Genomic DNA, 57,671 nt, shown 5'->3' with positions numbered 1-57,671 from the left:
CCTATAACTTTTTCAGCCATACGTGGTGATCCTAAATACATAGATGCATTTCCTTCAACCATAATGACGATATCACAAAATGCAGGGATGTAAGCTCCTCCAGCAGCAGATGGGCCGAATAGTAAACAGATTTGCGGAACAAATCCAGACATTCTCACTTGGTTGTGGAATATTTTGCCTGCACCACGTCGGTTCGGGAACATATCTAATTGATCGGTAATACGTGCACCTGCTGAATCGACTAGATAAAGCATCGGTACTCGATTTTTCTCTGCAATCTCTTGAATGCGAATGATTTTTTCAACAGTACGCGATCCCCATGAACCTGCCTTTACTGTTGAATCATTTGCCATCACACATACTTGTTGTCCATTAACTTTTCCAGTTGCTGTTACGACACCATCTGCTGGTAGATCACCTGCTTCACAGTTTGCAAATCGGCCATCTTCTAAATACTCGCCATTATCAAAAAGTAAGGCTAAACGATCTCGAACAAATAATTTGTTTTGTTCTTTCATTTTTTCGTGATATTTCGAATGACCACCAGCGAAAATAGTTGTTAGCTTTTCTTCTAAACGATCGTTATATGTTGTTTTCTCCGTCATCTAAGTTGCCCCCTTTGATTCATCTCACTTACCCCAAGTGATTTTATTCAAATGTTACTAATACATCGCCTTCATTTACAAAATCACCAATTTGAGCTTCAATTTTCACAACTTTACCTGCAGTTTCAGCTTCAACTGGAATTTCCATTTTCATTGATTCCAAAACCATAACAGTTTGCCCAGCTGTGATTTCTTCTCCTACTTGTACTACGATACTAAATACTGTCCCTGCCATTGTCGATTGAATTTGTTTCATTTTATTTCCTCCTTTTGTTGTTCAAGCCATTGCGGTAATACCGCGGTCGTGTAAGTGCCATCTTGGAATGCTTTTGCATCTAAAAATTCTTGGAACAATGCTACATTTGTTTTAACTCCTTCAATCCTAACAGATGAAAAGAATTTTTGTGCTTTGTTAATTGCTTCTTGTCGAGAGTCCGCTTGAACAATTACTTTTGCAATCATTGGATCATAGAAAGGGGTAACGCTATTTCCTTCTTCGTAACCTGCATCGATTCGGATACCTTCAGTTAATCCCCATTGCAGCGTTTTGATATTCCCAGGTGAAGGGAAGAACGTTTTAGGATCTTCAGCATAAATTCGGAACTCTAGTGCGTGACCGGTTGAGTGAATATCCGATTGATTAATTACTGGAAGTGGTTCACCCTTAGCCACCAGTAGTTGCCATTCTACTAAATCAAATCCTGTAACTGCCTCTGTCACTGGATGCTCGACTTGAAGTCTTGTATTCATTTCCAGGAAATAGAATTGATTATCTTCGTCTACAATAAATTCTACTGTACCCGCATTGCGATAATTTACTGCTTTAGCAGCATCTACTGCTGCTTTTAACAAACGCTCTCGAGCCTCTTGTGGGAAATTCGGTGAAGGTGACTCTTCGATGACCTTTTGGTTTCTGCGTTGAACAGAACAATTGCGTTCATACAGATGCACGATATTACCATGTGTATCACCGAAGATTTGAACTTCGATATGACGACCACCAGAAATGTATTTCTCTAAAAAGACGACATCGTCTCCGAAATAAGCTTTTGCACGCGATTTTACAGAAACAAAGTTCTGACTGAGCGCTTGCTCATCGTCACAACGAATCATACCGATGCCGCCCCCGCCACTACTGGCTTTGAGCATAACTGGATATCCAATTCGCTGTGCTTCTTGAAAAGCATCCTCAATTGTATGTACGCCTTCATCTGTTCCAGGCACTACTGGCACACCTGCCGCTTGCATCGTCTGACGAGAACCAATCTTGTCGCCCATCTTATCAATAGTTTCTGGATGAGGACCAATAAAGATCATTCCTGCCTCTTCAATCTTCCTTGCAAAACCTGCATTTTCTGACAACAAACCATAGCCCGGATGAATTGCGTCAACCCCTTCACGCATCGCTAAAGCTAATATATCATCCGCTTTTAAGTAAGATTGTTGTACTTGGCTTGGACCAATTAAAAATGCTGTGTCTGCTTTTTTTACATAAGGTAATTCAGCATCCGCTTCGGCATATATCGCCACTGTTTCAATATGTAACTTTTTACATGTTTCGATGATTCTAAGGGCAATTTCTCCCCTATTAGCAATTAACACTTTTCGCATATGTTGTCCCCCTAAGTTGTTTAAACATGAAACCCCATCCTTCATAGTCTATACGAAAAATGAAAACGATTTCAACCTTTGAATGAAGAAATATTCAAACTTCACAAACAACATAGAAAAAAGCCGTCTCTTTTAAGAAATAATCTTGAAAGAAACAGCCTCTATTTTTATCTTAATTTTTTTGATGCAATAATGGACTTTCTGAGCATACACGCTGAATTTGTTGAACAAATGTTTTCAACTGTGCATGTTCTTTTTGGAGTCTATTATGCGCTTCTAACAGTTCATCGTAACTAGACATGGCTTGTTTCAAATGTGTATGCATGGGGTGTTGATATTTTTGTTTTGCATGATTTAAGTCTTGTCCATACGTATGTCTCAATGTTTTATTCCATCTAAAACCGCAAGCCTGTTTTGTACGGGATAGCTTTTCTGCAGCCACTTCAAATGCATGAATTTGAGTGCCTCCGTTTTTCACTATTTCCAATACTGTCGTTGCTAATTTATGATCATCTTCAGTAGTCCATTGATCTTTTCTTTTCACTTCAGTCATATCTTCTTCACCTCGCGTTTTTTTCTACTATATGCGCGAAGAAAAAGAATAGAAGTTATTTTCGTTTTGTTAAGAATTTTTGTACTGCCAGATGATGCTCATCCGCTTCCCAAAGGAGAGAGCAAGTTTGTACTTCTTCTCTTATTTGGTCTAATAGATTTTGCCCCGTCCATTTACGTATTAACATTTGTTTATAGGCACGATGTACGGTAGCTTCTACTTGTTTCATCTCTGCAAGAAAAGTGTGTAAGGCTAGTTCTTTGTCATCTTGGTATACTTGCGTAGCCCACCCGTTATCTAGCATGGTAGACGCAGGTAAAGGTTTGGCTTGGCTCAACATTTGCATAGCTATATCTTGTCTTGGTAGCTTCTCAAATAGAAAAGTGCCTCCACCCCATCCACTTGTGATGGCGAGAGAACCTTGTATAAAGCCGCACTTAGCTCGGGAAGACACTAAACGATAATCACAAGCAGTGGCGATTTCACAGCCACCACCGACTGCGTGACCATTTACAAGCGCAATTACAGGCACAGGAAGCGTTGCAATGTTATATAAGACTGTCGCCATTCGGTTAAGCATAGGGAACGCATCTTTTGCCGTATGTAGTCCGTGGAATATAGATAAATCTCCTCCGGAACAAAACGCATCGTCTCCTTCACCCGTGATGACGACAAACTTTATGGTTGAATCATTATGTACAGCTGAAACTAGTTTCTCGAAACCCACAATGATGTCGAAATTAATTGCATTACGTACTTGTGGTCGATTAATGGTAAATCTTATTATTTGATCTTCAAGATTAATAGTAAATGGCATATGTTTTGTCCTCCTAGTAAATAGAGAAAAAGACCATCAGAGAGCCATGGTCTCTCTGATAGCCTTTAATATGAACAAATACTGAATTATTTGCTCGCTACAACTTCTTTCCCTTTGTAATGTCCGCATGATTTACAAACATGGTGAGCCAATTTCGATTCACCACAGTTTGGGCAAGCTACCATTCCAGGTAGAGATAATTTGAAATGCGTACGACGTTTTCTTTTTACTGTTTTAGAAGTCTTTCTAAACGGTACAGCCATTGGTGGCACCTCCTTACAGATCGTTATTCGTCTGTTTGATCAAAATACTTTGCTAAATCAGCAAGTCTAGGATCCGATTTTTTAGGTTCATTTTCTTCTTTTGCAGCCAATTCCTCATCTGTTAAGTACGACCAATTTTTGCCGCCAGGTATCGGTTGATGCTCTGCACCTTCCTTAAACACTTGTATAGGGATTTCAACAATAATTAATTCTTCGAGTACAGGGTCGACATTTATAACATCGCCTTCTACAAAATGAATATCACCATCGTCTTCCTTATGTGCTTCTGACCAACTAAAATGTTCAACTGTTTGAATATCAAACGGATACTCAACATCTTCCCACGTGCGAGCACATGGTAAAGTAAGGGTGCCTGTAAGTTGAAAATGACAAGTCATTTGCGCTGCACCAAATGTGCAGTGCCCTTTTACATGAACGGGTGAGATTTTCCGGATGTCCGGGTTACGTGTCATAACTTCATCCAATTGTACCATTTCGTCAATTGGCATCCCGTCATGGCGATATTTAGATAGTTGATGAATTGCCCATTTCATTCGTTTATCACCTCAAGACAACAAAGTTGATTATATAATGCAGGAATTTAGATGTCAAGATAATTTCTTGTCACTCCATATTTTGACCAGTATAATCAAATAATATGAAAGGGGGTCACAATCTTGAAAGCAACTGGTATAGTCGTCGAACATAATCCGTTTCATAACGGACACTTCTATCATATCAAAGAATCCCGTAATAAAACAGCAGCAGATATTATTATCGCTGTAATGAGCGGAAATTTTTTGCAACGTGGTGAACCTTCACTTGTAGATAAATGGACACGGTCTGAAATGGCCTTAAAAGCTGGCGTAGACCTTGTTATTGAACTTCCTTATGTATTTGCCACAGCACAAGCCAGCGACTTTGCACGTGGGTCTATTGCATTATTAGAAGCCCTTGGTTGTGATGCTTTTTGTTTTGGTAGTGAAGAAGGTACAATTGAACCCTTTACTAACACATATGAAGTCATTACTTCACAACAACAGACTTACCAAAAATTGATTAAACAATACATGAAACTTGGATTTAGTTATCCCAAGTCTTTAAATCAATCTTACGCTGAGATCACTAAAGACAACAACTTACGATTAGTGGATTTATCAAAACCAAACAATATTCTTGGTTATCATTATGTAGAAGCAGCAAATCAAATAAACGCACGCATGAAGCCTTTTACTATCCAACGAATAATAGCTAATTACCATGATGAGGTTGACGAAAGCCAATCAATAGCAAGCGCAACTGGCATTCGTAAAGCAATTTTCGAAGAAGGATCCATTGATGCACTGGCAAATTTCATGCCACAAACTTCACTTGACCTTTTATTGAAATGGAAAGAGTCGGTCGGTGTGTTTGGCAGCTGGCCACAGTTTTGGCCGCGCCTTCGATTTACCATTATTCGTTCTTCTTTAAAAGAACTCGCTTCTTATGCAGAAGTGACAGAAGGCATTGAGAATTTAATTTATGAAGCTGCCATTAAAAGCGAAACATTTGAAGAGTTCATGACACATGTTAAATCTAAACGATACACTTGGACACGTATTCAACGCATGCTCACACATATTTATACAGGTTTTACTTGGGATGCATTAAAATCACATCCAAATCCGACCTATTTACGTGTACTTGGCATGACACACGAAGGTCAAAAATATTTAAATCAAAAGAAAAAAAGCCTTTCGTTGCCCCTCGTAAGTCGAGCTGCAGCAACAAAAGACTCTTTATTAGATTTAGATATTCGGGCAACAGATTTATATCAATTAGGACTTCAATCGTCTAAAATAGAACGTCCCATTGGTTTAGATTTTCGCAAAACACCGATTATCATTTAATTCTTTTTCGCTTCCATTTCTTCTAAATACGCTAATGCATCATCAACTGTTTTAACTGGCACGATTTTCATTTTCGTGCCAATTTTTTCAGCCACTTCTTTTGCTTCTAAATAATTTGAGCGTAAGGAAGGATTATTTTTCAAAACTTCCTCTGGTAACTCGTCATCAGGTGCAAAGAAAATCTCGATATCCGCTTCATTTGCAGCAATCACTTTTAAATCAATTCCGCCAATCCGTCCAACTTCTCCGGTTTCTTGCATCGTACCTGTTCCTGCCACATTATAACCTTTTGTTAAATCTTCATCCATTAGCTGATTCAGAATTTCTAAAGTAAACATCAACCCTGCTGAAGGCCCCCCGATATCATCCGCTTTAATGTTTACTTCTGGTGTCGTGGTAATTTCTTTATCTTCAGCAAACGAAATACCTAAACCGGCACGACTGGTTTCACTTGGAATCGGTTTTAATTCCACTTCAATTGACTCGATTTTGCCTTCACGCTCTACTTGTAAGGTGATGACATCACCTATAGCTTTTTCTCCCAAATAGTCAACCAAACTTTGTTGATTATCACTTGCCACTTCATCTATCTTAATAATTCGATCTCCAGCTTCAAGCAATCCGTCAGCTGCTCCACCAGGTAATACATTTAAAATAAACACGCCTTTTGTTGTAATTTCATAAGGCTTCCCTGCTTTTTCAAATGCTACTTGTATAGCATTGAACTGTGACTGTGACATGAGATGTAGTTGGCGAATATTATATTCTTTATCATCTTCATCAGGATTTCTCACCTGATTAGTTTCCAGTATTTTTTGATGATCCGAAACTTTAGCCCATGCATAAGTTAATGGCGTCGCTTTTGATAATGCGATAGTCATTAAACTCATTACTCCCTTATCATCTTCGTCTCCACCTTGGACACTTACGAGTGGTTCTAGTGGATAAGCCCCACCAGGTTTTGTGATGTATGCATCGACCGGATAAAAACTTGCGCTAATCAATAAAATACAGACTAAGAGAAAGCCAATTGTACTTTTCTTAAACATGTTTCTCCACCTCCATGATGACAAGCGTTCTTTCTGCATATATATAGTGTAGCACTTTCACTTTACTTCTGACAAAACGGTTGAAACGAGGAAATTCCGCATGCTACACAAGACTATTTTATTCATTTGCTGGTTTCTCATGACATTGTTTATTTTTATGCCGGGTATTGCCCATCAAGGAGCACAGTTAGGACTTGAAGTCTTTTTAAAGCGATTGTTACCTTATTTATTGCCTTATCTAGTCGTCTCTCAATGGCTCTTGTATGAACTTTACAAGAAAAACAAATGGCAGTCCCATGTCAGCAATAGTATTAAAATCTATGCAATTGGTGCATTTGGGGGGTTCCCAACTGGTGCTGCCACAATATCAACACTTTCACAATCAAGCATGATTAGTAAAAAACATGCGAGCCACTTATTAGGTATCTGTCATGCTCCTAGCCCCATGTTTGTTGTAGGAGTTGTTGGTAGCCAGTTTCTTTCATCTGTCAATTCAGGTATTATTCTTTTGCTTATTCTACATAGTATCAATCTCGTTTTTCTAGTGTTTCTACATGTATTCGTGCCCATGCCAAAAATTGTTAAAAATGATCACATTGTCAAACCCGTCACTTCACCATTAAGTGAAGGCATTAATCAAACAGCCTCTATTCTACTATTGGTCGCAACTACAGTTGTTTTCTTCACGACTATAAGTACGGTCATTAGGCAAATTATTAAGGTGATTTTTGATGGAGTTCCTCATCAAGTATCTGTCTTTATCTATTCGTTTTTTGAAATGACTGCTGGTTTAGAAATAGCTCATCAATTGTTTAAGATGGAAACGTTCTTTCCTCTTTTAGTTGTGAGCATTCTCTCCTTCAATGGCTTGAGTATACATATGCAAATCATGGTGTTGGCGAAATCAGCCAAACTTTCGTTAAGACCCTATATTTTTTATCGTTTTATTCATTTTCTTTTATTTGTAGGCAGTTGTTATCTTTTTCTATAAGAAAGTGCCCATACTTTTCTATGAGTCTATCTTATATTCTTTTGCCATAGTTTTAGACGTACACGAACGACAAAAGTTTCAAGTCATCTTTCGGCCATAGAACAAAGAATAGTTGGTTTTTCAACAGATACCTGACTCGTGAAAAAGCGAATCAGGTATTTCCTTTTGTGAATTAGGAGGAAATTGGATAGTTGCGACAATAAAGAGTGTGGCTACATCCTTCGGAACATCGGTAGATTCCATGAAAAAAGATGGCGGTGTGACTTCGTCACATCGCCATCTTTTTCCTTCATTAGGTAACGTCGTAGGATTTATTCGAAACCAAATTTCATTTTTAACGCTGCTTCCACTTGTTTAGGCACAAGTTCGGAAATATTCCCACCATATTTGGCCACTTCTTTTACGATGCTCGAACTAAGAAAAGAATATTGATTATTCGTCATGATAAAGAATGTTTCGATTTTTTCATCAAGTACTCTGTTCATCGAAGTGATTTGCATTTCATATTCAAAATCTGACACGGCCCTTAATCCACGAACGATTGCGTGAGCATTCACTTTATTAGCATAGTCGACAAGCAAACCAGAAAAAGAGTCAACATGAACATTCGGTAACGTTGACGTTACTTCGCTAATTAAAGCCATACGTTCTTCCACCGTAAATAAAGGTTTTTTTGACGAATTATTTAACACGACTACATGGATTTCATCAAATACAGATGCACCACGTTTAATGATATCTAGGTGACCAAATGTAACGGGATCAAAACTCCCTGGCACTACTGCAATCTTAGTCATGACTTTGTCCTTCTTCCTGTCGATAAATCGAAATGATTGTACTACCATAAAGTTCTTTTCTAGACAGTGTAAACGCTCCATACTGGTCTTGAAGGTCTACTCCTTTTTCGTGTTCACATAAAATGATGGCATGGTCCGTTAGCAAATTTTTCTCGACGAATTGATTAATCAATTCATAATAGCCGACTTTTTCATAAGGTGGGTCGAGGAATAATAAATCTACCTTAGCTTGCCTCTTTTCGAGTGCTTTTATAGCTCGAGTAGCATCAGCTTTATATACTTCCGCTTGATCTTCTAGTTTGCATTTCTTTAAATTTTCATAAATAGTTGGAACTGCTCGTGGATCTTTTTCAATAAAAATACATGTGTCAATTCCTCTACTGAGGGCTTCGATGCCAAGTCCACCGCTTCCTGCAAACAAGTCCACTGCTAGTCCACCTTCAAAATAAGGACCAATCATATTGAAAATCGATTCTTTCACTTTATCGGTTGTTGGTCTCGTGCCTGAGCCTGGCACCGCTTTCAATGGAAGTCCTTTGCGTGTTCCAGATATTACTCTCATGAAGTTCCTCCTTGACTATTTCATCAGTTATTTATATAGTCATGTCTTACTTTTGCGTATGCTTCATGGCAACAGCCATGATAAGATGCAATAGAAAGGATGTGTCATTCTCGTATGATTCAACGTTTTATTGAACTCGGAGAAGGTTATAGCGATATTTATGAATGGTTGGAATTGCTGAAAACTAACGAAGATCGTTTTCACCATGTATGTATTTTCACATCTGTATTGAAGGACGTCAAAAAATTGAGTGTCGCTTTAGTATTAAAACCAGCAAGTGAAGGGAATTTTATGCCCATCTATTATTGTCGAGAAGGCATTGAGTACTCTGATGAAAAAACAAGTAAGCGAATCCTATTAATTGAAAAGACGTTGCAGGAAAGAAATTACTCCCCACACCGTCTTGAAGTTAAGCATTCATCTTATTTTGCAGAACCAGCTTTGTATCATCAATACCTAACTGGTTTACTCAGATTGCATCATATATTGCCGCCTCTAAGGTAACTTATAAGCCAGTTTTATAGTCGTATTCTTTCGCTTTATCTGGTTTAGAATTTTCATATTCAGTTTTAACAAAAGGACGGTAAGATGGACTGACTTCTTTAACAAAAGGAAGCTTTTGTAACTTTGTTGAAATCGCTTCAATTTGATCGAGGTCGCAATACATAACGACATACTTAAGTTTTCGAGAAATATATTGAACATGGCCATATTTTCTCAGCGATTTCGCTTGTTTTAAATGATGTACATATACAATTAGCCCTTGTCGGTCATTCATGCGAGTTCCCTCTTTTCTTACTTAAAAGAATACCATACGAAAGAAAACGTTCGCAACCGCTTGAAGCTGTCAGTTTGGTACAATATCCTTTATAATGATAAAAGCAAGTTTGCTTGAGGAGGAATTAGGCATGGGAAAGAAAACGAAAGTAGCATTTGCAATTGCAGCAGCTGGTGCTGCCGCCTGGGCAGGCTCAAAAGCCATCTCAAAACCTCAAAAACGACTAGATAAGGAAGCTCTTCAATATGGACAACCGATAATATTAGCTCATCGCGGTGGTTCTCAAATTGCTCCTGAAAACTCTATGATTGCATTTAAAAAAGCCGCTGAACTGGGTGTTCACGGATTTGAAATTGATATTCGTTTAACTAAAGATGAAGAGATTATTGTATTCCATGATGAGTTTATTGACCGTACGACTAATGGTTCTGGACGTGTATCTGATATGACACTCTCGGAACTAAAGACTTACGACTTAGGCTATCAATTTATTAATACTCAACAAGAATATGAGTATCGTGGTAAAGGAGAAACCTTTATTACGCTCCGTGAGTTATTTGAAGAGTTCCCACAAATGTTGATTAATATTGATATGAAGGATTCTCCTGACACGTATGAAGGTAGTTTAATCCCTTCAAAATTGTGGCGATTAATTGAAGAATTGAATGCGCAAAACCTGGTGGTTGTTACAAGTTTCTATGACGAACAAATCGATCGATTTAACTTATATGCACAAAACACGGTGGCTTTAGGGGCCGGTGAAAACGAAGTTCGTAAAGCATACACTGCTTATACTAGCCAGTTTGGTCACTTGTATCACCCTCGTGCGGACGTGATTCAAATTCCTGTAAAATCGGGTGTTTTCCCACTTGATGGTGAAGGTTTCATTAAATTCTTAAGTAACTTAAATGTACCCGTTCACTACTGGACAATAAATGATTCACACACAATGGAACGACTATTTCTTGCAGGTGCAAAAGGCATCATAACTGACCGACCTGATTTAGCGGTTACTTTATTGGCTGAAAAACACGCATAAGAAAAAGGATGTGCACATTACTCGCACATCCTTTTTCTATGGAAGAGAATATATTGAACGTGCAACTTACATACTTCAATAATAAGAACTTTGTATGAAGCCTAAGCTCGCACATGCTTTACAAGCGATCTGCAATGCGAGCTTAAAATGGCACATGCATTTATTTTAAGCTGAACATCCACAAGATCCACCTGTACCACAACTTCCAGTGCTACATGAAGAATCTGATGCAGCAGCGAAGAATGGATTGCTAACAGGTACCTTGACTGAATCAGATACGGTTTTACCTATAATTAAGCTGACTTGATCTAACAAATCTTGCAATTCGTTTTCAGCTAGTTTTAACGTTGCGACACGTTCGTTCATATCAAGTGCGCGTTTTTGTACACGAATTGACTTCATCACGTGCTGATAGTCTGGATGATATTTTCCAAAGCGTTGAACATCTTCATAGTGTTCTTTAAGCTGTGTAAACGAAGCAATTTGTCTCTTTAACAAATCGTCTGTGTAAACGGCAAAATAAGCTTCTTTGAATTGTTCAGCTAGCTCGGAGGATAAGATCATTTGTGTCAAACTATCTCCTTCATCCATAATGGATGCCCATTCTGATGTCATCATCATCATCGGCCATTCCCCCAATCTGTATTTATCATAACAGATTGACTACTGAAATTAAAAGACATGCATTTGCTAAAAGTTAGGAGAAAATTATGAAAGAATTATTAGTTACGCAGTTTCAACAGATTATCAGCAATTCCACAGAGGAAGATTTATCTATTTTATCGAATTGGATGGATGGCTTCGAGAAGAAACAAAGAGGAGAAAAGTCCACTTATTTAAGTGCTGGACTTCATATGGAAAGAAGCTTAACGGACGATTTCTGCAAGGTTTCTATTCCAATCACACCTCTTATTCATAACAATCTTAGTATCCCGCATGGAGGCATTATAGGGGTTTTATTAGATACCGCTATGGGTGTCTTAGCAAATAATTCACTACCTGAAGATCGTGCTGCTGTAACTACGAACTTATCTGTCACTTATTTAGCAACTGCTACTGAAGGGCATTTACATGCTCATGCTACCATTTCTCACAAAGGTCGCCAAACCATTGTAGCTACTGGGGAAGTTACAGATGATCAAGGGAAACTATTAGCCATTGGTACAGGTTCATTTTTCGTTATTCAGCGAAGTAGATAATGACGAAAAAATTTTTCTAACGGTTTGCTCGTCTGAAAATGGCAACACTTGGTTACCGATGTGCTGCGTAGACTCATGTCCTTTTCCAGCAATACATAATAAATCGCCAGGTTTTAAACTGCGAAGCGCTTGTTCTATAGCGGACGCTCGATCAATTTCGATATGAATATTGTTAGAAACAGGTAAATTTTTTATGACTTGTTGACAGATTTTCAAGGGATCTTCTGAACGAGGATTATCCGATGTAACCCACAAATATTTTGCGTATACAGCAGCGATATCTCCCATTTCACTTCGCTTAGATTGATCACGATCCCCACCACAACCAAATATTACAAGTAAATTTCCTGCCGTTATTTGTGCAGCTGAAGATAGAACGTGTTTCAAAGCTTCAGGGGTATGAGCATAATCAATGACCACTTGGAAAGGCTCTTTAATAATGTACTGGAATCTACCTGCAGGTAAAGTTAGGCGTGGGAGGAGTGGTGTAATTGAGGACATCGGTATATCCATTTGGTGCACAGTCGCAATAGCTGCTGCAATATTTGAAATATTATAGACCCCGCTAAATCCTACTTCAAATAAATACTCTCTATCTCGATCATTCAACTTTAAAGTCATGGATAATGGTTTTAGTTCTTCTAAGATCAGGTGTTTTTTTCCGAACCATTTATTTTCTTTATTACTTTCTTTAGCTTTTTCAAACCAAAAAGGGTCGTCTTCATTAACGACGATTTTTTTTGATAAATGAAGTAATTTACATTTTGCTTTCTTGTACGCTTCAATACCTTTGTGATCTTCTAAATGATCATGACCAATATTTAAAAAGACTCCTTGTTGAATCGAACAATGATCCAGTCGGTGTTGTGCTAATCCCATTGATGAGGCTTCAATAATTACATGAGTTACATTCATTGCTAAAAGCTTCGCAAAAGTTTGATGAAGATGACTGGCAGACCATGTCGTGAGTGACGGGAAATTCTCTATTATTTTTTCCCCATTAACATATAGTCCTAGAGTCCCAATCACTGCTGTATGATAACCAAGAAAAGTGAGGAGTTGACCAATCATATGACTCACCGTTGTCTTACCGTTCGTTCCAGTAACTGCAACAATGTGTAACTGTTCTGATGGGTTTCCATGAATACGCGAACTGGCATGAGAAAGAAAAGTGCGTGTATTTGGTACAATTCCAAAAGCCACATCTTTACAAAACTGACCATCTTCACGATTTTCTGAAATGATACATACTGCCCCGTTGTGTATAGCTTCGTTTATATAAGCAGCTCCATTGGCATGTCTGCCTTTGATAACAATAAAGACATCACCGGTTTGAACGTCTCTCGAATCTTCCTTTACACCTCTTATCCATTCATTAAATGACCCATGTAACCATGTACAAGGCCAATCTTTTATTAAATCTGCAATGACAAAAGCCATTGTACCCCTCCTACACAAAATAAAATTGACCGAATACATTACAGTCAAGGTACGTTCATCGTATGTAAGAATGCGGGAAAATGTCACTCATGATAATAAGGAGCGAATTCAATGATTGTTCAGAAATTTGGAGGCATCGCGATGAAAGATAAAAAATCGCGTGAAATATGTATTAAACACATTAAAGAAGGCTTAGCCAAATATAAATCGGTAATTGTAGTTGTATCCGCAATGGGAAGACATGGAGATCCTTATTCCACAGATACTCTTATACAATTGACAGATGCTTTCCAATTTGCACCTGAATCAAAAGATGTAGCAGCAATATGTGGTGAATTGCTTTCATCATCCGTTTTATTTGCTGAGTGTTTAAAGGAGCAAATCCCTTGTCAATTAGCCTATGGTGTCCAGGCTGGCATTTACACAGATGACCGTTTTGGAGATGCTACAATCATTAAAACATCTAAACAGGCCATTGAAGAATTACTCCAACATATCCCCTGTGTTATCGTTCCTGGATTTCAAGGCATTACGACAGACCACCGTTTCACAACATTAGGCAGAGGTGGGAGTGATTTGACGGCTATTTTATTAGCTTCATTATTTGAGGCTAGTGCTGTCGAATTTTATAAAGATGTTCCCGGAGTTATGTCCAATGACCCTAAGAGTTCTTCAAATGTTCAAAAATTATCGCATGTTTCATATGAAAAACTTCAGGATTTATGTGAAACAGCGAAGCATCCGCTCATACAAAAAAAGGCAGTTGACATGGCTGCTAAGCACCACGTCCCACTGCACATTCGTCCCTTTGGTTCCTCAGAAGAAGGAACTTGGATAAATTCCGCTATTCATTAATATTTTTTCTATTAAGTACTTCTCGCTCTACAAAGTTTTGTGTATAGTATTTGCCAAATGTACCAACACCTAAGTGTGTGAAATCGGTTTTTAGTAATACTTTTCGATGATCCATCGAGTTTAACCAGCCATGCACAACTTCAGCAGAATCATAATAATTGGATCCAATGTTTTCAGCTGCACTTTCATACACAATTTGTGATTCCTCTAAGCGGTTTTCCAAATCTCCAAAATCCGGAGATTCATGAGAAAAATAGTTTTCCATGGCCATATCCTCACTATGTTTTCGTGCAACCATATGAAGGTCTTCGTCCTCCACAACCGTATCTACCGAGTGTTTCACACGAAATACATTTGTTAAGTCGAATAATAAACGTTCATTAGATTCGTTAATCGCTTTTTGCTCGTAAGTAGAAGGGACATCTGGCGCTAAATAGTCCCCTTTATACGTCATTTCATAAGGTTGATGGAGAACGGTTGTGCGAGGATCCGTAAAACGAATGGCTTCCACTTTCCCGTCTTCCTCGTCCACATAGATTTGTGCATATAGTCCATTAAACTTTACTAATAATCGATTTTTCATATCTACATCATTAATAGTAAAGGTATAAACACTAGAATCTAATTGCACTGAGATTTCCGATTCAATTATGGTGAAACGGTATAAATCATCGATTGTTTGCCCAACTTGATAAGGAAAAGCATCAAGATCTTCCCCAGCAATATATACTTGAGTAATCGTATCATTCATGACACCTATTAACATGTAATTAGTGATGGAGTCATTATATACCCACCAATCATAACCAAAAGCAGAGGCTTCAATCCGATTAGGTTCCCCAAATGAATTAATTATTTCTTTTGTGTTTTGGCCTACCAAGGTGGATAGGCCTTTTTCTGGTCGCGGAATAGTACCTTCTCCAGAAGGTGGCGACAAGTTTTCTTGAGGCAATGCTTGTCCCCTTGAACCTGGAGCTTCTAATAATTCATTTTCTTGAATGGTTTGGTCTGAATAAAATATGACAGTTAAAATAATTGCTAAAAAAATTAATATTCTAACCAATACCTTCAATATGACAACTCCTAGTAATATAAATGATGAGTCTATTATATCAGTCTACAACGTATTGACACAATGTTGTCATTGCAACAAACGCTAAATTACACTATTATAAAATGGAAGCTCGACTTAAGGTTAAGCATGTAAAAGGAGGACGATTTTATGTATTTCGAAAACACAGGTATTGAAAATACAGCAGCTGATTTAGAATTATTAGATGAAATTATGTTAAATCATGGTCTTGTTCGTGAAGGACAATGGGACTACGAACGTGTAACGTATGACAAAAAATACGAAATCAAAGAAGGTACATTCTACTTACGTATTTTCGGCTTCACAAAAGACGGAGACGTTGGTGCTCACGATGCGATCATTACCTTGATGAAACCTGTTGTCGGCAAACACTACTTTCCACATGGTGTTGAGTATGGAGACCAAGAAGTGTTCCCAGAACACTTAGTGAAATCTTGCCAACAAACACTAACTGCTGTTAAAGCAGATATCAATGCATTTGAAATTCGCGCATAATTGAAACGCCGAAGAATTTTTTCTTCGGCGTTTTTTTCTATCACTTTTCAAATGTGTAAATGTTGTCTATACTTATAACATATGGAAAAAGAGGTGTTGCGAATGCCCAAGTGGATTACTAAGAAGTTTTTGATTATCGCTTTACTTATATTAATACTTATCCTTTTCATTACCTTTATACTTCCTCTTGCTGTCCCCATTTTATTAGCTTTGATTACGGCATTTTTACTTGAACCTCTCGTAAAATGGAGTAAACAAAAGTTTAATTGGAACCGTAAACCCGCAGTAATAACAATATTTATTTTATTTTTATTACTTACTACAGCTACTTTGTATTTTACTATTACACAATTGATCGGTCAGATTATACAATTAACAAAAATTGCACCTGACTACTTTAATACCTTGACACTTTCGTGGATGAATATACAAAGTAAATTATTCAGTTTTACACAAGGTATGCCAATTGAAGTTGTTTCTTCAATCAAAAAAGAATTAGATCAATTTTTGAAACTTATGCAAGAAGCGATTTTAGGTTTTGTAAGTTACGATAGTATTACTAACCTACTTACTGAAATTCCGAACTTTTTAGTCAGTTTTATCGTATACATAATAACGCTGTTTCTATTTATGTTAGATTTAACAGATTTAAAGAAAATGGTCTTTAGACATTTTACCCCAGCAACTGCAGAAAAAGTTCGCTTTATGACGTCACGATTAAATTCTGTCATATTTGGTTTTATGAAAGCCCAACTGCTAGCTAGCTTATTTATCTTAGTTGGTAGTTTCATTGGCTTATTGTTCATCGCTCCTCAATATGCAATTGTCATGTCCATTGTCATTTGGATTATCGACATTATTCCTATTTTAGGTTCGATCGCAATAGTTGGACCATGGTCATTATACCAATTTGCAACCGGAGACATTGCTTTAGGCACCAAATTAGCAATACTAGCATTAGTGTTACTTGTCATTAGGCGATCAGTGGAACCAAAGCTGATGGGTTCACAGATTGGTTTATCCCCTCTGGCAACTTTAATTGCCATGTTTATCGGATTACAAATATTCGGCTTTTTAGGATTAATAATAGGACCATTCGTCGTCATTATTTTCACGACTGCAAAAGAAGCTGGCATTATTAAAACCAATTTCAAATTATAAAAAATTGCCATTCACCTTATTTACTCTGGTGAATGGCAATTTTAATTTAAAGAATGTTGATATTGAAGAACAAATGTACGATAAAAGACAATGTCGTTTAACAATGCCTTTATTTTCAAAACAACTTAGTAAAATACAATATAATTATCACTACAACTACAAACCGAAACTTTGATTATATTTATTGAGGAAGACAGGTTTTCAGTCCGCTTCGGACGCTTTACCTGCTGCACAAAGTTCTAGAGAATAAAGAGGATGGGCTTGTGACTGTGTCACTCGCCCACCTCTCTTTTTGTAGATCATCCTTCGTCGAGTGTGCATCCTTCGCTCCCTTGCAACCTGGAAGGACACAGTAATTTTGATTTGGTTTACTACAGAATAGAAGGTTTTTTTATGTAGATGTTCGGCCGAAGATGCTATTTCAGCCTCTATCGCTTTTTTTATTTTGGCAAAGTTTAAGAATGCTGTTGATATTAAAAAGAAACGAAAGAGTACATTTGAGCCTAGCATGCTAAGGAAGGAAGGTTAAAAACGCCACGTCCTGCTCCTGCGGTTACTCGTCGCAAAATGCAATGCGAGAAATTTTGTGGCAACACCTTCATGACCCACTTCCTGTGGGCCCAAGAATGAGACCCACAAGTATGTGGTTTTCATACTTGTTGGCTAATGCAGAACGTGCGGCTAGCGCAAATGTACGATAAGCAATAGTTTACTTTAACTTAGCCTTTTATAAAAAGAGAATCGGCTCCCTTTCCGCGGACGAACAGGCAAGCCTCCTTACTCGTTCCTCGCTGCGGGGTCTTGCCAGCCCGTTTTTCCGCAGGAGTGTCGCAGATTCCCTTACTAAATTGAGCCAATAGAGTAGCTATGTTAAAGAATGCTGTCGATATTAAAAACAAACGAAAAAGTACATTTGCAACAAGCGCAAATGTACAATAAACAACAATGTAGTTTTAAAAAAGCCTTTAATTAAAATCCTAATATGGCTTTAAAGACGGAAGTTGTTTCTCCACCTTGATAGATAATGTAAAGCAATAAATATACCATTACCCCTGTAATGGCTGTAAAGAACCAGATGATACTAGTGATTGGTCCAATTTTACGATGTCTTGCTAAATTATTTTTATAACCAGCCCAAATCGTTACAATCCCAAATACAGCTCCTGTTGTAGCTAGTATGATATGAAAGACCAAAAAGACAGTGTAAAAGATTTTGTATTCATCTGGCCCACCAAAAGCAGTGTTTCCAATGAATAATGTTCGTGAAATATAGATAGTAAAGAATGTTAAAGCGGAAATAGCCGCAGCAAACATCATCTTTTTGTGAGCTTCAATTTTTCTGTTTTTAACTAATGCCCATCCAATTGCAACTAATACGGCACTTAACACAATAAAAAATGTACTTATTGTAGACAATAATAGTGAACTCATCTTTTTTCTCCTAACACTCTTCTACTAATAAAAGTTGATTATTTGTTTGCTGCAAAAGCTTGACGCTCTAATAACGCTTTATTCGTGATCTCATCTGCATTCTCTTGTTCAGACTTATACCATTGGAAGAAAACCATCCCCAAGATTACTCCGTAAATAACTTCTTGGATAATTTTCATAATAACTCCACCTAATCTTTGATCTTCAATTGTAGACATATTTGAAAATAGTTCGGGTCCAGACAATGTCAAACTTGCCATCTTGGAAGAGGGTACACAAAGTTCCATTGCTTTTAACCATGCCTCTCCACTGGTATATGTAGCATACATGGAGTGATTAGAAAAAATAATTAAAGCGCAGGCAGGCGTTATTAATATCGCGCTTGCAATAATATAGCCAATTTTACTTAAGCCATGAACTTGGTGTTCTCCTTGTAGTTTATTCATAATTGGCCACCACAAGAAAAGAGATGATATGAAAAGTAGGAGCGTAAATAAAATGTGATACCATTCGTTTTGCTTGATTACATCAAAAACGAGTGGAATATGATAAATCGAAAACATACCACTAAATACGATTAATGCTAATAATGGCTTTGTGAAAAAACGAAACATAGGTTTAATGAATCTATTTTCAATTAATGCCTTCCATATCCAAATTGGAATGCCTGTTATCAGCAATGGTGGTATTAGCATCAATAGCAATGCCATTTGCGCCATATGGACAGAAAATAAAATGTGTCCTAATAAATCAGCAGGCGACCCTTTAACGATATACAGCAATACTACAGCAATGATAAAGGCGCTTGCTTCCTTTTTAGTTAACGATACATTTCCTTCAAACAAATGTCGCTTTTTGATCGTAATAAAAAAATAAAGAGCTATGACAAATAGAGTGGAAACTATAAAAAACGGACTCCATAATGCTTGAAAACCAAATATGCTTAAAGGCATCGAATATCGCTCCTTTTATCTTCAGTACTTCTATTATAAATCTCTATCACCATAACATCAATGAACGAACTATGAACAATACAAAGTCTATAAAAAAAGAGCTAGGAAAATTAACTTTTCCTAGCTCTTTTCGAATCTTATTTACCACCAAATAATTGTGACGAATGTTAATACAGTAAGGAATGCTACAAATGCGCCACTGAATAAAAAGAATTTTGCATTTTCATGACCTTTATGGCTCATATGCATGAAGTAATACAATTGCATAATAACTTGTATTACTGCTAATAACAAAATGATTGGTACGACTAAATTTGGAGAAAAATCAGCATACACTGCTGTAAATGCGATTAGTGTTAAAAAAATCATAATCGCAAATGTTGTCACTTGACCACGCATTTCATCTGCAGAACGGCGACGGGTATATTCGAACTCAGTTTTCGTTCTCATTTGATTTTGTACATCGTGTGCCATATTAACCCGCAACTCCCATCAAATAGACTACCGTGAAGATGAATACCCACACGACGTCAATAAAGTGCCAGTATAGTGAAGCAATATAGTATTTTGGTGCATTGTAAAGATTTAAACCGCGTTTTGAATTGCGAAGCATTAATAGAATAAACCAACCAAGCCCAATTAATACATGCAATCCGTGAGTTCCAACTAATGTAAAGAAGGAAGAACTAAATGCACTCTGACTATAATTAAATCCTTCATGGACATAATGATTGAACTCATATATTTCAAATCCAAGGAAAGCAGCTCCAAGAAGAACAGTAATCATTAACCAAGCTTGCATCGCTTTAAAATTATAGTTTTTCATATGGTACATTGCATATACGCTTGTTAATGAAGATGTCAAAAGTAACATCGTCATAATAAATACTAGTGGTAACTGATACAATTCTTGCGTTGTGAATTCCATACCTTCTGGTCCTTTATTTTTAAGAGCCAAGTATGTGGCAAACAAGCTTGCGAATAAAGTAGTTTCACCACCAAGGAAAAGCCAAAAACCTACGAATTTGTTTTTCCCTTCAAGTGTCGAGTTTTCTGCATGTTGCGGCCAAGATTGTGGGGTGTACTTAGTATTTAAGTCCATTAGTGTTTACCCCCTTTTTTATCCATCAAATCTTCTTTGTGAATGTGGTAACCAAGGTCATCTTTCAATGAACGTGTTCCCATTGATAAAAACGTAATTAGCAATCCTAAAATCAATACAGGAACTGCCCATGCTTGTTCTCCGTTATATAATGCTCCAAAAGCGCCTACGAATAAACCAAACGCCATTACGAAAGGAATAAATGAGTTGTGTGGCATATGAATATCGCCAACTGGCTCAGCATATGTCATACCTTCTTTATTGCCTTCTTGTTTTTCGATCCAGAACGTATCTAGACCACGAACAAGTGGTGTTTGTTTAAAGTTGTAGAAAGGAACTGGTTGAGGAATAGCCCATTCAAGTGTTCGACCATCGCCCCAAGGATCACGACCTACAGCTTTATTCTGTGCAATTGTCTTCACGATATTTATTAATAATATCGTTACTGCTACTGCCATGAATATGGCACCAAATGAACTGATTAAGTTGAATAAATCCCATCCTTGATCTGCTCCGTATGTGAACACACGACGAGGCATACCTAGTAAACCTAGGAAATGTTGGATGAAGAATGTTAAGTTAAAACCAATTAAGAATAACCAGAATGTGATTTTCCCTAAAGTTTCATCTAACATCGTGTTAAACATTAACGGCCAGTAGAAATGCAAGCCAGCTAATAAACCTAACACTGTTCCACCCACAATAACGTAATGGAAGTGAGCAACGATGAAGTATGAATCATGTAATTGGTAATCAAGAGGCGCTGACGCTTGCATGACACCTGTTACACCACCGATTACGAACATCGGAATAAATGCAACAGCATATAACATAGCTGTTGTGAATTTAATACTACCGCCCCACATCGTTAACAACCAGTTAAAGATTTTAACACCTGTTGGAACAGCAATAGCCATTGTTGCTACAGCAAAGATTGCGTTAGCTGTTGCCCCAAGACCAGTTGTAAACATATGGTGAGCCCAAACCATGAAACCTAAGAAACCGATTAATACAGTTGCAAAGACCATTGCTGAGTAACCAAATAAACGTTTACGTGAGAAAGTCGCAAAAATCTCAGAGAAAACACCAAACATAGGTAAGATCAAAATGTATACTTCAGGATGTCCGAAGATCCAGAATAAATGCTCCCAGATGACTGTATTACCACCCATTGTGTGATCAAAGAAGTTCGCATCAAACATACGGTCAAAAATCATTAAGAACAATCCTACTGTTAAAGGAGGGAAAGCAAATAAAATTAATGCAGATGCTACAAATGTAGACCATGTAAATAATGGCATACGCATGTAGGTCATACCAGGAGCACGCATGTTGATAATTGTTACTAAGAAGTTAATTCCGGCAATTAACGTACCACCACCAGAAATTTGTAGTCCTAGTGCATAAAAGTCAATACCATGTCCTGGAGATGCTAATGATAGTGACGCATAAGATGTCCAACCCGCGTCAGGAGCTCCACCTAAAAACCAAGATAAGTTCAAGAAGATTCCTCCGAAGAAGAACATCCAGAAACCTAAAGAGTTTAAGAATGGGAATGCTACGTCACGTGCACCAATTTGAAGTGGGACAACGGCGTTCATAAATGCGAATATAAGTGGCATGGCGGCCAGGAAGATCATGGTCGTACCATGCATGGTGATAATTTCATTATATAAACCTGCACTCACAAAATCATTGTCAGGTTTTGCAAGTTGGATACGAATAAGCATAGCCTCAATACCACCAACGATAAAGAAAAATCCGCCGGTTACGAGGTAAAGGATGGCAATTTTCTTATGGTCGACTGTTGTTAAATAGTCCCAAAGAGTGGCCCCAAAGCCTTTTTTCTGTGCGATTGAACTCACAACTTTAACCTCCTTCTTGTCATTCTCTAGAAGATTATTCTTCTACAGATAGTCCCATTAAGTATTCTGTCAGAGCTGTGAGCTCTTGATCTGTAAATTTCTTGCCACTATTTATATCTTCTGGTTGTGGCATTGTGTTACCTGGTTTATGCGCTTCAGGATCATTAATCCATGCCTTAACGTTTTCATCTGTTTTTTCCATGAAACCAGCGACGCGGTTACGATCACCGAATGTTGCCAAGCTTGGACCTCGAGCACCTGTAGTTCCTGCGCCAGATACAGCATGACATCCGATACAGGTTTTGTTAGTGAAGAGTTCCTGACCTTGTTGAGCTAAATCAGTTTCAGGAGTTTCCGCTTCTTTAGAAGCTTGCATGTTTGCAACCCATTTATCAAAGTCATCACGGTCTAATGATTTTACTTTAAAGTCCATTAGTGCGTGTGAAGGACCACAAAGTTCAGCACACTTACCATAAAACACGCCATCTTCAAGACCTGCAGATGGTTTGTCAAATTCTAAATAGAATTTGTTAATGTTTTCAACGTTTGTATCCAATTTACCACCAGCAGCAGGAATCCAGAATGAGTGCTTTACATCAGCAGCTTTTAGGTTAAAGTAAACTTTCTCTTTCGTTGGTACAACTAACTCTTGAGCAGTTATGATTCCTAAATCAGGATACTCAAATTCCCACCAGTACAGGTTAGCTTTAACGTTTACTGTAACCGCTGTCGCATTACCTTTTGCATCCTTTTTATCCATGCCACTGACATCAGCTAAGTTGTATGTAGCAATAACCGTTGGAACAGCCAAGATTAAAAGTAAAATAATCGGAATGATTGTCCAAATAAGTTCCAGTGTGTGATTTCCTTCAACTTGTTTAGGAATCACATCTTCTCCAACTTTAGAACGACGGAATTTAATGATTGTAAGAAGATAAACAACTAAAACTACAATAATTACTAGTACCATAATTCCTGTTGAAAGTACCATTAAATTTAATTGATCTCTACCAACTTGTCCTGCTGGTGTTAGTGTCGATAAGTGCTCTTCACCACATCCAGATAAAAAGACCATTAGAGCGGTCACAAGTGAAAAGAGACGCCATTTTTTGATCCCTTTTATCATAGCTTAATCAACCCCCTCTTTCGTTTGAGTATTCAAGTGTGTAAAGCGGTCTGGTTCTATTCTATATGAATTCTACATTCAAAGAAAGAATCCCAAAGTTAGCTAAAAATCGAGAAAATAATCATCGAAACAAATATGATGGTCATGTAATTTAACGAATAAATAAACATGCCTTTTGCCCATTTTAAATCATCTTCTGCTTTAAAGCCTTTTAATGCAAGTATTAGCCAACCTAAATTCAGCACAGTTGCCAGAACGAGGAACCATGTTCCAAGTTGCATGAGTAGGAATGGGAGAGGAAAAAGAACTAAAATCCACAGTAGCATGGAGCGCTTTGTATGAGCAAATCCTTTAACAACCGGCAACATAGGGATACCTGCTGCTCGATATTCTTCCGTTCGTTTCATTGCAAGTGCGTAAAAATGTGGTGGCTGCCATGCAAACATAATGAGGAATAGTGAAAGTGCTCCCCATCCAAGTGTTGGTTCCACTGCAGCCCAACCAATAACGGGTGGGATTGCACCAGAAATACTACCGACAATTGTATTGCTCACATGTTTTCTTTTTGACCACATGGTGTATAAGACGACATAACTGATGATACCAGCTAGTCCCCATACTCCAGCAGAGACCGATGCCATAAATAACAAAATCTCACCAACAACTAAAAAGGATAGAGAAACGGACAATACGGTATTAGGTTTAAATCTGCCCGTCACAGTTGGTCTTGATTTTGTTCTTGACATAATCGGGTCAATATCACGATCGATGAAGTTGTTCATTGCGCCCGAACCAGCAATAATCAATGCTGAACCTAAAAGCGTAAAGAACATTAAGTCTAGTTCGTCTAAAAAGTGACGAGTTGAAAATTGGAAAGCTAACCACAATCCCGTAAACGTAGTTACAAGATTTGAGTTTACAATTCCAATCTTGATCAAAGCAAGAAAGTCCTTAACAAAAGATGTTGTGACAGGATTCGCCTCTGAACTTGCAGTAATCGCTTTACCGTTTGACATGAAACTCCCCCTTTCAAAGTTGTAAGCATATTCCGCTACCATTACTATATCGAAAAACTGATGTTATTTCTATATATAACTAGAAATTCGATAAAAAGCATTAAGCGGTTCCTTGTCAACGATACACAACAACTCTATACTAAAGCATTTTAGTAAAAGTTTTGTGAATGGAAAAAGAATTTTTTATGAACAATTTGTGAAAAGCAGAATCGTATTGATGGAGATTGCAGGCTAGACATTGTATTTTCACTGTTTCTTAGCTATTATCAAACAAGCAGGTTCTCACTTTTATCGCAATCAGTTTATACAAAGTAGGTGTCATTCATGCAACAAAGTAAATACTTAAAATGGTTTGCAGTTGCTGCAACAATCGGCATGTTGCTCATTCTTCTTGGCGGTGCACTTGTCACCAAAACAGAAAGTGGCATGGGTTGTGGCAGACATTGGCCAGGGTGTAATGGACAATTAATTCCAGATAAAATTACTACAGAAGTTTTAATTGAATTTTCTCATCGCGTCGTCACAGGATCTGTTGGCTTTCTTATATTAATATTGTCAGTATGGTCTTGGAAAGTGATGGGGCATATACGCGAAACAAAATTTTTAGCTGTGATGGCTATGTTTTTCTTAATCCTGCAAGCTTTAATAGGAGCTGCTCAAGTATTATGGGGACAAGGTGATTTTATATTAGCGCTTCACTTTGGAATTTCCTTATTGTCTTTTGCTTCCGTATTATTGTTAACTCTCCTCATTTTTGAAGTTGATCGAAAATTTGACGCTGATAAATTGAGAATTGGATCAAAACTAAAATGGCATACAGTTGGTGTAACGCTTTACTCGTACATTGTCGTATATACTGGCGCACTCGTGAGGCATACTGATTCAGGTTTAATTTGTCCGGATTGGCCTTTATGTAACAATGATCAATTCTCTTTGCCTTCAAACATGTATGAATGGGTTCAAATGGGACATCGCACTGCAGCTGCACTAATTTTTATATGGATAGCATTTATTGCTTGGCATGCAGTTAAAAACTATAAAGATCAACGAGTATTGTACTATGGTTGGATTACTGCTTTTATAATTGTTTCGCTTCAGGTGATCTCAGGTATGGTAGTGGTTTTAACAAAACTTAATTTATACTTCGCGTTAGTTCATTCTCTTTTGATCTCCTTACTATTTGGGTTATTATGTTATATGATTTTACTACTTTCACGTAGCCGTTCTAATAAAACACAAAAATAAAAGCAGTTCCGCGAAAAGCGGAACTGCTTTTATTTTATTCTTTTTCCATTTCTATTAATAAATCACCTGTTGCTATTGCAGTTCCAGCTGATACATGAATTTCTTTAATTACTCCATTAAATGGAGCTTGGACAGTTGTTTCCATCTTCATTGCTTCTGTAATTAGTAAATGGTCTCCTCGTTTAACTCGACTACCGTTAGCAATTACGACTTTCAACACAGTTCCTGGCATTGTTGCCCCAATGTGATTTGGATTCGAAATATCTGATTTCTGCTTTTGTGTGATGTCAGATTCAACAGTCATATCTTGAATCATCACTTCTCGTGGTTGCCCATTTAATTCAAAATAAATGACACGATTACCATCAGATTGTGGCTCACTGATTGATACCATTTTGATAATTAACGTCTTACCTTTTTCAATCTCTACTTCAATTTCTTCTCCTAAACGCATTCCATATAAGAAAGTTGGCGTATCCAGAACTGACACATCACCAAATTTTTTCTCCATAACTGAGTACTCGTCAAACACTTTAGGATACAGCGCGTAAGCTAATACTTCATGGCTATCAACCGGACGACCAAGTTTGTGGAAAAGCTCTTCTTTTAATTGTTCAAAATTTACAGGTTCCAACAATTCTCCTGGACGTACTGTAATCGCTTGACGATCTTTTAATATCACTTTTTGGATTTCTTCTGGGAAACCACCATAAGGTTGTCCAATATAGCCTTGGAAAAACTCAATAACTGAATCTGGGAAATCTACTGTTTTTCCGCGAGTTAACACCGTTTCTTCAGTTAAATCATTTTGGACCATAAAGAGTGCCATATCCCCTACTACTTTGGATGAAGGAGTAACTTTTACTACGTCACCAAACATAATATTAACATTTGAATACATTTCTTTAACTTCTTCGAAACGAGAAGCTAGACCGACTGCCTTTGCTTGTTGTTGCAAGTTCGAGTATTGGCCACCAGGCATTTCATGCACATATATTTCTGTATGTGGACTCATCATGCCAGATTCGAACTCTTTGTAATATTTACGTACATCTTCCCAATAATGAGATAGTTGTTCAAGTGCTTTAATGTCTGTACGTACTTCACGTTTGCTGCCCTTTAAGGCATACGTTAATGAATTTGCGCTTGGTTGTGACGTTAATCCTGCCATAGTGCCAAGAGCTGTATCCACTATGTCTATCCCAGCTTCAATCGCTTTCGCATATAAGTAGATACCGTTACCACTTGTATCATGTGTGTGTAAATGAATAGGCAGAGAAACAGTTTCCTTTAGCTCTGAAATTAATCGATACGCAGCTTCTGGTTTCAATAAGCCAGCCATATCTTTTATCGCTAAAATATGTGCTCCGGCTGATTCTAATTCTTTGGCCATTTCTTTATAGTATGCAACTGTATATTTGCCACGAGAATCATCTAATATATCACCTGTATAACAAATTGCAGCTTCTGCGATTTTACCTGATTGACGTGCTGAATCAATTGCAACTTCCATTCCTTTTATCCAGTTCAAGCTATCAAAGATTCGGAATACATCAATTCCTGCTTCTGCTGATTGTTGGATAAATTCGCGGATAACATTGTCTGGATAGTTCTTATATCCAACAGCATTTGCTCCACGAACTAACATTTGTAGTAAAACATTTGGAATCATTTGACGCATTTTCAGTAAACGGTCCCATGGATTTTCTTTCAAGAAGCGATAAGCAACATCAAATGTTGCTCCTCCCCACATTTCAAAAGAAAAGGCATCATGCATAGCTCTTGCTGACTGCTCTGCAATCTCATACATGTCATTAGATCGAACTCGAGTCGCTAGAAGTGATTGATGTGCATCACGGAATGTTGTGTCAGTTATCAACACATCTTTTTGTTCGTGAATCCACTTAACAAGTCCTTCTGCTCCCCGCTCATTCAAAATTTGTTTTGTACCATGCATGGGTGGAACAAGTAAATCAATTTGGGGTTTTCTAGGAATAGCGAAAACCGGTTTCGAAGCTTTTTCGATTCCAGGGAAACCATTGACAGTTACGTTCCCAATATAATTTAATAATTTAGTCCCTCTGTCTTTTCGAGTGGGGAACAAAAATAATTCAGGTGTTGAATCAATAAAGCTAGTGTTAAAATTCCCCGTAATAAAATTACGGTGTTTGACAACATTTTCCAAGAAAGGAATATTTGTTTTAATTCCTCGAATTCGGAACTCTTGTAGATTCCGATCCATTTTTGAAGCTGCTTCTTTAAACGTTTTGCCCCAAGTTGACACTTTGACTAACAAAGAATCATAGTAAGGCGAAATCACAGCACCTTGGAAACCATTCCCTGCGTCTAGACGAACGCCAAAGCCCCCACCAGAGCGATATACCATCAATTTCCCAGTGTCTGGCATGAATTGATTTAATGGATCTTCTGTTGTAACACGAGATTGTATAGCGAAGCCAAATAATGGAATGTCTTTTTGGGATGGCATGCCTGTTTCTTCTTCATGTAAAAATGAACCATCAGCTATATGAATTTGAGTATGGACAATATCAATTCCCGTTATCATTTCAGTAATGGTATGTTCTACTTGAATTCGAGGATTAACTTCGATGAAATAAAACTCATCTCCTGATACCAAGAATTCAACTGTCCCTGCGTTTATGTATTTTACATTGTTCATTAATTGAACCGCTGCATCACAAATACGATTTCGCAATTCCTTTGAAATTGAATTAGAAGGAGCAATTTCAACGACTTTTTGATGTCTGCGTTGAATCGAGCAATCACGTTCATATAAATGAACCAAATTACCGTGTTTATCTCCCAATATTTGAACTTCAATATGTTTAGGCTTTTCAACGAGTTTTTCCACGTATAATTCATCAGATCCAAAGGCAGCCTTTGCTTCTGAACTTGCTCGCTCAAAGGCAGATTCTACGTCATTTGCAGTAGGGACTACTCTCATCCCTCGTCCGCCACCGCCAGAGGAAGCTTTGACCATCAATGGATAGCCATTTGCGTCACCGAAAGCTTTCACTTCTTCTACGGATGAAACAGGTCCATCACTACCAGGAATTACAGGTATACCAGCTAATACAGCTTGTGTACGCGCTTTCACTTTGTCGCCGAACATATTTAAATGCTCAGAAGTAGGACCGATGAATATGATTCCTTCTTCTTCACAGCGTCTTGCAAAATCTGCGTTTTCAGAAAGAAACCCGTATCCAGGATGAATCGCATTTGCGCCACTATTTTTTGCGATTGCTAAAATTCCTTCAATATCAAGATATGCATCAATTGGTTTCTTTCCATCCCCCACTAAATACGATTCATCCGCTTTGTATCGATGAAATGAACCACTATCTTCTCTAGAGTAAATCGATACGGTAGGCAGTTTTAATTCGGTACAAGCACGGAAAATTCGAATAGCAATTTCTCCGCGGTTAGCAACTAAAATCTTGTGAATCGTTTTCATAATGTGACGACACCCCTTAGCTTCGCGTTTTTTCTAACTTTACAAACATTGAGACATTTAACAATATCCCCATTGCTAAAGATAACAAAATGACGGATGTTCCGCCATAACTAATAAAAGGCAGTGGCACTCCTGTTAACGGGATTAGGCCTAAAAGCCCACCTAAGTTGATGAATGTTTGAAAACCAATCAAACTAGCAAAACCTGCGGCTATCATTCTAGCATGAGGGTCTTGAGCTTTTAAAGCAATTGTTAATGCACGCAACACAATATATCCTAGACCACCAATAACAATTAATACACCTACAATTCCTAACTCTTCGGCTATAATTGCCATGATAAAATCCGTTTGTGGTTCTGGTAGGTATCCTTGTTTTTGAACAGATTGACCTAGACCTAAACCTTTCAAACCACCTGCGCCAATTGCTAAATATCCATTGACAACCTGGTAACCAAATCCTTGCTCATATTCAAAAGGATTTAAAAATGCCTCAAGTCGTCCTAGTCGACGTTCTGTAATGAATGTGTCCCGAAGTAAATACAGAAATGGTGTAATAATTGCAAGAGCACCAACGATGATACCACTTATCTTCACAAATGTTCGGATTTGAATTCCACTAGCAGCCATTACTGAAATTGCTGTAAAAAAGATAATCATTGCAGAACCCATGTCTACCTCACTGAGGACTAATGCAACTACTAAGACAAGTACGGTAACTGGAGGTGCAATGGATTGGTTAAAGCTATCAATCGGGCCTTTCCTTGCTTTATTTGCAAAAACTCCAGCAAAATAAAGCACCATAATTATTTTGGCAAGCTCAGAAGGTTGTATGTTCCCAAATCCAAGATTGATCCAACTTTTCGCACCACCGGCAGCATACCCGACAAAATGAACTGCTACGAGTAAAGTAAACATAACGACCAACATCGCAACCATCATTGGCTTTTTGCGATAATGTTTATAAGGGAATAATGCACCGATTATTAATGCCGGAACAGCCAAGATTAAATTCAAAACTTGCTTCTTGTAAAAGTGATCAGGCTCAAAACCGTAGCGATTTACGGACCAAACCATACTTGCACTATAAATCATTACTAATCCAAATAGACATAAGAACATGTATGTAATAAATAACGAGTAATCAAAGTGTTTTGTGTAGCGTTTCAAATATGAAATCATGGGAAACCTCGTTTTCTTTTATCTAGCAAAAAAACTCAAACACATGCTGAGTTTGAGTTTCTTACTTTTTATTTGTATAAGCATCATGCATTACTGATAATTCTTTTTCAAGTGTCGATAGAATTATCCGTCCTTCTTCACGCTCCATAAGACCTAGTTTTACGGCAAAATCAATTTCTTTAGATAAACCATACATTTGGGTATCTAAAACATCTTCGTAAAGTGGGCATTGTGGTAATGTTAAATGATCAATTTGAACCTTGATCAATTTTGCTATTTTCTCAGCATCAGCTTTTAAAAGTTCAACAGCTTTTTGCTGATACGATTGTTGTGATTTAGTATCCATGAGGACGCCCCCATTACCTAATATTGTCTTAGTAAATTGTATCTTTCTAGAGGCAAAATTGCAAGCATCGCTTCTAAAACCCAAGTTTATAAACTTAATTCTTTGTTACATATAGTCAAAGAGTTATACTAGAAGGTGAATCGTAATAAGTATTGGAGGCACCAAAAGAATGGAAAACATTATTCCGATAAAAGGCGAAGTGCAATTCCAAATAACATTGGATCCGGCTGTGTGGATTTTTGATGATCGTCGTATAGATTTAACTACATTTTTCACTGAACAACATATTGAAAAAAACGATTTGGACGACTATACAAAAAAAATGTCAGCTCATTGGTCTCGTGAAATTATGGAAGGTGCCACTTTTCCACCTACTTTAAAATCCGAGAAGAAATATGAAAAAACAAAAATGTTAACAGGCACTTTTGGTATCTATTTAAAACATTTTTTAAAAAATGCTGAACTAAAAGATAGTGCTAAAGCTGTTATTATTGAAACAACTAATGGTGAGGAACATTCGTTTACACTTGAACAAGCAAACTCTATTATCTTCAAATATAGTCAGGATGGGAAACCTTTACGTGAAGACGGGCCGGTCTATGTACTTCTTGCAGATGGCTCTAACTTAGACAATCCCATTAAACATGTGAAAGCAGTTCGAGTAGATTAGGAGGCTAATTCGATGCGTGTAAAATGTGTCATTTGTGATACTATCAATCAATTAATTGATGATTCACCTCAAGCAAAAAAACTCCGTAATCGTCCAATTCATACGTATATGTGTGATCCTTGTCATGAGCGGATTGAACAAAGAACAAACGCACGTTTAGCAACTGGGCACTTTGGATTTTATAAAAGTTCCCGCAAAATTGAAGAAGAATTCTAGTGTCAAGCCGTAATATAATCAATTCTATCTTCGTCGGAATACTTAGTGGCATAGTTTTAGGTTTACTCTTGAAATTAATTGAGTCTATCAGTCAAATTCGTGTATACACCTTATTGTTAAATGTGGATTTTATTCCTATAATCAATCAAATCGAATGGTCTGAACCTATCGAATTTCTCTTTCATATAGTCATTTCCATTTGTATTGCATTTGTATTTATTTTATTTGCAAACCAGTTAACTTTACAGAAGTCGCTTAGTAAACTCTGGTTGTTGAGTTTAATTTTTTGTTTACCTACATTAGGATTGTATTTTGTTTTGAGCTTATTAGCCGTCCAAGAAGTTCCTGCTTGGAACGATTGGCAAGCCTTTACTTTCTGGACGATTGCCCATTTAATTTATGCTTGGGTATTGGCGCTACTATATTTGAAAACACAAAAAAGAGAAGCACTAGCTTGCGCTAGCGCTTCTCTTTTTTTCATTGTGCAAACGAATTTTATATAAAATTAAAATCATCGCAGCAACTATTAATCCTTCCACAACGGGTAGGAAGAAAGCTAAAAATGTTAACATTATGCATCCTAAAAACAAAAAGAGATAAATAACGATATTTTGAGACATCTTTAACTTTTTTGCAAATCCGAGTTTATAAACTAACACTGATAGTAAGAAGATGACAAGAAACAGAGCGTATCCTGCCATCTCATAGTTTGGAAGGAAGAATTTATAAAGAAAACGCGCAGTAGGGTACATTTTGTCAAAGACAAATTGCTGTTCGTCCAAGATTCCTCAACCTTTCAATCACTCTTAGTTATTTTCAGCTGTTTTACTCTTTTTCGTAACGCGTTCACGTTCAGCTTTATCAAGCACTTTTTTACGTAAACGAATTGATTGAGGTGTAATTTCACAGTACTCATCATCATTTAAGTATTCAAGTGACTCTTCTAAAGTCATGATACGTGGTTTTTTTCTAGTTGTTGTTGCTTCTTTATTTGCAGAACGAATGTTGTTGGCTGCTTTCATTTTCGTAATATTAACTGTTAAGTCGTTATCACGTGTATGCTCTCCAACGATCATTCCTTCATAAATTTCAGAACCTGGTTCAGCGAAAATCGTACCACGATCTTCAATACCTAAAATTCCATATTCAGAAGCAGTACCTGTAGACATTGCTACAAGAACACCTTTACTACGTCCACCTACACGACCTTTTTGCATCGGTTGGTAGCTATCGAATGTGTGGTTAATGATTCCGTATCCACGTGTTAATGTCATGAAATCAGTTGTGTATCCAATTAATCCACGAGCAGGTACCATAAATACTAAACGTACTTGACCTGAACCGTTATTAACCATATCAAGCATTTCACCTTTACGTTCACCCATTGATTCAATAATTGAGCCAACATGTTCTTCAGGTACATCAACTTGTACACGTTCAACTGGCTCACAACGAACGCCATCGATAACACGAACAATAACTTCTGGTTTAGACACTTGTAATTCGAAACCTTCACGGCGCATGTTCTCAATCAAGATAGATAAATGCAATTCTCCGCGACCAGAAACTACCCATGCATCAGGAGAATCTGTAGGCTCAACACGTAATGAAACGTCTGTTTCAAGTTGAGATTGTAAACGCTCATCAATTTTACGAGATGTTACCCATTTACCTTCACGTCCAGCGAATGGACTGTTGTTCACTAGGAACGTCATTTGAAGAGTTGGCTCATCGATACGTAAAATAGGTAATGCCTCAGGATGTTCTGTTGGACAAACTGTTTCCCCAACGTTGATATCTTCCATTCCTGAAACGGCAATCAAATCACCAGCGTGAGCTTGTTGAATTTCAATACGTTTTAGACCCATAAATCCAAACATTTTTGTAACACGGAAGTTTTTCACTTTACCGTCTAATTTCATTAGAGAGACTTGTTGTCCTACTTCCATAGTTCCACGGAATACGCGACCAATACCAATACGGCCAACATAGTCATTGTAATCTAAAAGAGACACTTGGAATTGAAGTGGGTCTTCTTTGTTATCAACTGGCGCTGGAATGTGTTCAATAATTGCATCATAAATTACTTTCATGTTTTCTTCTTGATCTGCAACGTCAGATGAAAGACTTGCAGTACCATTCATACCTGATGCGAAAATTACTGGGAATTCTAATTGTTCGTCATTTGCTTCAAGTTCAATGAAAAGTTCTAGAACTTCGTCCACAACTTCTTCAGGACGTGCAAAGTCACGGTCAATTTTGTTTACAACAACGATAGGTTGCAAATTTTGTTCTAGTGCTTTTTTCAATACGAAACGAGTTTGTGGCATACAACCTTCGTATGCGTCAACTACAAGTAGAACACCGTCTACCATTTTCATAATACGTTCAACTTCTCCACCAAAGTCAGCGTGGCCAGGCGTGTCAAGAATGTTGATCTTCACATCTTTATATTGGATCGCTGTATTTTTAGCTAGGATAGTTATACCGCGCTCACGCTCGATATCACCAGAATCCATGGCACGCTCATCCACATGTTCATTTGAACGGAAAGTACCTGATTGTTTTAACATTTGGTCAACTAAAGTAGTTTTACCATGGTCAACGTGGGCAATTATTGCAATATTTCTTAGGTCTTGACGTAAATTAGTCATTGTTTCACTCCATATTCTTTTTTCGAGTCCTTAACTGTGTTATTATAGCACATGTTATATATATTTGTCTGATTTTGCATTGAAAAATTTTATTTATTAGGTGGAGGACTTTCCGTGAAAAATTTTAAATGGGTATTTGCGCTTTACTCCCTGTTGGCTTTGCTATCAATGTTCTCTATTGGGATTTCCGTTGGGTTACGTAGTATTCCAGGTATTCTTGTGAGTATTTTATTATTAATCCTCGTGATGGGATTTGGCTTTAAAACGAAAAAGAAAATGCGCGAACAAGGTTTATTATAGGAAAAAGCAAGAAATGGAGGACTTCCATTTCTTGCTTTTTATTTTAAGACTATGTTAATGAATTCTGTATATATTGAAGAACAAACACAACTACGAACCGAATCCTTAATTCCATTCACTAAGTATGACGGGTTTCCAGTTCGCTTCGGACTCTTTACCAGCTACACAATAATCTAGAAAATAAAGAGGATGCACACCCACCTCTCTTTTTGTAAATCATCCTGGGGCGGGTGTGCATCCTTCGCACCCCTGCAACCTGGAAGCACACCGTAATTTTGGTTTGGTGTATTACAGAATAAAAGGTTTCTTTAAGTAGATGGTCGGCCGAAGCGAAAGAGTACATTTTGCGCCTAGCATGCCGCAAGAGCGTGAAGTGTGAGACCCACAAGTATGTGGTTTTCATACTTGTTGGCTCATTCGGAACGTGCGGCTAGCGCAAATCTACGATAAACGACAGGATTGTTTAACAGAGCCTATTTTAGAATAATGTATTTCTCGATTAAAGTGTCATGCAGACTTTTTCGTGCCACAAGAAATGTATCTTGTCCAAGTAATTTTAAAGGTTGTCCATTCAAATTAGTTGCTACTGCGCCTACTTCTTGTGCGATCACGACACCTCCCGCAACATCCCAGGGCGATAAACGCATAGACATATAGGCATCTATTCTTCCTGTTGCGACATAGGCTAGTTCGAGAGCTGCTGATCCATACGAACGTATGCCTCTGACGTCTTTAACAAGCCTTACAAGTCCTTCATTTTCAATATAACTGTTTGGCACTACCCAACTCGCATTCATTCCAATAATAGCTTCTGAAATCGTTGTTGATTCAAGGAGAGGGATTGGCTCATCGTTTAAATATGCCCCTTGTCCTTTTTGTGCACTATATAATTCATCATGTATTACATCATATATGTAACCGAGAACCCCTATACCATCCTTATAAATACCCAACGATATGGCGAAATTTCGTTGCTGATGGATAAAATTCATTGTCCCATCGATTGGATCCAACATCCACACATACCCATCGAGGTTAGTGAGGCGATCACCGAATCCTTCTTCGCCTAAAATGAAGTGACCTTCAAAATCATGTCGAATATGTTTAATGAAAAATTGTTCAATTTCTTTATCTATATTGGTCACCAAATCATTGGCATCCGCTTTTGATTCTATAGCCAGTTTGCTTGAAAAAGACTGACGAATTTTTCTACCTGCTTCTTTAATTAATGCTTTTGCATAACGATCGAGTTTTTGAAGTTCCAATTGACTAGCCGCCTTTCCTAAATCATTAACCTTAGTATAAACAAAAAAGCACCTTATGTCAGAAATTGACCATTAGGTGCTTACGTATTAATATGTGTTTTTTTGTTTTCAATATAAGGCATGCAAGGCCTCCAACTCAGAATGAATCTCACCTAGTCTTACTTTGCTCTTCTCAATTTCACTTTGGTTTTCATGTTTAATTGCATCGAACAGAGAGGCAAGTTCATAGTCAAGCTCCAATTTTAACCCTAAGATTAATTTTTTCTCTATCTCTTGTTTGCGTACGATATGAACAACTTGTTTCATGGTCTTACACCCCTTTTCTGATTATAAATCAAAATATTCTGAATGTTTTATATACAATATGACAAGAAGTTAATTTTGTCAACTTCATTAAGACTACTTACAAGATTTTTTCCCATCTTTTGATTAAACTAAACATAGGAAATGCGAAAGGTGGAAAAAAATTTGAAAAACACGTGGGAACAAGCAGATTTTGACGTTTTCCAAATAGATGGTTTAGAACATCGTATGCACGCTTTGATTGAAAAAGTCCGACCAAAATTCGAGGAATTCGGGAATACATATGCGTCTTACTTCTCAAGTAAAACAGGAGATGAATTCTATCCTCATGTTGCGAGGCATGCGAGACGTTCTGTAAATCCCCCCAAAGATTCATGGGTTGCATTTGCCCCTTATAAACGAGGATATAAAGCCATGCCACATTTTCAAATCGGTTTATGGAAGACGCATGTGTTTATTATTTTAGCAGTTATTTATGAAGCTCCGGATAAAGTTCAAATTGCTGAAAGATTATCAAAAAAGAAAACTTTATTTAAAAAAATGCCGCAAGACTTCATTATTTCTGGAGATCACATGTCTCCTGAAGCTTATCCTCTAAGAAAAGCCCACAAAGAACTTTTACCTTCTTTATTAGAGCGGTTGCGTGATGTGAAAAAAGCAGAATTTATAGTGGGTCGACATCTTTCTAGCGAACAAGCTATTGAGCTTTCCGAAGAAGCGTTTGATATTTTTGCAGAAGAAACTTTTGAAGCGCTTCTACCAATCTATAATGTGATGGTAAATAAAAAATAAAGGAGCAAGGGATTATCTCCCTGCTCCTTTTATAATTGCTCCTTTTGTTGTCTCTTTCATTTTTTTTATGATTGGATAACAGATATAGCCGCTTTCTTTTTCGAAATCACGGAAATAGGTTTTCTCTTCTGCCATTGAAGGAACGACTTCTTTAAATCGTCGATATTTTTCCACCAAGACTTCTCGGTTAACTCCTTGTTCGTACGCATTTTCTATCGTTTCGAAAAATTGGACTACAGCGATAATTTCATTCGTCGACCAATCTTTTGAAAATGGATATGAAAAACTCATGCTTGCATCACCCTTTCGTTATCTCCATTTTACGCGGAATTTTTCTGCTTGTGAAATCATTCTTACAAAAAGTTCTTCCACGGAAGGGACATCATCTATCAAACCTGCTACTTGGCCTGCCCAACCAAAACCTTTGGACTCAAGACCTTCATATATATATTGTTTGTTTGCTTGACCGCTAATATACTCTTTCAACGCTTCATAAGTAGGTGTGGAAGCTTCAATTTCATGAATTTTATCTGTCCATGGGTTTATGAGTGCTCTTGCAGGAGCTCCAATCGTACGTTTAATAACGGTCGTTCCTGTTTCGGTGCTATCTACTAACGCTTGTTTATAAACAAAAGAAGCATGAACGCATTCTTTTGTCGCAATAAAACGCGTTCCCATTTCTATTCCTTCTGCACCAAGGGCTAAAGCAGCCATTAATCCTCGACCGTCTCCTATACCACCTGAGGCAATCACCGGAATGGACACTGCATCTACAACACGAGGCACCAGTACCATTGTTCCCACATCATCTCGACCTAAGTGGCCCCCGCCTTCTTGACCTACAACCATTACAGCATCAGCACCAAGTTCTTCTGCTTTTTGAGCTTGTCTTGTTGCAGCAACTAACACTAATTTTTTTATGTTTGTTCCTTTTAGTTGATCAAAAATTGGCGTTGGATTGCCACCCGTCATTGATACAACGGGTACATTCTCTTCAATTGCAACTTCAAGCATATGAGAAAATGGACGATCATGATCGCCGATAGCGAAGTTAACACCAAATGGTAGATTGGTCAGAGAACGTACTTTTTGTATTTCTTTACGCAATGCGTCAGGTGACTCCAAACTCATCGCGGTGATTTGTCCCAGTCCTCCAGCATTCGACACAGCAGCTGCCAAATCCGCATATGCAAGGTAAGCAAGTCCACCTTGTATAATTGGGTATTGTATATGTAATAAGTCCGTAATACGTGTTTGCCAGTTCATTTATGACACTCCTCCTATTAATATAAGTAGTTTATTCGACTCTATTGTCGAAATTCCTTTAAATATTTATGGTCATCCGCTAGTCAAAATGCTATAATTCACTTGTTTTTCATTTTAATTATTTGTTCAAAAGAAGTTTAAAAGAATCGAGTACGTGCAAAAGTGCAGTCATTGTGATTTCAATGTATCCATTGGAAACGATAGAGGCATCCTGTTTAATGTGAATTCGATTATTTTTTCAAACTGTTTGAACTATCTTTTGAGAAAGTTGAGGTGGTACGACATTGTCACAGTTAGAAACTCCATTATTTGATGTCTTGCTTAAACATCGCAATAGACATCCTATTCAATTTCATATTCCCGGTCATAAAAAAGGAAATGGTGTCGATCCAGCTTTTCGTGAATTCGTTGGCGATAATATTCTTTCCATTGATTTAATTAATATTGCTCCACTTGATGATTTGCATTCACCAAAAGGTGCTATAAAAAAAGCACAAGAGCTAGCCGCAGAAGTTTTTGGAGCAGACTTCACATTTTTCTCTGTTCAAGGGACAAGCGGTGCTATTATGACTATGATTTTAAGTGTTTGTGGACCAGGAGACAAAATTTTGGTGCCACGTAATGTTCATAAATCCATCATGTCTGCGATTGTATTTGCAGGTGCTACACCAGTCTTTATACATCCAGAAGTCGATTCAGAACTGGGAATTTCACATGGAATTTCTCCAGAGTCTGTGGAAAAGGCTCTTGAAGCTCATCCTGATGCTAAAGCAGTGCTTGTGATTAATCCTACTTATTTCGGTATTGCAGCAGATTTAAAACGTATTGTTGATATTTCACATACTCGAGGAATCCCCGTATTAGTGGATGAAGCCCACGGTGTTCATATTCATTTCCATGAATCATTACCTATTTCGGCGATGGAGGCTGGAGCAGATATGGCAGCGACTTCCGTACACAAACTTGGTGGCTCAATGACTCAAAGTTCTGTTTTAAATGTGCGTGAAGGGTTAGTATCTTCTAAACGTGTTCAATCAATATTATCTATGCTAACAACAACTTCCACATCCTATCCAATCTTAGCTTCACTTGATACTGCGAGACGACAATTGGCTATTCATGGTCATGACTTATTATCAACGACGATTCGGTTAGCGAAAGATGCTCGTAAACGTATCAATCAAATTCCGAACTTACGCTGTGTAGGCAATGAGATATTACGGACGTCAGCAACTTATGATATAGATCCTACCAAGCTATTGATAAGCGTTAAAAACTTAGGTATTACCGGACACCAAGCTGAAGAATGGCTGCGTGAAAAAGCTAATATTGAAGTGGAATTATCAGATCTATATAATATTTTGTGTATCGTGACGATTGCAGACTCTAAAAAAGAATTAACCTTGCTAGTAAATGCTCTTCAACGTATGGCAAAAGATTTCGAATCAGAAGTTACGGTTATTGAACCTTTTGTAACTATGCCTGATATTCCACGTTTAGCGATGACTCCTCGTGATGCTTTTTATGCTACGACAGAAGTTGTACCGTTTGCAGAATCAGTTGGCCGTATTTCAGCTGAATTTATCATGGTCTACCCACCAGGGATTCCGATTTTCATTCCTGGAGAAATCATTACTGAAGATAATATTGCATATATCCATATGAATATTGAAGCAGGATTACCGGTTCAAGGACCAGAAGATGATGAGTTAAAGTTGATACGAGTAATAAAAGAACATAAAGCTTTCTATTAAGCATTTAAATGAAAAAGGCTGAGTCTCCTGATAAGGGAAATCTCAGCCTTTTTAGTAAAAAGAAATATGGTGTGGTATTTGGTTTACGATTATTCCGCAGTTACACCTTGTATCGTGGCCGGGTCAATCATTTCGTACCCTTTGCCACGCAAACCTTCAACAATTCCTTTTAGAGCGGCAGCGGTCCAAACACGATCGTGCATTAAAAGATTCGCACCGTTCGTCAAAAACTCGCTGTTGACCATGATGCCAGTTAAAGCTTTAGCATCTTGATATTCAGATACCCAGTCATAGCCGTATGTCCAATTCATTAATAACATTCCTTGTTCTTTCACTAGTGCTTTGCTGAAATCAGTATTTGATCCGAATGGCGCACGGAAGTATTTTGGTTTCTCTCCGATTATCGCTTCAACCTTTTCTGAAACTTGCATAATTTCAGCACGCTGTTGTTCCTCAGTAAGGTCTTTTAAATTTGCATGTGTTTGTGTATGGTTTCCGATAGCAAAGCCCATGGCGTGAATTTCTTTCAAAACAGCTTTTTCTTCATCCGTATCTAAGAAATGACCATTTACAAAAAAGATAGCGGGTGCATTCAATTCTTTCAATGTTTTCGCCATTTCTAACGACCGCTTGTCTGGCGCGTCATCAATTGTTAACAATACAACTTTAGATGGTGCATCGGCGATTGGTTTAAATGCCCAATTAGCTTCATTTAACTTATACAGAGGCTTGGTTGTAACTTCTTCCATTGGCTCTTCTTCTACAACATCTGTGACTAGTTCTTCGTTTGTTTCTTCATTTTCAATTTTTTCATCAACTTCTTCTTGCGCAGGTGCTGATGCAGGAGTCTTTGTTTCTTCTTTCCCACACGCTGCCAACATAAGTGCTAATAAAGTCAATGTCATCAATTTTGTGTACTTCATATGTATCACCGTATCCCTTTCCAAGGTATATTTTAGCATAATTTCTACAAATCTTACGACCACCGTATTAACAATGTAGTAATAATATAGGGCTGATTTTCAATTGAATTCTTGTGATGTTTTGTAAAACATTCAGTGCTGAAACATCATTCAAAATAGGTGAGTATCAAGTGAAACCATGATTGTTTTCACTAAGGAAGATAGGTTTCAAGTCGCTTCGCATGCTTGACCTGCTGCACCTTGGTCTTAAGAAAAGCGAGGCGGGCTTGTGACTTCGCTTCCTTGCTACCTGTACTCTCACAGTGAAAATCGTTTGGTTTACAAAAGAATCGTCTCTGTCTTCATGAAGATATTCGGCCGAAGATGATATTTCAGCCTCTATCTACTTATTTTATTTTCAAGATTTGAGTGAACACTTCTTTATAGAAAAGCGAGGGTTAGCTATCATCAACACTCTCCAAAATAAAGTAATGCGGTAGCCGCCGAAGATTGTAGGGGAGCGACGAAAGCATCCAAGCCTCAAGATTATGACAAAGTCACGTCCCCCATACTTGTTCATTAGGTAAGATACAGCACGGTGCTTTCCAAAGCTCCCCAAAAACCTAAGTGTTCAAGTAATTTAAAAGGTCCTATCTCTAGTAGTCACATCAATGGGTACCAAATCATTATAAGGTTAAGACTCGGTCAACAAGATGCTTTTAAAGATTTCCTCATCCTAAGATTTAAAAGCTATTTATATAATAAAAATTCGCACTAAAAAACCGTACAGGAAACCCTGTACGGCTGTAGAGATTAATTTTATTTTGAAAGGATATGAATTGGATGACCCATTACAACTTCAGCAGCTTCCATTGAGATTTCTCCCAATGTAGGATGCGCGTGAATTGTCATGGCAATGTCTTCTACAGTCATTCCTGATTCAATCGCTAAACCAAGTTCAGCAATCATATCAGAAGCTCCTTGACCGACGATTTGAGCACCAAGTAGTAAACCATCAGATTTACGTGAAACAAGCTTCACGAAACCATCAGTAGCGTTTAATGCTAATGCACGACCGTTTGCTCCGAATGGGAATTTCCCAGCCGTAACTTCAAAGCCTTCTTTTTTAGCTTGCTCTTCGTTTAATCCAACTGTAGCAAGTTCTGGATCTGTGAAACAAACAGCAGGAATAGCTAAATAATCTACTATAGATGTCTGTCCTGCAATTACTTCAGCTGCTACTTTACCTTCATAAGAAGCTTTATGAGCAAGTTGAAGTCCTGCAACCACGTCACCAATTGCAAAAATATTTTCGATGTTAGTACGAACTTGTTTGTCGACTTCGATCAAACCACGTTCGCCCATTTTAATACCAATTTCTTCAAGACCCATCTCGTCTGTGTTTGGACGACGACCAACTGTTACTAATACATAATCCGCTTCGACTTTCTTCTCTTCGCCGCCTGCTTCAAATGTAACAACAACGCCTGTTTCTGTTTCTTCAACGCCTTTAGCAACTGCTTTAGTGACAATTTCCACGCCTTTTTTCTTCAAGCCTTTTTTGACAATAGTTGTCATTTGCTTTTCAAAACCAGCTAAGATATCGTTTCCGCCTTCAACAATTGTTACTTGTGAGCCCAGGTTTGCATAAGCTGTACCTAGTTCAGTTCCGATATAACCGCCGCCAATAACGACTAGTTTTCCTGGAATTTCAGTTAGATTCAATGCACCTGTAGAGCTCAATACACGTTTAGAAAACTTGAAAGAAGGAATTTCTACTGGTCGAGAACCAGTTGCGATAATTGCATGTTTAAACTTATATGTTTGTGATGATTTTTCGTCCATTACACGAACTGTGTTTGCGTCTACAAAGTAAGCTTCACCGCGGACGACTTCCACTTTATTACCTTTTAGTAAACCTTCAACTCCACCCGTTAATTTCTTAACGACACTGTCTTTGAACGCTTGTGCTTTTGAAAAGTCGATTTTTACATCAGATGCTGTAATTCCCATATCATCTGAGTGTTTTGCATGGTCGAAACGGTGACCAACTGAAATTAAAGCTTTTGATGGAATACAACCAACGTTTAAACAAACTCCACCAATATGTTCTTTTTCAACGATTGTTACTTTTTGGCCAGTTTGTGCTGCACGAATTGCTGCAACATATCCGCCAGGGCCTGAGCCAATTACGAGCGTATCTGTTTCAATTGGAAAATCTCCTACTACCATGATTTTACGCCTCCATTAATAAAAGTTCTGGATTGCTAAGCAAACGCTTAATGTTATTTAATGCGTGCTGAGCAGTCGCACCGTCGATCATTCGATGATCAAAGCTCAAAGATAATGCTAACACAGGAGCCGCTACAATTTCACCATTTTTTATGACAGGTTTCTCTGCAATACGACCAATTCCTAGTATTGCAACCTCTGGATGGTTAATTACTGGTGTGAACCACTGTCCGCCAGCTGAACCAATATTCGTGATTGAACATGATGCACCCTTCATTTCAGACGGTGATAGTTTGCCATCACGTGCTTTTCCACCTAGTGTATTAATTTCATCTGAAATCGCAAATACTGATTTGCGGTCTGCGTGTTTGATAACTGGTACTAATAAACCTTTTTCTGTATCTGCAGCAATTCCGATGTTGAAATAATGTTTTTGAATGATTTCACCCGCTTCATCGTCAAGAGAACGATTAAAGTCTGGGAATTCACGAAGTGTATTCACTAATGCTTTTACCACATATGGTAAATACGTTAACTTAATATTTTTTTCAAGTGCTAATTCTTTGAATTTCTTACGATGAGCAACCAGTTCTGTCACATCTACTTCATCCATCAACGTTACGTGTGGAGCAGTATGTTTTGAATGAACCATCGCTTTAGCTATAGCTTTACGAATACCAGACATTTTCTCGCGAGTTTCTGGGAATTCTCCTTCTAAAGCGGGAGCTGCAGGTTTTGTTGCTTTATTCACTTTTTCTACAGATGATGAAATTTCTTCATTTGTTACAACTTCTTCTTGACTAGTTGTTTCAGAGGCTTGTCCACCATCCATGAATGATTCTATGTCTGTTTTCATCACACGACCATTTTTGCCTGAACCATTTACTTGAGAAATTTCTACCTTATTGTCACGCGCAAATTTACGAACCGATGGCATCGCAATAACACGACCGTTTGGATCTTGCTCGCCCTTTGGCTCAGCTTCTGTTTTTGGAGCTGCTTTAGTTGCCTCTACTGATTCATTCTCAGGAGCTTGCTCTTTAGCAACAGGTGTTGCTTCTTTTTCTACTGGGTGACCTGCTTCAGCTTTCGGCTCATCTTCGTGATCACCTTTAAACTTAAGGTCTTCATAGCCTGGTGCATCAATACGGATCAATACTTGACCTACTGTTGCAACAATACCTTCCTCAACGACTACTTCTTCTACTTTCCCTGCTACTGGAGAAGGAATTTCAACGACAGCTTTATCGTTTTGAACTTCACATAAAATATCATCTTCACCAATGGTATCGCCAGCGTTGACGAACCATTTTACGATTTCACCCTCGTGTATACCTTCACCGATATCCGGTAATCGAAATTCAAATGCCACAAAATTCACCCTTTCTGTTGTGAGCGTTATTAGAATATTTTAGAATGTTAATACTTTTTTAGCTGTAACAATAATATCTTTTGCATTAGGTAACCAAACTGTTTCTGCTTGAGAGAATGGGAATATTGTATCCGGTGCAAACACACGCAAAACAGGTGCTTCTAAGCTTAAAATTGCGCGTTCGTTAATTTCAGCTACAACATTTGCAGCAATACCCGCTTGTTTTTGTGCTTCTTGAACAACAACAACACGACCAGTTTTTTCAACTGATGCAATGATTGTTTCAATATCCAATGGTTGAATGGTACGTAAATCAATTACTTCAACCGAGTAATTTTCTTTTTCAAGTTCTTCTGCTGCTTTCAAGCTTTCATGAACCATTGCACCGTAAGCTATAATTGTTAAATCTTTACCTTCACGTTTCACTTCAGCTTTGCCTAGAGGAATTGTGTACTCTTCTTCCGGTACTTCTTGGCGGAATGAACGATATAATTTCATATGCTCCAAGAAGATAACTGGGTCATTATCACGAATTGAAGAAATTAATAACCCTTTTGCATCATATGGAGAAGATGGAATTACAACTTTCAATCCTGGTTGAGCTGCCATTAATCCTTCTAAACTGTCTGCATGCATTTCTGGTGTATGAACGCCGCCACCAAAAGGAGAACGAATGGTAACTGGTGCACTGTATTTACCACCACTACGGAAACGCATACGCGCTAATTGACCACTAATCGAATCCATTACTTCATATACGAAACCAAAGAATTGTATTTCAGGAACTGGACGGAAACCTTCTAAAGATAAACCTACTGCTAAACCACCGATACCTGATTCTGCAAGTGGTGTATCGAATACACGATCTTCCCCAAATTCTTTTTGTAAACCTTCAGTTGCACGGAAAACTCCACCGTTATTTCCAACGTCTTCACCGAAGACGAGGACGTTTTCATCATTCTTAAGCTCTGTACGGAGTGCATCCGTAATTGCTTGAATCATCGTCATTTGTGCCATCGGTTACTTCGACTCCTTCTCTTTGTAAAGTTCATATTGTTCTTTTAAGTTATATGGCATTTCAGTATTTGGATCGTACATAATTTCCATTAAATCTGTCACTTTTTGTTTCGGAGCAGCATCTGCTATTTTAATCGCAGCTTTAATTTCTTCTTTAGCTTTTTCAATTACTTCATTTTCTTTTTCTTCATTCCAAAGTCCTTTTGCTTCTAAATAAGCACGGAAACGCACCAATGGATCTTTCTTTTCCCACTCAGAATCAGTATCTGATGTACGGTAGCGAGTTGGATCGTCCCCAGCCATTGTGTGTGGTCCATAGCGGTAACATAATGTTTCAATTAATGTTGGTCCTTCACCATTTACAGCGCGCTCACGTGCATCACGCGTCGCCACGTAAACTGCTAACGGATCCATCCCATCAACTAATATACTTGGTATACCAGCAGCAATACCTTTTTGTGCAATAGTCTTTGCAGCTGTTTGCAATTCACGTGGAGTCGAGATTGCATATTGGTTATTTTGAACGATGAAGATTGCAGGAGAACGGAACGCACCCGCGAAGTTAATTCCTTCATAGAAATCACCTTGAGAAGAACCACCGTCGCCTGTATATGTAATGGCAACTGATTTTTTTCCGCGTTTTTGCATACCAAGTGCTACTCCAGCAGCTTGGATGAATTGAGCACCAATAATAATTTGTGGTGGTAATACTTTCACATCTTCAGGAATTTGATTACCCATGAAGTGGCCACGTGAAAATAAGAATGCTTGTGATAATGGTAGACCGTGCCAAATCAATTGTGGTACATCGCGGTATCCTGGAAGAATAAAATCTTCTTTTTCAAGTGCGAAGTGAGAAGCCAATTGAGAAGCTTCTTGACCAGCAGTAGGTGCATAGAACCCTAAACGACCTTGTCTGTTTAAAGAAATTGAACGTTGGTCAAGAATTCGTGTATACACCATACGACTCATTAACTCTGTTAATTCATCATCTGATAATTTGGGATCTGCTTCTTTGTTAACGATTTCGCCTTCTTCGTTTAAAATCTGAAGCATTTCAAATTTTTCTTCGATCGCTTGTAGTACTTCTACTGGACCTACTTGCTTAGCATTTTTTGCTGCCATGTTAACACCTCTCCTTATATATCTGTATTAAAAATTCATGAAAATTCAAGTGATACAATGTTCATTCTTTCCTAGTATACTCAACTTTAAATTTTGGGTCAATCAATGGTAACTCTAGTTATATAACAACTTGTTATTTTTTATGTATTCAAACAATAGTATTCTGTACTAGTACAAAAAAATCTCTGTATTATAAAATATAAGAACATTACAACCGCCTCTATCACACAAAAAACGACCTCACATTGAGATCGTTTTACTTCTCTTCATCTAAAGAATCATACACAGACGATTTCGTTGCGTTAACTTTTTTTGTAGCTTCGTTAAACGCATTAATTGCGGATTGCACAACATCATTTTGTTTATTGACGTTTAATACTTGTTCTTGAAGTTGAGCTTGCTCCGTTTTCTCATCTGCTAACATATCATAAAGCTTGATTTGTAGGTCTGTTAATTTTTGATACTCACTACTTACCACTGCATGAGCTTCATAGCGAGTTTCAAGTAAAGACTTTAAATTGTTTAAGGCAGTTTTCACTTCTTTATCTTTAGTGTCATCCACTATTGCTTCAAATGACGATAACGACTCTTGTGCATTTTTTATTGACTCATTTTCTTCTTTAAGTAATGTTAATCTCTCGTATAACGAAGCTTTTAATTCTTCTACTTTTAAAGTCACTTCGGCTTTTTGTTCTTGTGTCAATTTCATGGTTGCATTAAAAGTGCTTTGTTCTTTTTTTTCTAATTCAGCTAACTTTTCCTGTGCGTCACGGTACCCTTGTTCCTCTTCATACACTTTTGCTAATGTTTCTGATAACATTTCATCATTAGGCGCTCCTATAGAGCATGCAGAAAGTAAAAGAGAAGTGGAAAGAAATGTCCCAATTACAATTTTTTTCATTTGAAAACCTCCTAAATCATTTACTACTATAGACCTTAAAGGAAGAAATTTCAACATTCTAAAGTTCCTCTTTTTGTTGCACGAACGTCAACCTTCGTTATACTAATTAGAGAATCAAAGTTGGAAAGGAAGACCAAAATGTTTGAACTGAAAGATATTATTCGCGAAGGACATCCAACTTTGCGACAAAAAGCTGTAGAAGTAGATTTTCCATTATCTATTGAAAATGCAAAATTAGCACAAGACTTACTTGAATATGTTAAAAATAGTCAAGATCCCGAAATGATCGAACGCTACGATTTGCGTCCTGGAATTGGGATTGCTGCACCTCAAGTAAATGTTTCAAAGCGAATGTTTGCACTCCATTTAACAGATGATGAAGCCAAATTAAGTTTAGTTGCAATAAATCCCAAAATAATTAGTCACTCAGTTGAAAAAACCTACATCTCTGTAGGTGAAGGTTGTTTATCTGTTGATCGAGTTATCGAAGGATATGTTCCTAGATATGCGCGAATCACAGCAAAAGGCTTTTATCCAGATGGAAGTGAATTTAAACTTCGCTTAAAAGGATTAGCTGCTATCGCTTTTCAACATGAAATTGATCATTTAAACGGTATCATGTTCTATGATCATATCGATAAAAAAAATCCATTCGCAGAAATTCCAGATGCAGTACCATATGAAAGAAACTAAAAAAAAGGTTCCCAATTGAATGACTGGGAACCTTTTTTTAATATCATCTATTTTAGAAAACCTCTTAAATAAGATTTAAATACCTTAATGCGTTTACTAAACCATCTTCATCAACATGACTTGTAACGTAATCGGCTCTCTTAAGGGCTTCTTCATGACCATTCCCCATTGAAACTCCGAAACCTGCAGTTTCCAACATTTCGATGTCGTTTAATCCGTCACCGAACGCAATCGTATCCTTTAAGTCAATGTTGTATTTTTCACTTACAAAATGAATGCCGTTTGCTTTTGAAGTACCCTTAGGCAATATGTCCACTGACACACGATGCCATCTAACAAATTTTAACTGTGAGAAAGTTTTATGATACGAATTCTCTTCTTCTATAGAACAAAAAACCAATGCTTGAAAAATTGGTTGATTAAGATAAAAATCTTCTTCGTATTGTGGATGTGGTAATTTTAGTGTCTCAATACTTTCTTCAATATGAGGGTGATGTTCAATAGAAGAAATCATTTTTTCAGCATTCATATATACCAAAGGATGATTATTTCGTTCGGCAAATTCTGAAACTAATTGAAGCTGCTCTTTATCAATTTCATTATTATAAATAACTTCATTTTTATAAACTACATATTGACCATTAAAACAAATATACGAATCTATTTCTAATTCTTTCAAAACCTCTTGAATCATAAATGGGGCACGTCCTGTAGCAATAAAAACTTCATGACCATTTCTTTTTGTTTCAAAAATGGCTTCTTTCGCTTTAGCCGGTAATTGTTTATTGGAATCATAGAGTGTGCCATCTATATCAAAAAATAAAAATTTCTTCATAATATTCACCCTTTCTCTCTAGTAAGAATTGTACTAAAGACAAGTAGTCTTTACAAAAAGCGAAATATTCTGTATAATATAAATGAGGAGTGATTTGCCATGTTAAAACGTCTAAAAAGGAAAATTTTAAGACGACTAGGCGGCATACTCGGGAAAAAAACAATTGCATAATTTTTTGCCCTACTATTTATAGTAGGGCTTTTCTTTATTTTAAAAGAAGCACGTGATAATATAGAGAGAGTGAAATTATTTTGAACGTGAAAAAGGAGACCAAAATATGATTTACAAAGTATATTACCAAGAGAACGTGCTTGAAGTGCCAGTTCGCGAAAACACAAAAAGCCTTTATATTGAAGCGTCATCTGAACGTGAAGTTCGTTACGCACTAAAGGATCGCAAATATAATATTGAATTTGTTCAGCTTCTTGAAGGTAATCATTTATCTTATGAGCAAGCTAGCGAAAACTTTAAAGTGGAGAAAAAATAAAACTTATGAAATTTGTTAAGAATGATCAGACAGCGGTATTCGCTCTCGGCGGACTGGGCGAAATCGGTAAAAACACATATGGAGTTCAATTCCAAGATGAAATTATTTTAATTGATGCAGGTATTAAATTCCCTGAAGATGACTTACTCGGGATTGATTACGTTATTCCTGATTACTCGTATCTTGTGAAAAATGTGGACAAGATTAAAGGTCTATTTATTACACATGGTCACGAAGATCATATCGGTGGTATTCCTTACTTGCTTAAACAATTAAACGTACCAATTTACGGGGGCAAACTAGCTCTTGGACTACTAAGAAATAAACTTGAAGAACATGGTTTATTACGTACGACAAAAATGCACGTAATTACTGAAGATGAAGTTATTAAATTCCGTAAAACATCGGTTAGCTTCTATAGAACAACTCATAGTATTCCAGATGCATTTGGTGTAGTCGTTAAAACACCACCCGGAAATATTGTTCATACAGGTGATTTCAAATTTGATTTCACTCCTGTTGGTGAACCAGCTAACATAACAAAAATGGCTGAAATCGGTCGCGATGGCGTGTTATGTCTATTATCTGATAGTACAAATGCAGAAGTTCCTGAATTCACAATGTCTGAACGAAAAGTTGGAGAAAGTTTATCGGAGATTTTCCGTAAAGTGGATGGTCGTATTATTTTCGCAACCTTCTCTTCTAATATTTATCGATTACAACAAGTTGTGGAAGCAGCTATTCATCACGGCCGTAAAATTGCTGTCTTTGGTAGAAGCATGGACAATGCCATTACAATTGGACGTGAATTAGGTTATATCAATGCACCTAAAGAGACTTTTGTTGACACACAAACATTAAATCGTCTTCCGGCAAATGAAGTAATGATTTTATGTACGGGTAGTCAAGGTGAACCAATGGCTGCACTTTCTCGTTTAGCTAATGGTACACATCGTCAAATTCAAATCCAACCAGCGGATACGGTTATTTTCTCTTCTTCGCCGATTCCTGGAAATCGTAGTAGTATAAACCGTACAATCAATTTATTATTCCGTGCCGGAGCAGATGTTATTCATGGTTCATTGAATAATGTTCATACTTCCGGTCATGGTTCTCAACAAGAGCAAAAATTGATGTTACGCTTAATGAAACCAAAATTCTTTATGCCGATTCATGGTGAATATCGTATGTTGAAAATACATACAGAATTAGCTGTGGATTGTGATGTTGAACCAGAAAACACATTCATTATGGATAATGGTGATGTTTTAGCTCTTAGCCAAAATGAAGCAGCAGTAGCTGGTCGTATCCCTTCTGGAGATGTTTACATTGATGGCAGCGGAATCGGTGATGTTGGTAATATCGTCTTACGTGATCGTCGAATTCTATCTGAAGAAGGTTTAGTCATTGTTGTTGTGACAACAGACCAAGAACGTCAAAAGATAGTTTCTGGACCTGACATCATTTCTCGCGGATTCGTTTACATGCGTGAATCAGGAGCTATGATTAATGAAGCTCAGCACATGTTAAATCGTCATCTCCAAAAAACGATTCAATCAAAAGCAACTCCATGGTCAGAATTAAAAAATGAAATTACTGATGTATTAGGACCTTATCTATACGAAAAAACAAAACGTCGTCCAATGATTTTACCAATCATCATGGAAGTATAATAAATAGCAAAAGCTGTGCAGATATCACATTTTGTGATACTCTGCACAGCTTTTTTGTCTAATGGCAAAGTCCAGCTTGCACTACCGCTGACCCCAAGTTTTAAAAAATTAAGTTCGCTACTCTTATATAGATTAATATTCAAAATCAGGTGAAACTATTTAAACACGGTCGACACTAGAATGGTCTTAGTACATACGTCTTGAAAGCATTAGCCAAGCATAGATATAAAAGCTAGCTAATGTATAAATATATGAATAAAAACACTACCGCTATTCGGTAGTGTTTTTATTTGGCGCTATTTCCCAGGAAATGGTTCCCTCTTCAAGATCGATAATCATTCTAGGGCAGGTGTCGGTCTAGAGTGGCCAGCTCCGCTTTTCTTTAGTGCATTGCCTTTTTTTCGAAGCGAATTATATCTGCATCTGCACCTATGACGATTAAGACGTCATTAATAAGGATTTTCTCGTCTGCTTGTGGTGATACCAGAATTTCTGTTCCACGTTTAATGCCGACAATGTTTATTCCATATTTCGCTCGAATATCAAGGTCAATTAATGTAGAACCCGCCAATATTTCATTCGCTTTTATCTCCATAATTGAGTGTTCATCCGACAGCTCTAAATAGTCAAGGACATTATTTGTCATAATGTTGTTGGCAATTCTAATGCCCATGTCTCGTTCTGGATGCACCACTTGGTCAGCACCTATTTTTCGTAATACTTTTTCATGATAATCATTTTGAGCTTTGACAGTGATCTTATTTACGCCTATTTCTTTTAACATTAATGTTGTTAAAATACTAGATTGTATGTCTTCACCAATCGCCACAATGACATGTTCAAAGTTTCGAATTCCTAGCGATTTTAATACTGATTCATCTGTTGTATCTGCTACGATTGCTTGTGTTGCAATAGACGCAAATTCATCTACACGGTCCGCAAATTTATCAATGGCCATGACGTCTGCACCTTGATCGATAAGCTCGCGAACAATACTTCCGCCGAAGCGACCTAACCCAATAACTACAAATTCTTTTTTCATCTTTCAACCTCCGTACGGTACGAATGGACATAGTGTATCACAACTTTGAAAGTCGCTCAAATTCAGTTTGCTATGTCTCCAAATTGGGACATGACCAACTGGTGGTAATGTCCTCTATCTTTCATTAACGAATCATGATTTCCACATTCAAGAACACTTCCATTCTCTAAAACAATAATCTGATTTGCTTCTCGAATTGTAGATAATCGGTGTGCAATCATAATTGCCGTTCTGTCCTTCAAAAGCGTACGTAATGCCTGTTGAATTTGAAGTTCGGTTTCCGTATCAATGGACGCTGTTGCCTCGTCTAAAATAATGATCCGTGGGTTTGCAAGGAGTGCACGTGCAAATGACAGCAACTGCCTTTCACCAACTGATAATATATTTCCTCGTTCTTCAACTTCAGTTTCATAGCCATTAGATAACCGGTCAATAAAGCGATTTGCTCCAACTGCTTGTGCTGCCTCTATTACTTCTTCATCTTTTGCATGAGGGTTACCAAAGCGAATATTGTCCATAATGGTTCCGGAGAAAATAAATGTTTCTTGCAAAACAATACTAATTTGTTCCCTCAAATCACTTAATGACAAATCGCGAATATCATTTCCATCCATTTTAACAACGCCGCTGGTCGGGTCATAAAAACGAGACACTAAGTTGGCAATTGTCGTTTTACCAGATCCTGTATGTCCTACAAGAGCCACCGTCTCTCCTGCTTTCATTTCAAGCGATATCCCTTTTAAAGCTAAGCGGTCTTTTTCATAACCAAATTGAACATCTTCAAATTTAACGTGACCTTGTAATTGACCAATTTTTATAGGATTCTTTTTGTCATTTACAAGTGGTTGCTCATCTAAGAACTCGAAGATACGTTCTGATGAAGCCATCCCCATTAATAATTGGTTATACACCATGCCCAGTCGAGAAATAGGTTCCCAGAACATCCCGAGGTAAAAAGCAAAAGCAACGAAAGCACCAAGATCTAATTGACCATTTTTAATCAAGTAGGCACCGTAAATAATCAATACTACGGAACCAATGGCATTGGTCATTTCAACAAACGGACGGAACATGGAGTTCTTTTTCGTTGCTACACGCCATGATTCAAAACTTTCTTCATTAATGCCGTTAAAGAAGGCCATATTTTCATTTTCTTGTGTAAACGATTGAGTAATACGCATTCCTTGAATACTTTCATTCAAATGAGAGTTAATTTTCGCTTGTTTCATACGTACATCTTGCCATGAACGACGAATGTTTTTGCGTAACGTCGTTGAAATAAAGAACATCATTGGCAAAATAACGAGAACTGCTAAGGCAAGTGGTGGACTAAGCGTAAATAAAATGATGAGGACACCCATAAGTAAAAGTATATCCATCAACAAGTTAATGACTCCATTAGTAAATAACTCTTGAAGCGAGTTAATATCGTTCATGATTCGAACGAGAATCGAACCCGCTGACCGTTGATCGAAAAATCTATGCGATAGCCATTGTACATGAGTAAATAAATGTTTCCTTAAATCGTAAATTACATTTTGACCAAGTTCATTCATCCATCGTATACGATATCGGTTGGCAATTGTATTAACCACATACAGCACCGCAATTGTTCCTACGAGAATCGAAAGCAATTCAACATCTTTCGTTTCTAATGCTCGATCTATGACATATACCCCTATTAATATGGGGATTAGTAGTCGAATAAGTGTGGTTATCGTTACTGCTATGAAAGCTTTCGGCAGTAATGAACGTGAATAAGGTTTTACATACGTAAATAAACGAGCTAGTTGGGACCAGTTAAATGGTGCATCAATTACATCATCCGTAGAGTAGCGGAATCTTTTTAATACACTGGGATTAATTTGTTTTGTCATGATGATTCCGCCTTTCTATGCATAAATATTTTCAAGCTGATCTTTGTATTGAATTTCATATATACGTTTGTAAAGACCTGTCTGATTAATTAACTGCTCATGTGTGCCTCGTTGAACGATTTTGCCATGTTCAAAGACAATTAACTCATCTGCATGTTTTACGGATGAGATTCGGTGAGCAATGATAAATGTTGTGCGGTCTTTCATGACTTCTTCAAGTGCTTGTTGAATATGAAGCTCTGTTTTCATATCAACTGCACTAGTTGCGTCATCCAAAATTAAAATGGCCGGGTTTTGACATAGCGCACGCGCAATCGCAATACGTTGTTTTTGCCCACCCGATAAGCCTAGTCCCCGCTCCCCAAGCATCGTATCATATGCATCTGGCAATTCCATGATAAAATCATGTGCATTTGCGCGTTTAGCAGAGTCAATAATTTCTTCCATTGAAGCGTCTGGACGTCCATACGAAATATTAGCTTTAATTGAAGAAGAGAATAAAAATGACTCTTGTAAAACAAAGCCGATTTTTGAACGTAACGATGATAATGTATAATCCTCAACCGGAATGCCATCAATTTTGACATGTCCTTCAGTCGGTTCATAAAATCGTGTTAACAATTGAGTTAAACTTGTTTTACCTGAACCAGTGGCTCCAATTAAGCCGATCTGTCTGCCAGCTTTTACTACAAGATTTACATCCTTTAGTGCGACTTGGTCCTCTTCACGATATTGAAGTGTGACATTTTCAAAAGCGACATGTCCCTTCATACCTGAACCGTCCACAGCATTTTTCTTAGAATGAATGGGTTCTGGAGCTTCTAAAACTTCTAATAGTCGTTCTCCTGATGCTTTGGATTGAGAAAACAAGTTGACTGTAAAACCTAAGTTCATAATTGGGAAAATGATGTAGCCAAGTAAGCTGTAAAACGCGACAAGTGCTCCAACAGATAATTGGTTATTCATAACTAGGTAGCCACCATAACCGAATAAGAAGACTACGCTAATATTGCCGAGGAACTCCATAACTGGAAAGTATTTTGCCCAAATTTCCGTCGTAAACAAGTAACGATCTTTATAATCACCATTTGAGTCGTTAAATTTGTTAATTTGAAATGATTCTCGAGAAAGTGACTTGACAGTATGAATCCCGCTAATGTTTTCTTGAACATTTGTATTTAACTTACCAAATGATTTACGAATATCCCGAAATGCAGGATGTACTTTTTTATCAAAGCGGAACACGGCAACGATTAACAACGGCATTGCAGCCATTGAAACAAACGTCAAAGGTACAGAATAAGAAAACATGACGCATAATGATACAGACACAAGGAAAATTAATCGAAATAACTCAACGAATCCAAACGATAAGAAAAATCGGAATCCCTCAACATCTGCTGTTAAACGAGACATTAAATCCCCGGTTTTCGCATTATCGTAATAGCTGAATGGCAACCGTTGTAACTTCGCATATAACGCATTTCGCAATTCATATACTGAGCGAATACCGAACATATCACCGGTATATTGCCCTATATAGGTCGCTATTCCTTTAACAATCATAAGTGCCATAAAAATCCCAGCGAGTGACCATGCTAAATCATACTGCTGTTCTTTAATAACTCGGTCAATCGTTTGCTGTAAAATAATTGGATATGAAACTGTAATTAACAAGGTAATCAAAAGCATGAACAAAGACCAAAAGAATAGATGTTTATTTGGCCAGTAGTAATCCTTTAATTTTTTAAAAATTTCCAAACTGGTTCCCCCTAATTCAAAAGACATAGTATTAAATATAACGAATTCCGAAATAAAAGACCACCCCCTTTTGACTGATATTTTCATTAAATCTAAATTTTCTCTTAAGTTAGGAGTAATCATTAACGCGGACATAAAAAAAGCCCTAGCTCCGATGGGAAATGAGGGACATAAAACGTCCAAAAATTCCTCGGTGCCGGGCACTTTTATTTTTCATAAATGTTTTTAGGCGTTGCGCATTTCATCTAAAACTCGGTTTACACGTTTTTCTAGCATTTTCATTCCACTACCGCCCGCTTGGAAATGACGAAGTTGACCATCTTTATCAAATACGTAATAAGCTGGTACATATTGATTATCAAATGCGTCTGTTAATTTCATATCATTATCAACAAAAATTGGTTGAGTAATGTCATGTTGAGCAGCGACTTCTTTAATATCTGTTAAGTCCATGTCTTTTTCAGATCGTGGCATATGAACAGCAATAACATTTAATTCCTTTTTGTATTGGTCACGAAAAGCATTCACTTCTGGCATTGCTTCTTTACATAGGCCACAACTAACTGACCAAAAGTGAATTAGAGTTGGTTTGCTGCCGATTAATTGGTTATTTGAAACTTCTCCATTTAACCATGCAGTAGCGCCGGATAAGTCGGGCATGGGTGAGCGTAATTTCATCTTAATTCCTCCTAATTCATACAAATAAAAATTCCCCACTGCGTATCGTATGCGTGGGGAATCGTTGGTGTCTAATTAAAAAGCGTATTTAGAAAAACCCAAATAGCTAAGTAACCCCAAAGCTAATAAGAATTCGATGAACCTTTTTTATTAATGATTAAAGTGTTTTTTGACCTGGGCGCCAGTTTGCAGGACAAAGACCACCAGTTTGAAGGGCTTGTAATACACGTAGAGTTTCATCTACATCACGGCCAATATTATTATGGAACACTGTTTGATATTGCATTTCACCTTCAGGATTGATGATGAAAAGACCACGTAATGCAATTCCTTCTTCTTCAATTAACACGCCATATTCACGAGAAATCACGTGATTTGTGTCAGCAGCTAATGAATATTTAAGTTCGCCTAAACCGTTGTCTTGACGAGCTGTGTTAATCCAAGCTAAATGTGTGTGAATTGTATCAGTTGAAACGCCAATGATTTCAGCGTCTAAATCTTCGAACTCATCGTAGCGATCTGACATCGCTGTGATTTCAGTTGGGCATACAAAAGTGAAATCCATTGGATAAAAGAACAATACAGTCCATTTATCTTGTTTCATATTTTCTTCTAAGCTTACTTTCCCGAAAGACTTATCTGCTAGCACTGCGTCCATAGTAAAACGAGGTGCTTGTTTACCTACCATACGTTCTGTCATGTAAAAACCTCCAAGGAAAATTAATCTGCCAACGAATTGTATTCGCATTTAGCACAATTTCAAGAATAACAAATACCTTCTTGCAATGCAATTTATCGGCATTCATAAACATTCTTAATACAGTCTTTTCGTCCAATTCGTGTCGAATGTTTAGTATGTTCAGTATGCAAAAAAATCATTCATCTAAAGAAAGACCTAAACTACCTTATTAGAAAGGTCG

At 37.5% G+C, this 57,671-nt stretch carries 61 protein-coding genes (2 of these 61 running past the window's edge); 18 read left to right on the top strand and 43 right to left on the bottom strand.

Features of this window, described 5'->3' with window-relative positions:
• From C8K15_RS01355 to C8K15_RS01325, 7 genes are all read right to left on the bottom strand, one after another.
• Positions 1-605 carry the 5' portion of an acyl-CoA carboxylase subunit beta gene (locus C8K15_RS01355; protein ID WP_108584509.1) on the bottom strand. The gene continues 937 nt to the left of window position 1, outside the view, so only the first 605 of its 1,542 coding nucleotides appear in the window; its start codon is at positions 603-605; its stop codon lies off the left edge, out of view.
• A 43-nt stretch (positions 606-648) separates the two neighbouring features.
• The gene (locus C8K15_RS01350) at positions 649-861 is read right to left on the bottom strand and encodes an acetyl-CoA carboxylase biotin carboxyl carrier protein subunit (RefSeq protein ID WP_108584508.1); all 213 of its coding nucleotides are present in this window, start codon (positions 859-861) and stop codon (positions 649-651) included.
• Positions 858-2,216 carry an acetyl-CoA carboxylase biotin carboxylase subunit gene (locus tag C8K15_RS01345; protein ID WP_108584506.1) on the bottom strand — a complete coding sequence of 453 codons (1,359 nt, stop codon included), beginning with the start codon at positions 2,214-2,216 and terminating at the stop codon, positions 858-860. Before C8K15_RS01345 ends, C8K15_RS01350 begins: the two co-directional genes overlap by 4 nt.
• A 172-nt stretch (positions 2,217-2,388) precedes the next feature.
• Positions 2,389-2,769, bottom strand: coding sequence for a transcriptional regulator (locus C8K15_RS01340; protein WP_024535096.1), 381 nt, complete (start codon positions 2,767-2,769; stop codon positions 2,389-2,391).
• Positions 2,770-2,824: 55 nt separating this feature from the next.
• Entirely contained in the window at positions 2,825-3,586 is a 762-nt protein-coding gene (locus C8K15_RS01335; protein WP_108584505.1) for an enoyl-CoA hydratase/isomerase family protein, read from the bottom strand.
• 86 nt (positions 3,587-3,672) lie between these two features.
• Complete coding sequence (gene rpmF, locus C8K15_RS01330) at positions 3,673-3,849, bottom strand: 50S ribosomal protein L32 (RefSeq protein WP_024535098.1); 177 nt, start codon at positions 3,847-3,849, stop codon at positions 3,673-3,675.
• Positions 3,850-3,872: 23 nt separating this feature from the next.
• A complete protein-coding gene (locus C8K15_RS01325; protein ID WP_108584504.1) occupies positions 3,873-4,403 on the bottom strand; it encodes a YceD family protein in 531 nt (176 codons plus the stop codon).
• A 123-nt stretch (positions 4,404-4,526) separates the two neighbouring features.
• Here C8K15_RS01325 and C8K15_RS01320 point away from each other — a divergent pair, with 123 nt between their 5' ends.
• Positions 4,527-5,738: a nucleotidyltransferase gene (locus C8K15_RS01320; RefSeq protein WP_108584503.1), complete on the top strand. Its 1,212-nt coding sequence runs from the start codon at positions 4,527-4,529 to the stop codon at positions 5,736-5,738.
• Here C8K15_RS01320 and C8K15_RS01315 read toward each other — a convergent pair.
• Positions 5,735-6,787: a SepM family pheromone-processing serine protease gene (locus C8K15_RS01315; protein WP_108584501.1), complete on the bottom strand. Its 1,053-nt coding sequence runs from the start codon at positions 6,785-6,787 to the stop codon at positions 5,735-5,737. The genes C8K15_RS01320 and C8K15_RS01315 overlap by 4 nt on opposite strands.
• A 139-nt stretch (positions 6,788-6,926) precedes the next feature.
• Between C8K15_RS01315 and C8K15_RS01310 the strand changes: the two genes are divergently transcribed.
• Positions 6,927-7,778, top strand: a complete 852-nt coding sequence (locus C8K15_RS01310; protein ID WP_233260348.1) for a hypothetical protein — start codon at positions 6,927-6,929, stop codon at positions 7,776-7,778.
• 311 nt (positions 7,779-8,089) lie between these two features.
• Here C8K15_RS01310 and coaD read toward each other — a convergent pair whose 3' ends face one another.
• Together coaD and rsmD are read right to left on the bottom strand one after the other, a co-directional pair.
• The gene (gene coaD, locus C8K15_RS01305; protein WP_108584498.1) at positions 8,090-8,575 is read right to left on the bottom strand and encodes a pantetheine-phosphate adenylyltransferase; all 486 of its coding nucleotides are present in this window, start codon (positions 8,573-8,575) and stop codon (positions 8,090-8,092) included.
• On the bottom strand, positions 8,568-9,137 hold the full coding sequence (gene rsmD / locus C8K15_RS01300) for a 16S rRNA (guanine(966)-N(2))-methyltransferase RsmD (protein WP_108584496.1): 570 nt from the start codon (positions 9,135-9,137) through the stop codon (positions 8,568-8,570). Before rsmD ends, coaD begins: the two co-directional genes overlap by 8 nt.
• A gap of 114 nt (positions 9,138-9,251) precedes the next feature.
• Between rsmD and C8K15_RS01295 the strand changes: the two genes are divergently transcribed.
• Positions 9,252-9,641: a DUF7147 family protein gene (locus tag C8K15_RS01295; RefSeq protein ID WP_108584495.1), complete on the top strand. Its 390-nt coding sequence runs from the start codon at positions 9,252-9,254 to the stop codon at positions 9,639-9,641.
• A 1-nt stretch (position 9,642) separates the two neighbouring features.
• On the opposite strand, the gene C8K15_RS01290 is transcribed toward C8K15_RS01295, so the two are convergent.
• On the bottom strand, positions 9,643-9,915 hold the full coding sequence (locus C8K15_RS01290) for a YlbG family protein (protein ID WP_108584494.1): 273 nt from the start codon (positions 9,913-9,915) through the stop codon (positions 9,643-9,645).
• Between the two features lie 130 nt (positions 9,916-10,045).
• On the opposite strand from C8K15_RS01290, the gene C8K15_RS01285 reads away from it, so the two are divergent.
• Positions 10,046-10,954 carry a glycerophosphodiester phosphodiesterase family protein gene (locus C8K15_RS01285; RefSeq protein WP_108584492.1) on the top strand — a complete coding sequence of 303 codons (909 nt, stop codon included), beginning with the start codon at positions 10,046-10,048 and terminating at the stop codon, positions 10,952-10,954.
• A gap of 165 nt (positions 10,955-11,119) precedes the next feature.
• Here C8K15_RS01285 and C8K15_RS01280 read toward each other — a convergent pair whose 3' ends face one another.
• The gene (locus tag C8K15_RS01280) at positions 11,120-11,575 is read right to left on the bottom strand and encodes a YlbF/YmcA family competence regulator (protein ID WP_108584769.1); all 456 of its coding nucleotides are present in this window, start codon (positions 11,573-11,575) and stop codon (positions 11,120-11,122) included.
• Between the two features lie 89 nt (positions 11,576-11,664).
• Between C8K15_RS01280 and C8K15_RS01275 the strand changes: the two genes are divergently transcribed.
• Positions 11,665-12,153 carry a PaaI family thioesterase gene (locus C8K15_RS01275; RefSeq protein WP_108584490.1) on the top strand — a complete coding sequence of 163 codons (489 nt, stop codon included), beginning with the start codon at positions 11,665-11,667 and terminating at the stop codon, positions 12,151-12,153.
• Here the strand turns inward: C8K15_RS01275 and C8K15_RS01270 are convergent.
• Positions 12,124-13,593 (bottom strand): UDP-N-acetylmuramoyl-L-alanyl-D-glutamate--2,6-diaminopimelate ligase, encoded by a 1,470-nt coding sequence (locus tag C8K15_RS01270; protein WP_108584489.1) that lies wholly within the window; start codon positions 13,591-13,593, stop codon positions 12,124-12,126. The genes C8K15_RS01275 and C8K15_RS01270 overlap by 30 nt on opposite strands.
• Positions 13,594-13,704: 111 nt before the next feature.
• Between C8K15_RS01270 and C8K15_RS01265 the strand changes: the two genes are divergently transcribed.
• Positions 13,705-14,448, top strand: coding sequence for an amino acid kinase family protein (locus C8K15_RS01265; protein ID WP_108584487.1), 744 nt, complete (start codon positions 13,705-13,707; stop codon positions 14,446-14,448).
• On the opposite strand, the gene C8K15_RS01260 is transcribed toward C8K15_RS01265, so the two are convergent.
• Positions 14,438-15,520 (bottom strand): CAP domain-containing protein, encoded by a 1,083-nt coding sequence (locus tag C8K15_RS01260; protein ID WP_108584485.1) that lies wholly within the window; start codon positions 15,518-15,520, stop codon positions 14,438-14,440. The genes C8K15_RS01265 and C8K15_RS01260 overlap by 11 nt on opposite strands.
• A 150-nt stretch (positions 15,521-15,670) precedes the next feature.
• Here C8K15_RS01260 and C8K15_RS01255 point away from each other — a divergent pair, with 150 nt between their 5' ends.
• Together C8K15_RS01255 and ytvI are read left to right on the top strand one after the other, a co-directional pair.
• Positions 15,671-16,036: a YugN family protein gene (locus C8K15_RS01255; protein ID WP_108584483.1), complete on the top strand. Its 366-nt coding sequence runs from the start codon at positions 15,671-15,673 to the stop codon at positions 16,034-16,036.
• 102 nt (positions 16,037-16,138) lie between these two features.
• Positions 16,139-17,197: a sporulation integral membrane protein YtvI gene (ytvI, locus tag C8K15_RS01250; protein WP_108584481.1), complete on the top strand. Its 1,059-nt coding sequence runs from the start codon at positions 16,139-16,141 to the stop codon at positions 17,195-17,197.
• Between the two features lie 969 nt (positions 17,198-18,166).
• On the opposite strand, the gene C8K15_RS01240 is transcribed toward ytvI, so the two are convergent.
• From C8K15_RS01240 to cyoE, 7 genes are all read right to left on the bottom strand, one after another.
• On the bottom strand, positions 18,167-18,628 hold the full coding sequence (locus C8K15_RS01240) for a DUF420 domain-containing protein (RefSeq protein ID WP_108584478.1): 462 nt from the start codon (positions 18,626-18,628) through the stop codon (positions 18,167-18,169).
• Positions 18,629-18,666: 38 nt separating this feature from the next.
• On the bottom strand, positions 18,667-19,581 hold the full coding sequence (ctaG, locus tag C8K15_RS01235) for a cytochrome c oxidase assembly factor CtaG (protein ID WP_108584477.1): 915 nt from the start codon (positions 19,579-19,581) through the stop codon (positions 18,667-18,669).
• 141 nt (positions 19,582-19,722) lie between these two features.
• Entirely contained in the window at positions 19,723-20,055 is a 333-nt protein-coding gene (gene ctaF / locus C8K15_RS01230; RefSeq protein WP_108584475.1) for a cytochrome c oxidase subunit IVB, read from the bottom strand.
• A 1-nt stretch (position 20,056) separates the two neighbouring features.
• Entirely contained in the window at positions 20,057-20,683 is a 627-nt protein-coding gene (locus C8K15_RS01225) for a cytochrome c oxidase subunit 3 (RefSeq protein WP_108584474.1), read from the bottom strand.
• Positions 20,683-22,548 (bottom strand): cytochrome c oxidase subunit I, encoded by a 1,866-nt coding sequence (gene ctaD, locus C8K15_RS01220; RefSeq protein WP_108584472.1) that lies wholly within the window; start codon positions 22,546-22,548, stop codon positions 20,683-20,685. Before ctaD ends, C8K15_RS01225 begins: the two co-directional genes overlap by 1 nt.
• Before the next feature lie 34 nt (positions 22,549-22,582).
• On the bottom strand, positions 22,583-23,674 hold the full coding sequence (gene coxB / locus C8K15_RS01215) for a cytochrome c oxidase subunit II (RefSeq protein WP_108584470.1): 1,092 nt from the start codon (positions 23,672-23,674) through the stop codon (positions 22,583-22,585).
• Between the two features lie 98 nt (positions 23,675-23,772).
• On the bottom strand, positions 23,773-24,690 hold the full coding sequence (gene cyoE / locus C8K15_RS01210; protein ID WP_108584468.1) for a heme o synthase: 918 nt from the start codon (positions 24,688-24,690) through the stop codon (positions 23,773-23,775).
• Between the two features lie 324 nt (positions 24,691-25,014).
• Between cyoE and C8K15_RS01205 the strand changes: the two genes are divergently transcribed.
• The gene (locus tag C8K15_RS01205; RefSeq protein ID WP_108584467.1) at positions 25,015-25,935 is read left to right on the top strand and encodes a COX15/CtaA family protein; all 921 of its coding nucleotides are present in this window, start codon (positions 25,015-25,017) and stop codon (positions 25,933-25,935) included.
• A gap of 34 nt (positions 25,936-25,969) precedes the next feature.
• On the opposite strand, the gene pyc is transcribed toward C8K15_RS01205, so the two are convergent.
• From pyc to C8K15_RS01190, 3 genes are all read right to left on the bottom strand, one after another.
• The gene (gene pyc / locus C8K15_RS01200) at positions 25,970-29,410 is read right to left on the bottom strand and encodes a pyruvate carboxylase (protein WP_108584465.1); all 3,441 of its coding nucleotides are present in this window, start codon (positions 29,408-29,410) and stop codon (positions 25,970-25,972) included.
• Between the two features lie 16 nt (positions 29,411-29,426).
• Positions 29,427-30,590, bottom strand: coding sequence for an FtsW/RodA/SpoVE family cell cycle protein (locus C8K15_RS01195; protein ID WP_108584464.1), 1,164 nt, complete (start codon positions 30,588-30,590; stop codon positions 29,427-29,429).
• Between the two features lie 61 nt (positions 30,591-30,651).
• Positions 30,652-30,936 (bottom strand): Fpa/YlaN family protein, encoded by a 285-nt coding sequence (locus C8K15_RS01190; protein WP_108584462.1) that lies wholly within the window; start codon positions 30,934-30,936, stop codon positions 30,652-30,654.
• A gap of 169 nt (positions 30,937-31,105) precedes the next feature.
• Between C8K15_RS01190 and C8K15_RS01185 the strand changes: the two genes are divergently transcribed.
• The 3 genes from C8K15_RS01185 (at position 31,106) to C8K15_RS01175 (ending at position 32,325) form a co-directional block, all read left to right on the top strand.
• Entirely contained in the window at positions 31,106-31,606 is a 501-nt protein-coding gene (locus C8K15_RS01185) for a hypothetical protein (RefSeq protein WP_108584461.1), read from the top strand.
• A gap of 12 nt (positions 31,607-31,618) precedes the next feature.
• On the top strand, positions 31,619-31,822 hold the full coding sequence (locus C8K15_RS01180) for a YlaI family protein (protein ID WP_108584459.1): 204 nt from the start codon (positions 31,619-31,621) through the stop codon (positions 31,820-31,822).
• Between the two features lie 68 nt (positions 31,823-31,890).
• A complete protein-coding gene (locus tag C8K15_RS01175; protein ID WP_233260353.1) occupies positions 31,891-32,325 on the top strand; it encodes a hypothetical protein in 435 nt (144 codons plus the stop codon).
• On the opposite strand, the gene C8K15_RS01170 is transcribed toward C8K15_RS01175, so the two are convergent.
• Positions 32,272-32,604: a YlaH-like family protein gene (locus C8K15_RS01170; RefSeq protein ID WP_108584457.1), complete on the bottom strand. Its 333-nt coding sequence runs from the start codon at positions 32,602-32,604 to the stop codon at positions 32,272-32,274. The two genes, C8K15_RS01175 and C8K15_RS01170, sit on opposite strands and share 54 nt — an antisense overlap.
• A gap of 24 nt (positions 32,605-32,628) precedes the next feature.
• On the bottom strand, positions 32,629-34,476 hold the full coding sequence (gene typA / locus C8K15_RS01165) for a translational GTPase TypA (RefSeq protein WP_108584456.1): 1,848 nt from the start codon (positions 34,474-34,476) through the stop codon (positions 32,629-32,631).
• Positions 34,477-34,590: 114 nt separating this feature from the next.
• Here typA and C8K15_RS01160 point away from each other — a divergent pair, with 114 nt between their 5' ends.
• The gene (locus tag C8K15_RS01160; RefSeq protein ID WP_108584454.1) at positions 34,591-34,776 is read left to right on the top strand and encodes a DUF5325 family protein; all 186 of its coding nucleotides are present in this window, start codon (positions 34,591-34,593) and stop codon (positions 34,774-34,776) included.
• A gap of 473 nt (positions 34,777-35,249) precedes the next feature.
• Here the strand turns inward: C8K15_RS01160 and C8K15_RS01155 are convergent, their stop codons facing one another.
• The gene (locus C8K15_RS01155; RefSeq protein ID WP_108584453.1) at positions 35,250-36,041 is read right to left on the bottom strand and encodes an inositol monophosphatase family protein; all 792 of its coding nucleotides are present in this window, start codon (positions 36,039-36,041) and stop codon (positions 35,250-35,252) included.
• Positions 36,042-36,149: 108 nt separating this feature from the next.
• Entirely contained in the window at positions 36,150-36,347 is a 198-nt protein-coding gene (locus C8K15_RS01150) for a hypothetical protein (protein WP_108584451.1), read from the bottom strand.
• Between the two features lie 162 nt (positions 36,348-36,509).
• Between C8K15_RS01150 and C8K15_RS01145 the strand changes: the two genes are divergently transcribed.
• Complete coding sequence (locus C8K15_RS01145; protein WP_233260347.1) at positions 36,510-37,136, top strand: YktB family protein; 627 nt, start codon at positions 36,510-36,512, stop codon at positions 37,134-37,136.
• Between the two features lie 12 nt (positions 37,137-37,148).
• Here C8K15_RS01145 and C8K15_RS01140 read toward each other — a convergent pair whose 3' ends face one another.
• Entirely contained in the window at positions 37,149-37,427 is a 279-nt protein-coding gene (locus tag C8K15_RS01140; RefSeq protein ID WP_108584448.1) for a UPF0223 family protein, read from the bottom strand.
• A gap of 18 nt (positions 37,428-37,445) precedes the next feature.
• Positions 37,446-38,402 carry an NAD(P)H-dependent flavin oxidoreductase gene (locus C8K15_RS01135; RefSeq protein ID WP_108584446.1) on the bottom strand — a complete coding sequence of 319 codons (957 nt, stop codon included), beginning with the start codon at positions 38,400-38,402 and terminating at the stop codon, positions 37,446-37,448.
• Positions 38,403-38,686: 284 nt separating this feature from the next.
• On the opposite strand from C8K15_RS01135, the gene C8K15_RS01130 reads away from it, so the two are divergent.
• Positions 38,687-40,156 carry an aminotransferase class I/II-fold pyridoxal phosphate-dependent enzyme gene (locus C8K15_RS01130; RefSeq protein WP_108584444.1) on the top strand — a complete coding sequence of 490 codons (1,470 nt, stop codon included), beginning with the start codon at positions 38,687-38,689 and terminating at the stop codon, positions 40,154-40,156.
• An 89-nt stretch (positions 40,157-40,245) separates the two neighbouring features.
• Here the strand turns inward: C8K15_RS01130 and C8K15_RS01125 are convergent, their stop codons facing one another.
• From C8K15_RS01125 to C8K15_RS01100, 6 genes are all read right to left on the bottom strand, one after another.
• Positions 40,246-41,079 (bottom strand): polysaccharide deacetylase family protein, encoded by an 834-nt coding sequence (locus tag C8K15_RS01125; protein WP_108584442.1) that lies wholly within the window; start codon positions 41,077-41,079, stop codon positions 40,246-40,248.
• Between the two features lie 798 nt (positions 41,080-41,877).
• Positions 41,878-43,290: a dihydrolipoyl dehydrogenase gene (gene lpdA, locus C8K15_RS01120; RefSeq protein ID WP_108584441.1), complete on the bottom strand. Its 1,413-nt coding sequence runs from the start codon at positions 43,288-43,290 to the stop codon at positions 41,878-41,880.
• Between the two features lie 4 nt (positions 43,291-43,294).
• The gene (locus C8K15_RS01115) at positions 43,295-44,662 is read right to left on the bottom strand and encodes a dihydrolipoamide acetyltransferase family protein (protein ID WP_108584439.1); all 1,368 of its coding nucleotides are present in this window, start codon (positions 44,660-44,662) and stop codon (positions 43,295-43,297) included.
• Between the two features lie 39 nt (positions 44,663-44,701).
• The gene (locus C8K15_RS01110; RefSeq protein ID WP_108584438.1) at positions 44,702-45,679 is read right to left on the bottom strand and encodes an alpha-ketoacid dehydrogenase subunit beta; all 978 of its coding nucleotides are present in this window, start codon (positions 45,677-45,679) and stop codon (positions 44,702-44,704) included.
• Between the two features lie 3 nt (positions 45,680-45,682).
• Positions 45,683-46,804 carry a pyruvate dehydrogenase (acetyl-transferring) E1 component subunit alpha gene (gene pdhA / locus C8K15_RS01105; RefSeq protein WP_108584436.1) on the bottom strand — a complete coding sequence of 374 codons (1,122 nt, stop codon included), beginning with the start codon at positions 46,802-46,804 and terminating at the stop codon, positions 45,683-45,685.
• Positions 46,805-47,060: 256 nt separating this feature from the next.
• Positions 47,061-47,705 (bottom strand): YkyA family protein, encoded by a 645-nt coding sequence (locus C8K15_RS01100; protein ID WP_108584434.1) that lies wholly within the window; start codon positions 47,703-47,705, stop codon positions 47,061-47,063.
• A 138-nt stretch (positions 47,706-47,843) separates the two neighbouring features.
• On the opposite strand from C8K15_RS01100, the gene def reads away from it, so the two are divergent.
• Positions 47,844-48,398 carry a peptide deformylase gene (def, locus tag C8K15_RS01095; RefSeq protein ID WP_108584433.1) on the top strand — a complete coding sequence of 185 codons (555 nt, stop codon included), beginning with the start codon at positions 47,844-47,846 and terminating at the stop codon, positions 48,396-48,398.
• A gap of 64 nt (positions 48,399-48,462) precedes the next feature.
• Here def and C8K15_RS01090 read toward each other — a convergent pair whose 3' ends face one another.
• Positions 48,463-49,233, bottom strand: a complete 771-nt coding sequence (locus C8K15_RS01090) for a Cof-type HAD-IIB family hydrolase (RefSeq protein ID WP_108584431.1) — start codon at positions 49,231-49,233, stop codon at positions 48,463-48,465.
• A 277-nt stretch (positions 49,234-49,510) separates the two neighbouring features.
• Here C8K15_RS01090 and C8K15_RS01085 point away from each other — a divergent pair, with 277 nt between their 5' ends.
• Together C8K15_RS01085 and rnjA are read left to right on the top strand one after the other, a co-directional pair.
• Positions 49,511-49,720 (top strand): DNA-dependent RNA polymerase subunit epsilon, encoded by a 210-nt coding sequence (locus C8K15_RS01085; protein ID WP_108584429.1) that lies wholly within the window; start codon positions 49,511-49,513, stop codon positions 49,718-49,720.
• A 5-nt stretch (positions 49,721-49,725) separates the two neighbouring features.
• Positions 49,726-51,393: a ribonuclease J1 gene (gene rnjA, locus C8K15_RS01080; RefSeq protein ID WP_108584428.1), complete on the top strand. Its 1,668-nt coding sequence runs from the start codon at positions 49,726-49,728 to the stop codon at positions 51,391-51,393.
• A gap of 382 nt (positions 51,394-51,775) precedes the next feature.
• On the opposite strand, the gene C8K15_RS01075 is transcribed toward rnjA, so the two are convergent.
• The 6 genes from C8K15_RS01075 to C8K15_RS01050 form a co-directional block, all read right to left on the bottom strand.
• On the bottom strand, positions 51,776-52,435 hold the full coding sequence (locus tag C8K15_RS01075; protein ID WP_108584426.1) for a potassium channel family protein: 660 nt from the start codon (positions 52,433-52,435) through the stop codon (positions 51,776-51,778).
• Positions 52,436-52,497: 62 nt separating this feature from the next.
• Entirely contained in the window at positions 52,498-54,312 is a 1,815-nt protein-coding gene (locus tag C8K15_RS01070) for an ABC transporter ATP-binding protein (protein ID WP_108584425.1), read from the bottom strand.
• Positions 54,313-54,327: 15 nt separating this feature from the next.
• The gene (locus C8K15_RS01065; RefSeq protein WP_108584424.1) at positions 54,328-56,073 is read right to left on the bottom strand and encodes an ABC transporter ATP-binding protein; all 1,746 of its coding nucleotides are present in this window, start codon (positions 56,071-56,073) and stop codon (positions 54,328-54,330) included.
• A gap of 225 nt (positions 56,074-56,298) precedes the next feature.
• A complete protein-coding gene (locus tag C8K15_RS01060; RefSeq protein ID WP_108584423.1) occupies positions 56,299-56,751 on the bottom strand; it encodes a TlpA disulfide reductase family protein in 453 nt (150 codons plus the stop codon).
• 157 nt (positions 56,752-56,908) lie between these two features.
• Positions 56,909-57,451, bottom strand: a complete 543-nt coding sequence (locus tag C8K15_RS01055) for a peroxiredoxin (protein ID WP_108584422.1) — start codon at positions 57,449-57,451, stop codon at positions 56,909-56,911.
• A gap of 208 nt (positions 57,452-57,659) precedes the next feature.
• Positions 57,660-57,671, bottom strand: partial view of a hypothetical protein gene (locus C8K15_RS01050; protein WP_233260346.1) — the final stretch only. 279 nt of this gene lie beyond the right edge of the window; the window shows 12 of its 291 coding nt (coding positions 280-291); its start codon lies beyond the right edge, outside the window — the gene reads right to left on this strand; the stop codon is at positions 57,660-57,662.

Source organism: Paenisporosarcina sp. OV554 (assembly GCF_003058165.1).
In the GTDB taxonomy this organism is placed as follows: domain Bacteria; phylum Bacillota; class Bacilli; order Bacillales_A; family Planococcaceae; genus Paenisporosarcina.
Note: the sequence above shows the minus strand (reverse complement) of the source record. Positions and strands in the feature narration are given on the sequence as shown.

Bases quoted from the DNA above. Each gene is read 5' to 3' on its own strand.
- C8K15_RS01350 (WP_108584508.1), bottom strand. From the start codon at position 861: ATGAAACAAATTCAATCGACAATGGCAGGGACAGTATTTAGTATCGTA.
- C8K15_RS01345 (WP_108584506.1), bottom strand. From the start codon at position 2,216: ATGCGAAAAGTGTTAATTGCTAATAGGGGAGAAATTGCCCTTAGAATC.
- C8K15_RS01340 (WP_024535096.1), bottom strand. From the start codon at position 2,769: ATGACTGAAGTGAAAAGAAAAGATCAATGGACTACTGAAGATGATCAT.
- C8K15_RS01335 (WP_108584505.1), bottom strand. From the start codon at position 3,586: ATGCCATTTACTATTAATCTTGAAGATCAAATAATAAGATTTACCATT.
- rpmF (WP_024535098.1), bottom strand. From the start codon at position 3,849: ATGGCTGTACCGTTTAGAAAGACTTCTAAAACAGTAAAAAGAAAACGT.
- C8K15_RS01325 (WP_108584504.1), bottom strand. From the start codon at position 4,403: ATGAAATGGGCAATTCATCAACTATCTAAATATCGCCATGACGGGATG.
- C8K15_RS01315 (WP_108584501.1), bottom strand. From the start codon at position 6,787: ATGTTTAAGAAAAGTACAATTGGCTTTCTCTTAGTCTGTATTTTATTG.
- C8K15_RS01310 (WP_233260348.1), top strand. From the start codon at position 6,927: ATGACATTGTTTATTTTTATGCCGGGTATTGCCCATCAAGGAGCACAG.
- coaD (WP_108584498.1), bottom strand. From the start codon at position 8,575: ATGACTAAGATTGCAGTAGTGCCAGGGAGTTTTGATCCCGTTACATTT.
- rsmD (WP_108584496.1), bottom strand. From the start codon at position 9,137: ATGAGAGTAATATCTGGAACACGCAAAGGACTTCCATTGAAAGCGGTG.
- C8K15_RS01295 (WP_108584495.1), top strand. From the start codon at position 9,252: ATGATTCAACGTTTTATTGAACTCGGAGAAGGTTATAGCGATATTTAT.
- C8K15_RS01290 (WP_108584494.1), bottom strand. From the start codon at position 9,915: ATGAATGACCGACAAGGGCTAATTGTATATGTACATCATTTAAAACAA.
- C8K15_RS01285 (WP_108584492.1), top strand. From the start codon at position 10,046: ATGGGAAAGAAAACGAAAGTAGCATTTGCAATTGCAGCAGCTGGTGCT.
- C8K15_RS01280 (WP_108584769.1), bottom strand. From the start codon at position 11,575: ATGATGATGACATCAGAATGGGCATCCATTATGGATGAAGGAGATAGT.
- C8K15_RS01275 (WP_108584490.1), top strand. From the start codon at position 11,665: ATGAAAGAATTATTAGTTACGCAGTTTCAACAGATTATCAGCAATTCC.
- C8K15_RS01270 (WP_108584489.1), bottom strand. From the start codon at position 13,593: ATGGCTTTTGTCATTGCAGATTTAATAAAAGATTGGCCTTGTACATGG.
- C8K15_RS01265 (WP_108584487.1), top strand. From the start codon at position 13,705: ATGATTGTTCAGAAATTTGGAGGCATCGCGATGAAAGATAAAAAATCG.
- C8K15_RS01255 (WP_108584483.1), top strand. From the start codon at position 15,671: ATGTATTTCGAAAACACAGGTATTGAAAATACAGCAGCTGATTTAGAA.
- ytvI (WP_108584481.1), top strand. From the start codon at position 16,139: ATGCCCAAGTGGATTACTAAGAAGTTTTTGATTATCGCTTTACTTATA.
- C8K15_RS01240 (WP_108584478.1), bottom strand. From the start codon at position 18,628: ATGAGTTCACTATTATTGTCTACAATAAGTACATTTTTTATTGTGTTA.
- ctaG (WP_108584477.1), bottom strand. From the start codon at position 19,581: ATGCCTTTAAGCATATTTGGTTTTCAAGCATTATGGAGTCCGTTTTTT.
- ctaF (WP_108584475.1), bottom strand. From the start codon at position 20,055: ATGGCACACGATGTACAAAATCAAATGAGAACGAAAACTGAGTTCGAA.
- C8K15_RS01225 (WP_108584474.1), bottom strand. From the start codon at position 20,683: ATGGACTTAAATACTAAGTACACCCCACAATCTTGGCCGCAACATGCA.
- coxB (WP_108584470.1), bottom strand. From the start codon at position 23,674: ATGATAAAAGGGATCAAAAAATGGCGTCTCTTTTCACTTGTGACCGCT.
- cyoE (WP_108584468.1), bottom strand. From the start codon at position 24,690: ATGTCAAACGGTAAAGCGATTACTGCAAGTTCAGAGGCGAATCCTGTC.
- C8K15_RS01205 (WP_108584467.1), top strand. From the start codon at position 25,015: ATGCAACAAAGTAAATACTTAAAATGGTTTGCAGTTGCTGCAACAATC.
- pyc (WP_108584465.1), bottom strand. From the start codon at position 29,410: ATGAAAACGATTCACAAGATTTTAGTTGCTAACCGCGGAGAAATTGCT.
- C8K15_RS01195 (WP_108584464.1), bottom strand. From the start codon at position 30,590: ATGATTTCATATTTGAAACGCTACACAAAACACTTTGATTACTCGTTA.
- C8K15_RS01190 (WP_108584462.1), bottom strand. From the start codon at position 30,936: ATGGATACTAAATCACAACAATCGTATCAGCAAAAAGCTGTTGAACTT.
- C8K15_RS01185 (WP_108584461.1), top strand. From the start codon at position 31,106: ATGGAAAACATTATTCCGATAAAAGGCGAAGTGCAATTCCAAATAACA.
- C8K15_RS01180 (WP_108584459.1), top strand. From the start codon at position 31,619: ATGCGTGTAAAATGTGTCATTTGTGATACTATCAATCAATTAATTGAT.
- typA (WP_108584456.1), bottom strand. From the start codon at position 34,476: ATGACTAATTTACGTCAAGACCTAAGAAATATTGCAATAATTGCCCAC.
- C8K15_RS01150 (WP_108584451.1), bottom strand. From the start codon at position 36,347: ATGAAACAAGTTGTTCATATCGTACGCAAACAAGAGATAGAGAAAAAA.
- C8K15_RS01140 (WP_108584448.1), bottom strand. From the start codon at position 37,427: ATGAGTTTTTCATATCCATTTTCAAAAGATTGGTCGACGAATGAAATT.
- C8K15_RS01135 (WP_108584446.1), bottom strand. From the start codon at position 38,402: ATGAACTGGCAAACACGTATTACGGACTTATTACATATACAATACCCA.
- C8K15_RS01125 (WP_108584442.1), bottom strand. From the start codon at position 41,079: ATGAAGTACACAAAATTGATGACATTGACTTTATTAGCACTTATGTTG.
- lpdA (WP_108584441.1), bottom strand. From the start codon at position 43,290: ATGGTAGTAGGAGATTTTCCAATTGAAACAGATACGCTCGTAATTGGC.
- C8K15_RS01110 (WP_108584438.1), bottom strand. From the start codon at position 45,679: ATGGCACAAATGACGATGATTCAAGCAATTACGGATGCACTCCGTACA.
- pdhA (WP_108584436.1), bottom strand. From the start codon at position 46,804: ATGGCAGCAAAAAATGCTAAGCAAGTAGGTCCAGTAGAAGTACTACAA.
- C8K15_RS01100 (WP_108584434.1), bottom strand. From the start codon at position 47,705: ATGAAAAAAATTGTAATTGGGACATTTCTTTCCACTTCTCTTTTACTT.
- def (WP_108584433.1), top strand. From the start codon at position 47,844: ATGTTTGAACTGAAAGATATTATTCGCGAAGGACATCCAACTTTGCGA.
- C8K15_RS01090 (WP_108584431.1), bottom strand. From the start codon at position 49,233: ATGAAGAAATTTTTATTTTTTGATATAGATGGCACACTCTATGATTCC.
- C8K15_RS01085 (WP_108584429.1), top strand. From the start codon at position 49,511: ATGATTTACAAAGTATATTACCAAGAGAACGTGCTTGAAGTGCCAGTT.
- rnjA (WP_108584428.1), top strand. From the start codon at position 49,726: ATGAAATTTGTTAAGAATGATCAGACAGCGGTATTCGCTCTCGGCGGA.
- C8K15_RS01075 (WP_108584426.1), bottom strand. From the start codon at position 52,435: ATGAAAAAAGAATTTGTAGTTATTGGGTTAGGTCGCTTCGGCGGAAGT.
- C8K15_RS01070 (WP_108584425.1), bottom strand. From the start codon at position 54,312: ATGACAAAACAAATTAATCCCAGTGTATTAAAAAGATTCCGCTACTCT.
- C8K15_RS01060 (WP_108584423.1), bottom strand. From the start codon at position 56,751: ATGAAATTACGCTCACCCATGCCCGACTTATCCGGCGCTACTGCATGG.
- C8K15_RS01055 (WP_108584422.1), bottom strand. From the start codon at position 57,451: ATGACAGAACGTATGGTAGGTAAACAAGCACCTCGTTTTACTATGGAC.